This window comes from Kribbella endophytica (genome assembly GCF_054781295.1).
On sequence record NZ_BAAGUR010000005.1, the window covers coordinates 1 to 57,671 of the forward strand.

Annotated in this window: 44 protein-coding genes and 1 pseudogene (1 of these 45 running past the window's edge); 20 read left to right on the forward strand and 25 right to left on the reverse strand. The window is 69.0% G+C overall.

Features of this window, described 5'->3' with window-relative positions; translation table 11 throughout:
* Positions 1 to 415: 415 nt before the first annotated feature.
* Positions 416 to 1,363: an electron transfer flavoprotein subunit alpha/FixB family protein gene (locus ACYVIO_RS36090; protein ID WP_460655474.1), complete on the reverse strand. Its 948-nt coding sequence runs from the start codon at positions 1,361 to 1,363 to the stop codon at positions 416 to 418.
* A gap of 14 nt (positions 1,364 to 1,377) precedes the next feature.
* Positions 1,378 to 2,160, reverse strand: coding sequence for an electron transfer flavoprotein subunit beta/FixA family protein (locus ACYVIO_RS36095; RefSeq protein ID WP_344178784.1), 783 nt, complete (start codon positions 2,158 to 2,160; stop codon positions 1,378 to 1,380).
* Between the two features lie 106 nt (positions 2,161 to 2,266).
* Here ACYVIO_RS36095 and ACYVIO_RS36100 point away from each other — a divergent pair, with 106 nt between their 5' ends.
* Positions 2,267 to 3,004, forward strand: coding sequence for a class I SAM-dependent methyltransferase (locus tag ACYVIO_RS36100; protein WP_460655475.1), 738 nt, complete (start codon positions 2,267 to 2,269; stop codon positions 3,002 to 3,004).
* A 140-nt stretch (positions 3,005 to 3,144) separates the two neighbouring features.
* On the opposite strand, the gene ACYVIO_RS36105 is transcribed toward ACYVIO_RS36100, so the two are convergent.
* The 10 genes and pseudogenes from ACYVIO_RS36105 to ACYVIO_RS36150 form a co-directional block, all read right to left on the reverse strand.
* On the reverse strand, positions 3,145 to 4,095 hold the full coding sequence (locus tag ACYVIO_RS36105; RefSeq protein ID WP_460655476.1) for a hypothetical protein: 951 nt from the start codon (positions 4,093 to 4,095) through the stop codon (positions 3,145 to 3,147).
* Entirely contained in the window at positions 4,088 to 4,969 is an 882-nt protein-coding gene (locus ACYVIO_RS36110; protein WP_460655477.1) for an acyltransferase, read from the reverse strand. The genes ACYVIO_RS36105 and ACYVIO_RS36110 overlap by 8 nt, the downstream gene beginning before the upstream one ends.
* Before the next feature lie 11 nt (positions 4,970 to 4,980).
* On the reverse strand, positions 4,981 to 5,928 hold the full coding sequence (locus ACYVIO_RS36115; protein WP_460655478.1) for a class I SAM-dependent methyltransferase: 948 nt from the start codon (positions 5,926 to 5,928) through the stop codon (positions 4,981 to 4,983).
* A 1-nt stretch (position 5,929) separates the two neighbouring features.
* Positions 5,930 to 6,709 carry an enoyl-CoA hydratase/isomerase family protein gene (locus ACYVIO_RS36120; protein ID WP_460655479.1) on the reverse strand — a complete coding sequence of 260 codons (780 nt, stop codon included), beginning with the start codon at positions 6,707 to 6,709 and terminating at the stop codon, positions 5,930 to 5,932.
* A 145-nt stretch (positions 6,710 to 6,854) separates the two neighbouring features.
* Positions 6,855 to 7,898 (reverse strand): Gfo/Idh/MocA family protein, encoded by a 1,044-nt coding sequence (locus ACYVIO_RS36125; RefSeq protein ID WP_460655480.1) that lies wholly within the window; start codon positions 7,896 to 7,898, stop codon positions 6,855 to 6,857.
* Positions 7,895 to 8,557 (reverse strand): Gfo/Idh/MocA family protein, encoded by a 663-nt coding sequence (locus ACYVIO_RS36130; RefSeq protein ID WP_460655834.1) that lies wholly within the window; start codon positions 8,555 to 8,557, stop codon positions 7,895 to 7,897. The genes ACYVIO_RS36125 and ACYVIO_RS36130 overlap by 4 nt, the downstream gene beginning before the upstream one ends.
* Before the next feature lie 15 nt (positions 8,558 to 8,572).
* Positions 8,573 to 8,920, reverse strand: a pseudogene (locus tag ACYVIO_RS36135) (Gfo/Idh/MocA family protein); the annotation flags it as partial.
* Between the two features lie 11 nt (positions 8,921 to 8,931).
* Positions 8,932 to 9,768 (reverse strand): carbohydrate ABC transporter permease, encoded by an 837-nt coding sequence (locus ACYVIO_RS36140; RefSeq protein ID WP_460655481.1) that lies wholly within the window; start codon positions 9,766 to 9,768, stop codon positions 8,932 to 8,934.
* Positions 9,761 to 10,642 (reverse strand): carbohydrate ABC transporter permease, encoded by an 882-nt coding sequence (locus ACYVIO_RS36145; protein ID WP_460655482.1) that lies wholly within the window; start codon positions 10,640 to 10,642, stop codon positions 9,761 to 9,763. Before ACYVIO_RS36145 ends, ACYVIO_RS36140 begins: the two co-directional genes overlap by 8 nt.
* The gene (locus ACYVIO_RS36150) at positions 10,639 to 11,928 is read right to left on the reverse strand and encodes an ABC transporter substrate-binding protein (protein WP_460655483.1); all 1,290 of its coding nucleotides are present in this window, start codon (positions 11,926 to 11,928) and stop codon (positions 10,639 to 10,641) included. The genes ACYVIO_RS36145 and ACYVIO_RS36150 overlap by 4 nt, the downstream gene beginning before the upstream one ends.
* A gap of 203 nt (positions 11,929 to 12,131) precedes the next feature.
* Here ACYVIO_RS36150 and glgX point away from each other — a divergent pair, with 203 nt between their 5' ends.
* On the forward strand, positions 12,132 to 14,228 hold the full coding sequence (gene glgX, locus ACYVIO_RS36155) for a glycogen debranching protein GlgX (RefSeq protein WP_460655484.1): 2,097 nt from the start codon (positions 12,132 to 12,134) through the stop codon (positions 14,226 to 14,228).
* A gap of 62 nt (positions 14,229 to 14,290) precedes the next feature.
* A complete protein-coding gene (locus ACYVIO_RS36160; protein ID WP_460655485.1) occupies positions 14,291 to 15,106 on the forward strand; it encodes an SGNH/GDSL hydrolase family protein in 816 nt (271 codons plus the stop codon).
* Here the strand turns inward: ACYVIO_RS36160 and ACYVIO_RS36165 are convergent.
* On the reverse strand, positions 15,050 to 16,051 hold the full coding sequence (locus ACYVIO_RS36165; RefSeq protein ID WP_460655486.1) for a hypothetical protein: 1,002 nt from the start codon (positions 16,049 to 16,051) through the stop codon (positions 15,050 to 15,052). The two genes, ACYVIO_RS36160 and ACYVIO_RS36165, sit on opposite strands and share 57 nt — an antisense overlap.
* 76 nt (positions 16,052 to 16,127) lie before the next feature.
* Here ACYVIO_RS36165 and ACYVIO_RS36170 point away from each other — a divergent pair, with 76 nt between their 5' ends.
* Both ACYVIO_RS36170 and ACYVIO_RS36175 read left to right on the forward strand, forming a co-directional pair.
* A complete protein-coding gene (locus tag ACYVIO_RS36170; RefSeq protein WP_460655487.1) occupies positions 16,128 to 16,952 on the forward strand; it encodes a MerR family transcriptional regulator in 825 nt (274 codons plus the stop codon).
* Positions 16,949 to 17,824, forward strand: coding sequence for a transglutaminase-like domain-containing protein (locus tag ACYVIO_RS36175; RefSeq protein WP_460655488.1), 876 nt, complete (start codon positions 16,949 to 16,951; stop codon positions 17,822 to 17,824). Before ACYVIO_RS36170 ends, ACYVIO_RS36175 begins: the two co-directional genes overlap by 4 nt.
* A gap of 76 nt (positions 17,825 to 17,900) precedes the next feature.
* Here ACYVIO_RS36175 and glgP read toward each other — a convergent pair whose 3' ends face one another.
* Entirely contained in the window at positions 17,901 to 20,498 is a 2,598-nt protein-coding gene (gene glgP, locus ACYVIO_RS36180; RefSeq protein ID WP_460655489.1) for an alpha-glucan family phosphorylase, read from the reverse strand.
* A 244-nt stretch (positions 20,499 to 20,742) separates the two neighbouring features.
* On the opposite strand from glgP, the gene ACYVIO_RS36185 reads away from it, so the two are divergent.
* Positions 20,743 to 22,731, forward strand: a complete 1,989-nt coding sequence (locus ACYVIO_RS36185; protein ID WP_460655490.1) for an alpha-1,4-glucan--maltose-1-phosphate maltosyltransferase — start codon at positions 20,743 to 20,745, stop codon at positions 22,729 to 22,731.
* Positions 22,732 to 23,030: 299 nt separating this feature from the next.
* On the opposite strand, the gene ACYVIO_RS36190 is transcribed toward ACYVIO_RS36185, so the two are convergent.
* Both ACYVIO_RS36190 and ACYVIO_RS36195 read right to left on the reverse strand, forming a co-directional pair.
* The gene (locus ACYVIO_RS36190) at positions 23,031 to 24,206 is read right to left on the reverse strand and encodes a threonine synthase (RefSeq protein ID WP_460655491.1); all 1,176 of its coding nucleotides are present in this window, start codon (positions 24,204 to 24,206) and stop codon (positions 23,031 to 23,033) included.
* A gap of 61 nt (positions 24,207 to 24,267) precedes the next feature.
* Positions 24,268 to 24,840, reverse strand: coding sequence for a winged helix-turn-helix domain-containing protein (locus tag ACYVIO_RS36195; RefSeq protein ID WP_460655492.1), 573 nt, complete (start codon positions 24,838 to 24,840; stop codon positions 24,268 to 24,270).
* Positions 24,841 to 25,131: 291 nt separating this feature from the next.
* Between ACYVIO_RS36195 and ACYVIO_RS36200 the strand changes: the two genes are divergently transcribed.
* The 5 genes from ACYVIO_RS36200 (at position 25,132) to ACYVIO_RS36220 (ending at position 34,422) form a co-directional block, all read left to right on the forward strand.
* On the forward strand, positions 25,132 to 29,538 hold the full coding sequence (locus tag ACYVIO_RS36200) for a S8 family serine peptidase (protein WP_460655493.1): 4,407 nt from the start codon (positions 25,132 to 25,134) through the stop codon (positions 29,536 to 29,538).
* 176 nt (positions 29,539 to 29,714) lie between these two features.
* Entirely contained in the window at positions 29,715 to 31,922 is a 2,208-nt protein-coding gene (locus ACYVIO_RS36205) for a glycoside hydrolase domain-containing protein (RefSeq protein ID WP_460655494.1), read from the forward strand.
* On the forward strand, positions 31,919 to 33,229 hold the full coding sequence (locus ACYVIO_RS36210) for a glycosyltransferase (RefSeq protein ID WP_460655495.1): 1,311 nt from the start codon (positions 31,919 to 31,921) through the stop codon (positions 33,227 to 33,229). Before ACYVIO_RS36205 ends, ACYVIO_RS36210 begins: the two co-directional genes overlap by 4 nt.
* Before the next feature lie 309 nt (positions 33,230 to 33,538).
* Positions 33,539 to 33,748, forward strand: coding sequence for a type II toxin-antitoxin system HicA family toxin (locus ACYVIO_RS36215; protein ID WP_460655496.1), 210 nt, complete (start codon positions 33,539 to 33,541; stop codon positions 33,746 to 33,748).
* Entirely contained in the window at positions 33,745 to 34,422 is a 678-nt protein-coding gene (locus tag ACYVIO_RS36220) for a hypothetical protein (protein ID WP_460655497.1), read from the forward strand. The genes ACYVIO_RS36215 and ACYVIO_RS36220 overlap by 4 nt, the downstream gene beginning before the upstream one ends.
* Positions 34,423 to 34,720: 298 nt before the next feature.
* Here ACYVIO_RS36220 and ACYVIO_RS36225 read toward each other — a convergent pair whose 3' ends face one another.
* Positions 34,721 to 35,278 carry a winged helix-turn-helix domain-containing protein gene (locus ACYVIO_RS36225; protein WP_460655498.1) on the reverse strand — a complete coding sequence of 186 codons (558 nt, stop codon included), beginning with the start codon at positions 35,276 to 35,278 and terminating at the stop codon, positions 34,721 to 34,723.
* A 388-nt stretch (positions 35,279 to 35,666) separates the two neighbouring features.
* The gene (locus tag ACYVIO_RS36230; protein ID WP_460655499.1) at positions 35,667 to 36,932 is read right to left on the reverse strand and encodes a glycoside hydrolase family 18 protein; all 1,266 of its coding nucleotides are present in this window, start codon (positions 36,930 to 36,932) and stop codon (positions 35,667 to 35,669) included.
* Positions 36,933 to 37,177: 245 nt separating this feature from the next.
* On the opposite strand from ACYVIO_RS36230, the gene arfA reads away from it, so the two are divergent.
* The 8 genes from arfA (at position 37,178) to glgB (ending at position 48,415) form a co-directional block, all read left to right on the forward strand.
* The gene (arfA, locus tag ACYVIO_RS36235) at positions 37,178 to 38,161 is read left to right on the forward strand and encodes a channel-forming protein ArfA/OmpATb (RefSeq protein ID WP_460655500.1); all 984 of its coding nucleotides are present in this window, start codon (positions 37,178 to 37,180) and stop codon (positions 38,159 to 38,161) included.
* Positions 38,162 to 38,264: 103 nt separating this feature from the next.
* Positions 38,265 to 38,813 (forward strand): sunset domain-containing protein, encoded by a 549-nt coding sequence (locus tag ACYVIO_RS36240; RefSeq protein WP_460655501.1) that lies wholly within the window; start codon positions 38,265 to 38,267, stop codon positions 38,811 to 38,813.
* Positions 38,814 to 38,865: 52 nt separating this feature from the next.
* On the forward strand, positions 38,866 to 39,075 hold the full coding sequence (locus tag ACYVIO_RS36245; RefSeq protein WP_460655502.1) for a hypothetical protein: 210 nt from the start codon (positions 38,866 to 38,868) through the stop codon (positions 39,073 to 39,075).
* Positions 39,075 to 39,431: a type II toxin-antitoxin system HicA family toxin gene (locus ACYVIO_RS36250; RefSeq protein WP_460655503.1), complete on the forward strand. Its 357-nt coding sequence runs from the start codon at positions 39,075 to 39,077 to the stop codon at positions 39,429 to 39,431. Before ACYVIO_RS36245 ends, ACYVIO_RS36250 begins: the two co-directional genes overlap by 1 nt.
* 379 nt (positions 39,432 to 39,810) lie before the next feature.
* Complete coding sequence (gene treS / locus ACYVIO_RS36255) at positions 39,811 to 41,535, forward strand: maltose alpha-D-glucosyltransferase (protein ID WP_460655504.1); 1,725 nt, start codon at positions 39,811 to 39,813, stop codon at positions 41,533 to 41,535.
* Positions 41,532 to 42,965: a maltokinase N-terminal cap-like domain-containing protein gene (locus ACYVIO_RS36260; protein ID WP_460655505.1), complete on the forward strand. Its 1,434-nt coding sequence runs from the start codon at positions 41,532 to 41,534 to the stop codon at positions 42,963 to 42,965. The genes treS and ACYVIO_RS36260 overlap by 4 nt, the downstream gene beginning before the upstream one ends.
* A 103-nt stretch (positions 42,966 to 43,068) precedes the next feature.
* Entirely contained in the window at positions 43,069 to 46,020 is a 2,952-nt protein-coding gene (locus tag ACYVIO_RS36265; protein ID WP_460655506.1) for an AfsR/SARP family transcriptional regulator, read from the forward strand.
* A gap of 76 nt (positions 46,021 to 46,096) precedes the next feature.
* Complete coding sequence (gene glgB, locus ACYVIO_RS36270) at positions 46,097 to 48,415, forward strand: 1,4-alpha-glucan branching protein GlgB (protein ID WP_460655507.1); 2,319 nt, start codon at positions 46,097 to 46,099, stop codon at positions 48,413 to 48,415.
* Here glgB and ACYVIO_RS36275 read toward each other — a convergent pair.
* On the reverse strand, positions 48,412 to 49,011 hold the full coding sequence (locus tag ACYVIO_RS36275) for a TetR/AcrR family transcriptional regulator (protein WP_460655508.1): 600 nt from the start codon (positions 49,009 to 49,011) through the stop codon (positions 48,412 to 48,414). The two genes, glgB and ACYVIO_RS36275, sit on opposite strands and share 4 nt — an antisense overlap.
* Before the next feature lie 85 nt (positions 49,012 to 49,096).
* Between ACYVIO_RS36275 and ACYVIO_RS36280 the strand changes: the two genes are divergently transcribed.
* Entirely contained in the window at positions 49,097 to 50,230 is a 1,134-nt protein-coding gene (locus ACYVIO_RS36280; protein ID WP_460655509.1) for an FAD-dependent oxidoreductase, read from the forward strand.
* Here the strand turns inward: ACYVIO_RS36280 and ACYVIO_RS36285 are convergent.
* From ACYVIO_RS36285 to ACYVIO_RS36310, 6 genes are all read right to left on the reverse strand, one after another.
* The gene (locus ACYVIO_RS36285; RefSeq protein WP_460655510.1) at positions 50,211 to 51,500 is read right to left on the reverse strand and encodes a hypothetical protein; all 1,290 of its coding nucleotides are present in this window, start codon (positions 51,498 to 51,500) and stop codon (positions 50,211 to 50,213) included. The two genes, ACYVIO_RS36280 and ACYVIO_RS36285, sit on opposite strands and share 20 nt — an antisense overlap.
* A gap of 123 nt (positions 51,501 to 51,623) precedes the next feature.
* A complete protein-coding gene (locus ACYVIO_RS36290; protein ID WP_460655511.1) occupies positions 51,624 to 52,922 on the reverse strand; it encodes a hypothetical protein in 1,299 nt (432 codons plus the stop codon).
* A 57-nt stretch (positions 52,923 to 52,979) separates the two neighbouring features.
* On the reverse strand, positions 52,980 to 54,260 hold the full coding sequence (locus ACYVIO_RS36295; protein WP_460655512.1) for a hypothetical protein: 1,281 nt from the start codon (positions 54,258 to 54,260) through the stop codon (positions 52,980 to 52,982).
* A 16-nt stretch (positions 54,261 to 54,276) separates the two neighbouring features.
* A complete protein-coding gene (locus ACYVIO_RS36300; RefSeq protein WP_460655513.1) occupies positions 54,277 to 55,572 on the reverse strand; it encodes a hypothetical protein in 1,296 nt (431 codons plus the stop codon).
* A gap of 16 nt (positions 55,573 to 55,588) precedes the next feature.
* Positions 55,589 to 56,872 carry a hypothetical protein gene (locus ACYVIO_RS36305; RefSeq protein ID WP_460655514.1) on the reverse strand — a complete coding sequence of 428 codons (1,284 nt, stop codon included), beginning with the start codon at positions 56,870 to 56,872 and terminating at the stop codon, positions 55,589 to 55,591.
* A gap of 52 nt (positions 56,873 to 56,924) precedes the next feature.
* Positions 56,925 to 57,671, reverse strand: the 3' portion of a protein-coding gene (locus ACYVIO_RS36310; protein WP_460655515.1) for a hypothetical protein. Its footprint extends 555 nt past the window's final position; the window shows 747 of its 1,302 coding nt (coding positions 556-1,302); its start codon lies beyond the right edge, outside the window — the gene reads right to left on this strand; its stop codon occupies positions 56,925 to 56,927.

Genomic DNA, 57,671 nt, shown 5'->3' on the forward strand with positions numbered 1-57,671 from the left:
CAGAAAAATTACAAAGGAATCCAATCACGAACCACCAAAGATGGCCGTGAATGGGGGTTAATGCTAAATTTCGGCATTGACTTTCGGCACGCTGTTGAGTTCTCAAGAATCGGGCGCACACCGCGTCAGTGACCTTTCGGCCAGGACTCCGGGGCAACTCGACAAACCTTACTGTTTCGTCCAGGCCCGGTCAAATCGGCCCTTTCCGATCCAGCATCCCCGCGCGACTCAGCGACCGAAGCCCGCTAGAGGCGTGATTCGGTCCGAAGAACCTTCAGGGATTTTGCTGTAGCGACCGGCCGCTTTCGCGTCCCGCACTCGCTCCAACAAGAAGAACATTACTGACATTCGGGGTGAAGATGCAAATCGAGGGTTGGGGCCCGCCGGCAGCGGGTACCGACGAGCCCCGACCAGCTCAGGACTTGCGCTTGGTGACCTCTTCGGTGGCGGTCGGCAGGACCTTGTGGAGGTCCCCCACGACGCCGAAGTCGACCAGCTCGAAGATCGGAGCTTCCTCGTCCTTGTTGATGGCGACGATGGTCTTCGAGGTCTGCATGCCGGCCCGGTGCTGGATGGCTCCGGAGATGCCTGCGGCCACGTACAGCTGGGGAGAGACGGTCTTACCCGTCTGGCCCACCTGGTAGGCGTGCGGGTACCAGCCGGAGTCCACAGCGGCCCTGGAAGCGCCTACAGCTGCGCCCAGGGAGTCGGCGAAGGCTTCGACGGGACCGAAGTCACCACCGGTCCCCCGGCCACCGGAGACGATGATCGCGGCCTCCGTGAGCTCGGGACGACCGGTTGCCGCCCGGGGCTTCGAGTCGGTGATGCGAGCGGTCTTCGCGGCGTCGGAGATCGTCACGTCGAACTCCTCCACCTCCGGCGACGTCTCGGACGCCTCGGGGGTGGCCGCGTTCGGCTTGACCGTGATGATCGGCGTGCCGTGGGTGACCTTGGCCTGGACGGTGTAGTTGCCCGCGAACACCGACTGCGTGGTCACCGGGCCCTCCTGCACATCCACCGCGTCGGTGATCAGGCCGGACTCCAGCTTGACCGCCAGCCGGGCGGCGATCTCCTTGCCCTCGGCACTGGACGAGATCAGGATCGCGGCCGGGTCGAGCTTGGCCGCGACCTGCTGCAGCGCCTCGGCCTTCGGAGCCACCAGGTACTGCGACAGCTCCGGGTTGGTCAGCGCGATCACCTTGGTGGCGCCGTACTGGCCCAGGGCCGGCAACGCGTCCTGGACACCCTCGCCGATGTAGACCGCGACCGGCTCGCCGAGGCGACGGGCGATCGTGAGGAGCTCCGCGGTGGTCTTGCGGACCGTGCCGCCGGTGTGGTCGACGAGAACGAGAACGTTCGACATATTCGGGTCGCTCCTCAGAGGAACTTGTTGGTGGACAGGAACTCGACGAGCTGGGCAGCGCCGCTGCCGTCCTCGTCGGCGACGATCGTGCCGGCGGTGCGCGCCGGACGGGCGGTCACCTCGGTGACCTCGGTCCAGGCGCCGGCCTGGCCCACCTGCTCGCCGGACAGCTCCAGGTCGGCCAGCGACCAGGTCTCGACCGGCTTCTTCTTCGCGGCCATGATCCCCTTGAACGACGGGTACCGCGGCTCGTTGGCCTGGTCGCTCACGCTCAGCACGAGCGGCAGCGTGCCCTCGACGGTGTCGCTGGCGGTGTCACCGTCACGGCGGATCTTCACCGTGGTGCCGTCGACGGTCACCTCCGAGCCCAGCGTGACGGCGGGCAGGCCGAGCCGCTCGGCCACCATCGCCGGGACGACACCCATGCCACCGTCGGTGGAGCCCATCCCGAACACGACCAGGTCGGCCTCGAGCTTGCCCAGCGCCTTGGCCAGGATCAGCGAGGTCGCCACGGCGTCGGAGCCGTGGATCGCGTCGTCGATCACGTGGACGCCGGCGTCGGCGCCCATCTGCAGGCCCTTCTTCACGGCGTCGGCGGCCTGCTCGGGACCGACGGTGAGCACGGTCACCTCGGCGTCGCCGTTCTCCTTGACAGTGAGCGCGGTCTCGACGGCGTACTCGTCCAGCTCGGACAGCAGCCCGTCGACACCGGCGCGGTCCACCGTGTTGTCCTCGGAGCGGAAGCGGCGATCCGCCGTGGCATCCGGCACGAACTTCGCGCAGACGACGATCTTCATAGCGTGTGGGACCCCTTCTGGTTAACGGTCTCTCCCAGCCTGCCACGGATGTTACTCACGAGAAACATATGACGTGTGCGAGTCCCATCACAGTTACGCTGACCGGGTGACCGAGACGTTACCTCTTACCGGCGAGCGGACCGCCCCGGGGATCTGGCACGAGAACTACTGGTTCGCGCGCCACGAGGCCGCCTACCGCTGGATCGTGGACAGTGCCGGACCGGACGGCCGTGTCCTCGACGCGGGCTGCGGCGAGGGGTACGGCGCGGAGCTGCTGCGCACCGGTGGCGCACGGCAGGTGTTCGGTCTCGACTATGAAGGTACGACGCTTCGCCATGCCGCGAAGGCTTATCCACAGCTCAATCTGGTGCAGGGCAACCTTGTCCAGACCGGGTTCGCAGACGACGCCTTCGACCTGATCACCAGCCTGCAGACGATCGAGCACCTCTGGGAGCAGCCGCGGTTCGTCGCGGAGTGCGCGCGGATCCTCTCCCCCAGCGGCACTCTCATCCTGACGACGCCGAACCGGCTGACCTTTCCGCCGGGCAACTGGTACCACACCAAGGAGCTGACAGCGGGCGAGCTGGTCGAACTCGTCGAGGCCGAGCTCGAGGTCACGCAGGTGCTCGGACTGCACCACGGTCCGCGGCTGCGGGAGTGGGAAGCGCGGCACGGGGACTGCGTGGAGCGGCAGCTCGAGGTCGAGCACGCGAAGTGGGCCGAGGATCTGGTGACGCTGGTGACCGGGACGCGTCACGAGGACTTCGAGCTGCGGAGCGACGGGCTCGACGAGTGCCTGGACCTGGTGGTCGTCGCGCGGAGACCGGGCATTCACACGGAGTGAGCACTTGCCTTCTTGCCGCTGCCGTAAAACAAAAGCGCACCAGCAACCTTTCAAGTACCGGCTATCGATCGGGCGTCGGTACTTGAAAGGTGCTGGTGTGTGGTGCGCTGCCGCAGAACGTCCGCGGCTTTCGACTCAGCTCAGGGGCGGACGAAGCGTTCGATGATCTTGCCGACGATCAGGTAGACCAGCGCCGCGATCCCCCAGTTCACCAGCAGGGTGTTCTTCGCGGTCTCCAGCCGGAACAGGTCCTTGAACGGGCCGACCAGGTCGTGCCCGCGTTCCAGCACCCACCGCACGATCTCGTTGCTCTGGTTGGCCTGGTCGAGCGCGGTGAACAGCGCACCCAGTGCCAGTACGGCGGCCGCCAGTACGGCGATCAGCCAGACGAGCGAGGCCACCAGGTTCCGCGCCCGCTTCACGCCGGAGCCGACCGTCGACATCGCGGCGCGGCCCTTCCCGGAACCGGAGCCCGTAGCCGGGGTCTTCTCGCGCGCGGTCCGCGCCGCGGTCAACGGGTTCTCACCAGGTTTGTTGCCCGAGGCACCCGTTGCGGCCGGCTGCCGGGTGACCGGCTTGGTCACCGCGGTGTCGCCGTCCTGCGTGCCCGAGGCACCGGACTTCGCCGCCTCCGCCTCGCGCGCCTTCTGCGCGGCGACGATCTCGGCCGCGGTCTGCGGCTTGGTCTTGGTCGCGGTCGCACCGCTGCCGTCGGCCGGTTTCACCTCCTGCTCGGCATCGGTGGCCTTGGCCGCCTTGTCGTCGTGAGTACCCACGTCGTCCATCTCCTCAGCCGGGGTCGGTTCCTCGTCCGCCACCTGCGCCGGCGTCTTCCTGCGCCGGTTGCCCGGGACCGGGCGCGGCGACAACCGTCGCCGGACACCCAGCGGGCGGTTGTCCACACTGTCCAACGTAGCGACGCCGGGACCTTCCGTCACGATCGGTACCGGATCGACCGCCCGGTACCGTGCCTGCGTGATCGAGTCGTCGGCCGCCGCCTGGTCGAGCGGCGAACGCCCGGCCGCGTCCTCGACGGCCGGTACGGCGGAGCCCAGGGCGGACAGGCGTGCGGCGCCTGTCTGGTCAACCACGCGGGGACTCCTCTCCGACGACTTCCGGGACATACTGCCCGACTGGTGAGTAACTTGAGAACCCCTCGGCGCTCGACGGCGCGTCACCAGTCGTAGAAGTACGGTTACCCACCGGGGTGCCGCCCACACCACCCGCCACGCCGCGCCGTGGCCAGATCTCCGCACCACTGGTCACTTCAGCCCCACCCGTCGGCTCCAGACCGGCCCGCAGACGGGCCGCCGTCTGCTCGTTCTCGCGCGCCAGGCCGGCCAGGTACTCGCGCCGTTCGGCGCCGTCGGCGTACCGCGTCACCCGATCCCGTACGACGACCGCCGGGATCCCCACCGCCACGGCGTACGCCGGAATGTTGCCGCGGGCAACACTGTTCGCGCCGATCACCGCGCCGCGGCCGATGTCGGTGCCGCGGGTGACGGTCACCTTCGTGGCCAGCCAGCAGTCCGGGCCGATCCGGACCGGCGACTTCACCAGACCCTGGTCCTTGATCGGCAGGTCGAGGTCGTCGGTCTTGTGGTCGAAGTCGCAGATGTAGGTCCAGTCGGCAACGAGCGTGGACGCGCCGATCTCCACATCCAAGTAGCAGTTCACGGTCACGTCCCGGGCAAATACCACCTTGTCGCCGATCCGCAGCGTGCCCTCGTGCGCGCGCAGCCGGGTCTCGTCGCCCAGGTGCACCCACTTGCCGAGCACGATCCGGCCGTGCCCGGGCCGGGCGACGATCTCCAGCTTCTTGCCGAGGAAGACGAATCCCTCGGTGATCACCTGCGGATGGCGCAGCTTGAACCACGCGAACCGCCAGTAGCGCTTCAGGTAGTACGGCGTCCACGCCCGGTGGCGAACCACCCAGCGCACGTTCTCCAGCGACAGCAACCGCATCAGGCCAGTATCTACTCCGCGACGCCGGTGATGGACACGTTGTAGTACAACTCGTCCGGCACGACCTGCGCGAGCACCTTGTCGACCTTCGACAGCTGCAGCCACGACTTGTACGCGAACATCCGCCAGCCGAACCCGAGCTTCTGCTCCGGTACGGCGGCCTCGAACGTCCGGATCGGCCAGCCGACCCACGCCGCCAGCAGCTCCTCGGTCACCGTCTTCACCTCGACCGCACCCGCCCGCGAGGCCATCCGCGCCAGCGTGTCGGGGTCGAACGTGTGCAGGTCGACCACGGCCTCCAGCGCCGCCGCGCGGGACGACTCGTCCAGCTCGGCCTGCGGCCGGCGCCAGTCGCCCAGCGCCGGGATCTTGGTCAGGTTCGTGGTCGCCCACCAGGTGAACCGCGACAGCCGCCGCGCCACGAAGTCGCCGTACCGGGTCGGCTCGCCGCAGATGACGAAGCGGCCGCCGGGCTTGAGCACGCGCAGCATCTCGCGGAACGCCAGTTCAACGTCGGGGATGTGGTGGATCACCGCGTGGCCGATCACCAGATCGAACGTGTTGTCGTCGTACGGCAGCTTCTCGGCGTCGGCGACCTTGCCCTCGACCGCGAAGCCGAGCGTGGCCGCGTTCTTCTGCGCGGCCTCGACCATTCCCGGGGACAGGTCGGTCACGTGCGCTTCGGCCAGTACGCCGGCCAGCTTCAGGTTGAGCGTGAAGAAGCCGGTCCCGGCGCCGATCTCGAGCGACTTGCCGTACGGCCAGCCGTCGTCGCCGGCGATCGCGGTGAACCGGTCGCGGGCGTAGGTGACGCAGCGCTCGTCGTACGAGATCGACCACTTCTCGTCGTACGTCGAGGCTTCCCAGTCGTGGTAGAGCACCTGGGCCAGCTTGTTGTCGTTCCAGGCCGCCTCGACCTCTTCGGCAGTCGCGGCGGGCTTCTCGGCAGAGGTGGTCATCTCAGATTCCCTTGAACTCGGCCTTACCAGGGCCGTTCTCGACGAAGGACTTCATCCCGATCGCGCGGTCCTCGGTGGCGAACAGCCCGGCGAACTGCTGCCGCTCGATCTCCAGCCCGGTGTGCAGGTCGACGCCGAGACCGGCGTCGATCGACTCCTTGGCGGCGCGCAGCGCCAGAGCGGCCCCCGCAGAGAACTGCGAGGCCCAAGCGACGGCCGAAGAATAGACGTCAGCGGCAGGAACGACCTTGTCGACGAGCCCGATCAGCAGCGACTCCTCGGCGGAGACGAAGCGGCCGGTGTAGATCAGGTCCTTGGCCTTCGACGGGCCGATCAGCCGGGACAGCCGCTGGGTGCCGCCGGCGCCCGGGATGATGCCGAGCAGGATCTCCGGCTGGCCGAGCTTGGCGTCGTCGGCCGCGATCCGGTAGTCGGTGCACAGCGCGAGCTCGCAGCCGCCACCGAGCGCGTAGCCGGTGATCGCCGCCACGGTCGGCTTCGGGATGGCCGCGACCGCGGACAGCGACGCCTGCAGCGGGCCGGAGCGACGGACCATGTCGGCGTACGACATGTCCGCCATCTCCTTGATGTCCGCGCCGGCCGCGAACACCTTCTCGCCGCCGTAGACCACCACCGCGCGCACGTCGTCAGAGGCCGAGGCCTCCTCGGCGGCGGCGCGGATCTCGTCCTGGACCTGGACGTTCAGCGCGTTCATCTTCGGCCGGTCCAGCCGGATCGTGCCGACCCCGTCGGCCACCGTCAGGTTGACGAACTCGCCCATCGCCTCGCTCCTCCAGTCGTGGTACTACCCGCGGGTCACATCCACGGCACCGTACCGGACGACCGGTGGTATCACCTCAGGAGCCCGCAGTTGAGCGGGGTGGGAGCAGTGCTCCCACCCCGCGTCCACCTCCGCCCCGAGGTGGTCAGAGGTCGACGGGCTGGCCTGCTGCGACCGAGCGGCGGGCCGCGTCGACGATTCGGAGGGTGCGGAGTCCGACGGCGCCGTCCGGCTGCGGTACGACGGCCGGCTGCTGCCCGGCGACGGCCGGACCGGAGGCCCTGACCGCGGAGAGGAACTCCCCGACCATCGCGCCGTCCAGGTTGCCGCCGATGCCCAGGTAGACCTCGCCGGAGGCGTCGGTGCCGCCGACGTGTTCCTGGAACGGTGCGATCTCCACCGAGCCGTTGGTTCCGGTCACCTGCAGCGTCACGCCGCCCCAGGTCGGTCCGTTGTCCGGCATGCTCCAGGAGCAGTCGATGGTGGCCAGCAGCCCGTTGGCGTAGGTGATGGTGACCAGACCGCCGGTCTCGACGGCCACGTCCTTGTCCTGGTGCAGCACGTGGTTCGCGGCCGCGTGCACCCGAGCGGCCTCGACCCCACCGGTCAGACCGTCGATCAGGTCGGCGCAGTGGACGGTGTGGTCGACCAGCGCTCCCCCACCGGCCAGCTTCGCGTCGGTGAACCACTGCCGCTGGTCGTACGGGATCTTCCCGTTGTTGGTCCCCAGCACCGCGAACACGTCGCCGAGCCGGCCCGCCTCCACCGACGCCTTCAACCGCCCGTACGACGGCGCGAAGCGCACCGGGTAGGCAACCATCAGGATCGTCCCGGCCGCCGCGCACGCGGCCAGCATGGCCTCGCCGTCGGCGACCTCGGTGGCCAGCGGCTTCTCGCAGAGCACGTGCGCGCCGACTGCGGCGGCCCGCTCGACCAGCGGCCGGTGCAGCGCGTTCTCGCTCGTCACCACGACCGCGTCCGGGCCCCAGGCGAACAGCTCGTCGTACGAGTCGACGTACGCGATGCCGTGGTCGGCCGCGAAGGCCGCACCGCGCGGACCGGCGTCCGGAGCGGCAGCGCCGTCCGGGTCGGACGACAGCACCTCGACGTCCGGCAGGCCGGCCAGCAAGGAGCAGTACGACGAGGCGTGCGTGTGCGCGAACGAAGCGATCGCAACCTTGAGGCTCATCGGGCCACTCCCGCCGGGTCGAAGCTCTTCATGTCGATCGTGCGCCCGGTCTCCATCGAGGCTCGGGCAGCCTCGGCCAGGTAGACCGCCGCAGCGCCGTCGGCCGCGTCGACCCGCGGCTCGTCCCCACTGCGCAGTGCGAGTGCGAACTCCCGCAGCTGGGTCAGGTACGGGCTCTCGCCGAGCGTGTTCGAGGGGATCAGCAGGTCGCCGCCGGAGCCGCCGTCCTGCAGCTCCTCGGCGTACCCGGTGTCCCCGGCCGACGAGAAGTGCAGCTGGCCGTTCGAGCCGGCGATCGCGAAGGTGGTCTTGAACGGCGTACCGGTCGCTCCCCAGGTCGCGCGGAGATGACTGATCGCGCCGCCTTCGTGGGTCAGCGTCACGTGCGCCGCGACGTTGACCGGGGAGATCCCGTCCACCGACGGCGGGCTCTGCACGGCGTACACGCTCTCGACCTCGCCGCACAGCCAGCGGGCCTGGTCGAGGTCGTGCACCATCAGGTCCATGATCACGCCGCCCGAGCGGGCGACGTCGCGGTACCAGCCCTTGCCGGCCGGTGAGCTGGCCTGCCGCGAGAACCGCGCGACCGCGACCTGACCGATCCGGCCCTTGCGCACCGCGTCGTACGCGGCCTTGTACGCCGGGAAGAAGCGCACCACGTGCGCCGGGTAGAGCTTGACCCCGGCGGCGGCCGCGGCCGTGGACAGCTCGTGCGACGCCGCGGCGGTCAGCGTCAGCGGCTTCTCGCAGATGACGTCGCGGCCGGCCTTGATCGCGGCCAGCGTGACGTCGTGGTGGGTCGCCGACGGGGTGACGATGTCGACGAACTCGACAGCGGCCAGCAGCTCGTCGAGCGAGCTCGCGACCTCGAGCCCATACTGTGCCGCCAGCTCGTCGGCGCCGTCGACGGAATGCACGAGCACCCGCGCGCCGAGCGCCTTCCAGGCCGCGACGTGGACGTGCGCGATGTTGCCCGCGCCCACCAGCCCGACCGTCAGGCCTTTGAGGTCTGTCATGTGAGGGGAGTCCTTAACTACTTGAGTCCAGAAAAGGCAATACCTTCGACGACGCGACGCTGCAGTACGACGAAGAGGATCAGGACGGGGGCCATCGCCATCAGCGCGGCCGCCATCAGCACGCCGGGCGAGATCGTGCCCTGGTAGCCGGCCAGCGTGGCCAGGCCGACCGACAGCGGCATCTTCTCGGGGCTGGACGCGATCACCAGCGGCCAGAGCAGGTCCGCCCACGAGGCGAGCACGGTGATGATCGCCAGCGAGATCAGTCCGGGCCGGGCCACCGGCAGGACGACCTTCCAGAACGTCTGCCACGGGTTGCAGCCGTCGAGGCGGGCCGCCTCTTCCAGCTCGGCCGGGATGGTCCGGAAGAACTGCATCATCAGGAAGGTGCCGAACGCACTGAAGATGCCGGGGGCAATGATCCCCTGGATCGAGTCCAGCCAGCCCAGCGACTGGATGATCTGGTACTGCGGGATCAGGTACACCTGGCTGGGCACCATCAGGATGGACAGGATCAGCGCCAGCATCAGCCCCTTGAACCGGAACGACATCCGGGCGAAGGCGTAGCCGGCCATCGAGCAGAGCACCAGCTGACCGATCGTCCGGCCGGCGGTGACCGCCACCGAGACCCAGAACTGGTCCAGGAACGGCAGCCGCTGGAACACCTCGGAGAAGTTGCTCCACTCCAGCTTCGACGGGAACACGTCCGGCGGCACCGACTGGATCTCGGCCTGGCTGGAGAACGCCATCTTCAGCTGCCACAGGAACGGGAACATCATCACCAGGCTGCCGAGGATCAGCACGACGTGCGCGACCCGGTTGCTGCCGAGTCTCTGTGAGTTCCGGCTAGTCATAACTCACCCACCTGCGCTGGAAACGGAACTGGAACAGCGTCAGCAACCCGACCACGGCCAGGATCAGCACGGCGACCGCCGCGGCGTACCCGCGGTCGTTGCCGACGAAGGCCGCGTCGTAGAACAGGAAGACCAGCGACTGCGTCTTCGGCATCACCGGGTTGGTCGGCCCGAGCAGCGCGAACAGCTGGTCGAACAGCTGGAACCCGGCGATCGTGGTGACAACGGACAGGAAGAAGATCGACGGGGTCAGCAGCGGCACGGTGATCGTGCGGAACTGCTGCACCCGGGAGGCGCCGTCCAGCGACGCCGCCTCGTACAGCTCGCCCGGGATGCCTTTCAGCCCGGCCGACAGCACGATCATGTTGAAGCCGATCGACATCCACAACCCGAGCAGCGCGACGGCGATCAGCGCGAACCACGGCTCGGTGATCCACGAAGGACCGTCGATACCGATCACCTTCAGGGCCTGGTTCAGTACGCCGTACTCGCCGTTGTAGATGATCCGCCAGACCAGTGAGATCGCGGTCGGCAGTGCGACGTACGGCAGGAAGAACAGCGTCCGGTAGACCATCGCGCCGCGCAGCCCGGGCCGGTTCAGCAAGCTCGCGAACAGCACGGCCAGCGGGATGCCGAGCAGCACGATCGCCGTGTAGACGACCGTGTTGACGACGGCCCGGTAGACCTCGGCGTCGGCGACCAGCGTGCTGTAGTTGGCGCCGCCGACCCAGGCGCTGCCGCCGAACGGTCCCGTCTCGGTGAAGCTGTCGTACAGGGTCTTCACCAACGGCCAGAGGTAGAAGACCCCGACACCGAGGAAGGTCGGCAGGACGAACAGCCAGGGCCACCCGCCGTCGGCCCGCCGTGCCTTCACTTCTCCTTGCCCAGCGCCTCGTCCATCTTGGCCGCGACGTCCGGCCCGACCTCGGACATCGGCTTGTCACCGCCGAACGCGGGAGCGATCTGGTCGGTCTCGAGCTTGTTCCACACCGAGGTGTCCTTGCTCACCGGGTACGGCTCGGAGTACTGCGCGGCCGCGTCGATGAACGTCTTCAGCGCGTACGGCGCGGAGCTCACGAAGTCGCCCTGCGTGCCGTTGAACGCCGGGTTGGCGGCGCCGGCCTTGGCCTGGATCAGCGCGGCGTCCTTGCCGCCCAGGAAGGCCAGGAACGCGGCGGCGGCCTGCGGGTTCTTGGTCTTGGCGCTCATCACGTTGGCCAGCCCGTGGATCGGCGTCTTGCGCTCACCGTTCGGGGCCTTCGGCAACGGCAGGATGGCCAGGTCGTTCTTCACCGGCGACTTCAGCGCCATCGAGACCAGCCAGTTGCCGTTCCACATCATCGCGGCCTTGCCGCTGAAGAACCGCTCGCGGCCAGGCGTCTCGGCGTTCTGCGCGGCGGTCGGGGTGTAGCCGGCCTTGACCATGTCGGACCAGAACTGCAGGCCCTCGATCGACTTCGGGTCGCCGTACCCGGACTTGCCGTCCTTGACGACGTACCCGCCGTTGCTCATGATCGCCGGGTAGTAGTTGCCCTGGTTGCCCAGTTCGTCACCGCTGGCCCAGATGCCCTTCGGGCCGAGCGCGGCCTTCAGCTTCGCGGCGGCGGCCTTGTAGTCGTCCCAGGTCCAGTCCGCGGTCGGCTCGGCGACCTTGGCCTCGGCGAAGAGCTTCTTGTTGTACCAGAACGCGATCGTGTCGAAGTCCTTCGGGACGCCGTACTGCTTGCCGTCCCAGGAGTACAGGTCGTCCAGGGCCTTCGGGTAGTTGGCCGGGTCGACCTGCTTGCCCTCGATCAGGCCGTCCAGCGTGGCCAGCTGCTTGTTGGCCGCGAACAGCTGCAGGTTCGGGCCGTTCATCCAGAACACGTCGGGCAGGTTGTCCGACGAGCCCTGGGTCTTCAGCTTGGTGAAGTACTGGTCGAAGGTGGCCAGCGAGATCGACACCTTGACGTTCGGGTACTTGACGTTGAACGCCTTGACCAGCTCCTGCATCGCGGGCTGCTGGTTGACGTCCCAGATCGCGTAGGTGAGGTCACCCTTCACCTGGGCAGGGTCGTCGGGAACCTTGGCGTCACCGGCGTCGTTGCCGGAGTTGCCGCCACAGGCGGTGAGTGCGGTAGCGGCCAGGACGACGCCGGCCAGCAGGGAGGGGATTCGCATCTGTTTTTTCTCCTCGGCTCAGGGCTCGAGAGGCAACCTATTACCTGCGGCACGGTCCATCAGGTAACTTAGTAACGGTTTCTGCGTTTCTATCATTGCGCGTGTCTGCTCGCAACCACCCTTCCACGAACAAGAGCAACTTCGCGACAAACAACTCCTGCCCGTTGTGCGGTGGTTTGACACGTCATGGGCAGAATGTGCCGGTGACCGAAGCCACCGCCGCCCCGAACGCGCTCGGCCCTGCCCCCGAACCGGACGTCCGGCTCGGCGCGCAGGTGCATGCCGACGGCACCACCTTCACGCTCTGGGCGCCCGCCGCCGAGCGGGTCGAGCTCGCACTGCTCGGCCCGGACGGTGCCCAGCGCAACCTCGACCTGGCCCACACCGGTGAGTACTGGACCGGTTTCGTCGCCGGCGTCGGTCACGGCCAGCGCTACGGGTACCGCGTGCACGGCCCGTTCGACCCCTCGCACGGCCTGCGCTTCCACCCGTCCAAGCTGCTGCTCGACCCGTACGCCCGGGCCGTCGACGGTTCGCTCGACTTCGCCAGCCCGCTGATCTACGACTCCTCCGACGGCGACTCGGCCGGGCACGTCCCGGTCGGCGTGGTGGTCGCGGACGGCGAGCCGCCGCCGCCGATCAGCCGCCCGGTCCCGTGGAGCGAGACGGTCATCTACGAGCTGCACACCAAGGGCTTCACCAAGCTGCACCCCGACGTACCGGAGCACCAGCGGGGGACGTACGCCGGTCTGGCGCACCCGTCCGTGATCAACTATCTGACCGAGCTCGGCATCACCTCGGTCGAGCTGCTGCCGATCCACCACTTCCTCACCGAGCCGGCGATCGCCGCGCGTGGCCTGCCGAACTACTGGGGCTACAACTCGCTGAACTACTTCGCCCCGCACGGCCCGTTCTCGTCGGCCGGCTCGGCCGGTGAGCAGGTGGCCGAGTTCAAGGCGATGGTCGCGGCGTTCCATGCGGCCGGCATCGAGGTCATCCTCGACGTGGTCTACAACCACACCGCCGAGGGCGGCTTCGACGGGCCGACGCTGAGCTTCCGCGGGATCGACAACCGCGCCTACTACCGGCTCACCCACGGCGGCGTCACGTACGACGTGACCGGCACCGGCAACTCGGTCGACACCTCGCACCCGCAGGTCCGCCGGCTGGTGATGGACTCGCTGCGCTACTGGGTCGAGGAGATGGGCGTCGACGGGTTCCGCTTCGACCTGGCCGTGACGCTGATCCGCAACGAGCGTCACGAGGTCGACACGGTCGACCACCCGTTCCTGGCCGAGGTGGCCGCGGACCCGGTGCTCGGCCGGGTCAAGCTGATCTCCGAGCCGTGGGACGTCGGCCCGTTCGGCTACCAGGTCGGCAACTTCGGGACGCCGTGGTCGGAGTGGAACGGCAAGTTCCGCGACTCCGTCCGCGACGTGTGGCGCACTTCGTCGTACGGCGTGCAGGACCTGGCGTACCGGCTGTCCGGGTCCAGCGACCTGTACGGCGACGACGGGCGCTACCCGTACGCCTCGATCAACTTCGTCACCGCGCACGACGGGTTCACCCTGCGCGACCTGGTCTCCTACGACCACAAGCACAACGAGGCGAACCACGAGGACAACCGCGACGGCACCGACGACAACCGGTCCTGGAACTGCGGCGTCGAGGGCGAGACCGACGACGCAGGTGTGGTCGCGCTGCGGAAGCGGCAGATGGCGAACCTGATGACGACGCTGGTGCTGTCCACCGGCGTACCGATGATCACGGCCGGGGACGAGTGCGGCCGGACCCAGTACGGGAACAACAACGCCTACTGCCAGGACAGCGAGATCTCCTGGTTCGACTGGACGCTGCCGGAGGCCTGGTCGGAGCATCTCGGGCTGACCAAGCAGCTGCTCGCGCTGCGGGCGGCGCACCCCGCGCTGCGCCAGTGGCACTACTTCTCCGGTCAGCCGGTCGTCTCGGGCGGGCGCAAGGACCTGTCCTGGATCGCTCCGCACGGCGGCGAGATGACCGAGAACGACTGGCATGACGGGAATCTACGCACGATCGGCATGTTCCTGGCCGGCGACGCGCTGCGCGGAACCGATGCCGAGGGCAACATCTTGACCGACAACTCGTTCCTGCTGGTGCTGAACGCGACCGCCGAGGAGCGCGAGGTCGTCGTACCGGACGCGTCGTGGGCGCCGGGGTACGAGGTGGTTCTCGACACTTCGGGGTCGGGCGTCACGGAGGTCGAGGCGGGGGCGCGGGTGCCGCTCGCGCCGCGGTGCGTGGTGCTGCTCCGCGCGCTCTGAAGGTTGTTCACCTTCGGCAAGTATCTTCACTGGTCACCTGCTGTTCACCTGAGGGGGGACCAATGTTTTTGCTGCGTCGAGAGGCCCGCGAGCGAACCACGCCCATCGGCGCACTGCACCACGCGGTCACCCGGTGGGGCGAGGCAGAGCGGTCCAGCTCCCGGATGGCGTTCCGGCGCTGGTGCGACGGAGTGGCGTATGTCGACGTGCAGGCGCGCACGTACGCCGACTTCTGGAACCGGCAGAACGAGCAGGCGCTGGCCGCCGACGGGCCGCTGTGGGTGGTGCTCGGCGACTCGACCGCCCAGGGCCTCGGCGCCTCCTCGCCGCTGCACGGGTACGTCGGGCAGGTGCTGCGGGCGCTGCGCTCCACCGGTACGCCGTGGCGGGTGCTGAACCTCTCCCGCTCCGGAGCCCAGACCAAGCACGTGCTGAACGACCAACTGCCGCTGATGGACGGGCTGCAGCCCGCACTCGTCACCTGCGGCATCGGCACCAACGACGTACTCGGTACGCCGCCGAAGCGTTTCCGCGACCACCTGCGTCAGGTGATCGACCGGCTGCCCTCCTCCTCGGTGGTGATGGACCTGACCGTGCCGGACCGCTTCTGGCGCGTCGGCGGCGCCATCAGCCCGTACGTGACCAGCGTCAACCAGCTGATCGGCTCTGCCGCGTCTGAGCGCGGTCTGCCGGTCGCGGAGGTCTCCCGGTACGCCCGGCCGCCGTGGCGTGGCCTGCTGGCTCCGGACAACTTCCACCCCAACAACTTCGGCTACCGCCAGCACGCCGATGCCCTACGGGCTGCACTGCCCGCCGTCCACCTACAGCGCGGGATCTCCGGCGAGCGAAGCGTTGCCGGGGCGCCCGGCCCCTGTTAACCGAGCCCAGCTCGCCTCGTCCGCCCAGATGGGGTGTGGGGTCAGGTAGGGGGCGAGCAGCGCGGTCAGAGCGGGATCGCCCTGGCCGTTGAGCTCCGCGGTGGCGATCTGCCGGGCTGAGCCGGCCAGGAGGTCTGCCAGCTGGACGCGAGGGTCGGTGCGTGAGTCGGTCTGCCGTAGCTCCAGCGGGGAGTCGTCCATCAGTAGATTGACCTGGGCGATCCGGTGGACGGTCAGCGCGCTCTGCTCGTCGTGGACCATCGCGACCGCGTTGCCGTCGGCGTACCAGTGCAGGGTGGTCTCGACCAGTGCGGGGATCAGCACCTCGAGCGGGGGCAGCAGCGTGCGGTCGTCGAACAGCCTGTCCCGCAAGGCGTCCAGGGGTGGGCGGGTGATGGTGAAGTCGACCTCACCCGGGTCGAAGTCGGCCGCGACTGCCAGGAACGCGGCCCTGCGTTCGTCGTACATGGTCCGGTTCTTGGAGCGGAGCAGGTCGATGAAGCTCTGCAGCAGGGTCCACCAGATCTCGCCGTAGCCGTGCTGGTGCAGGGCGAGCGCCGTACGCCGAGCAGGCTCGTCGGTGTCCAGGCTGGTCCCGGTGCGGTAGTCGAGTCCGCCGGCGAAGAGTGCGGTGAGCCGACCGGCGAGCAGGAAGTACTTGTCCGTCAGCTGTACGGCGGCCCGGCCGAGCAGCGGGCCCTCCGGCCCGAGCAGCCAGGTCAACGCCGGCCGCTGCTTGAACAGCCTGGCTGACTTGTACTCACCTGCGACGTACCGCGACCGGTCCCTGAGCTCCTCGACCGCCCGGCGGGCCTCCCCCGGTCCGAGCTGCAGGCTCGCGTGGGTGAACACCCGCGTGTCCGGGTCGAGCAGGTTGCTCCCCGAGAAGCCGGACTCGTCGCAGGCGATCTCGACGAGTCCTGACCAGACCGGCTCGACGGACATCACCCCATGATCGACCGGGCACGCGCATCTGGCCAGGTATTTACTCTGCCCCAGGGGCAAGGTGTTGAGTACAGCCATGCTGACGATCAGCGAGTTCGGACGGCGGGCCGGACTCTCCCACAAGGCCCTGCGGCTGTACGACGTGTCCGGCCTGCTCACCCCCGCCGCGGTCGATCCGGCCAGCGGCTACCGCCAGTACGACGAGGAGCAGCTCGAACGCGCCCGGCGGATCAGCGTGCTCCGCCAGGTCGAGATGCCGCTGGCCACGATCTCCGAGGTGCTAGCGGGCACCGACGAGGAGGCGCTGATCCGGCTGGACCGCTGGTGGGCCGCGCAGCAGGCGACCAACGAGGCCCGGCAGGCGACAGTCGAGTACCTGCGCGACCGGTTGCTGCGGGCCGGGTCACCGGGCCTGAGTCCGCGGCCGGTGCTGCTGCGCGACGTACCGGAGACCAAGCTCGCGTCGATCCGGGTCGACGTCGACCAGCAGTCGCTGATGGGCGTGATCGTTGCCTCGACGCTGGAGATCCGCGCGCACCTGACCGCGGCCGGGGCGTCGCTGCCCGGTGGGTCGTGGGTGATCTACCACGGCGCGGTCACGCCGGAGAGCGAGGCGACGGTCGAGATCTGCGTCCCGTTCGGCGGGACGGTCGACCCGGCCGGGCCGATCGGGATCCGGATCGAGCCGGCCCACACCGAGGCGTACTGCACGATCAGCCGCGACGAGTGCGTGTACCCGCGCATCATGCTCGCCTACGACCTGCTCGAGGACTGGGTCCGGACGTCGGGACACCCGACCACCGGACCGAGCCGCGAGACCTACCACCCCGGCTTCCGTGAGCTGACCAGCTCCGACCCGGCGGTCGACATCGCCCAACCGATCAAAGGACCTGTCTCATGAAGGACTACGTTGCCCAGACGCCGTACAGCGATCCCGGCCGGTACGCCGGACTCCTGGACACGCTGCCGACCGACATCCCCGGTCTGGCCGCGGCGGTCCAGAACCTGCTGATCCACTACCGCGGTGGCGGGATCGAGTTCACCGGTGAGCACCTCGAAGAGGTGAACAACCGCTGGGTCGAGGAGATCCTGGCGGCCGACCAGCGGCGCAACGGCACGCCGCTGACGGCACCGCGGGCGCCCGAGGACCGCGTGGCCGGCTGCTGCCGGGACTACGCGCTGCTGCTCGTCTCCGCCCTGCGCCACCAGGGGACCCCCGCCCGGAGCCGGATCGGCTTCGCGACGTACTTCCAGCCCGGGTGGAACGCCGACCACGTGATCGCGGAGTACTGGAACGGTGACCGCTGGGTGCAGGTCGACGCGCAGCTCGAGCCGGGCGAGCACTGGGGCTTCGACGTTCAGGACGTCCCGGCCGGGCGATTCCGGTCGGCGGCCGAGACGTGGCGCGGGTTCCGCGCCGGCGAGATCGACGGCGAGACCTGCGGGGTGGACCCGACGCTGCCGATCCGCGGTGGCTGGTTCATCCGCGACTACGTGTTCCTCCAGGTCGCCCACCTTCAGGGCGACGAGCTGTTGCTGTGGGACGGCTGGGGCGCGATGGCCGACGACCTGGAGATGGACCTCACCCCCACCGACGAGCTCGCCGCGCTGCTGATCGCCGCCGACGCCGGAGACGATGCCACCAGCAACAAACTCCGTGACTGGTACCGCGCGGACCCGGATCTCCACCCCGGCAGGCAGATCATGGTCCACACCCCGACCGGCATCCCGCCGTACAAGCTCGACCTCACCACGCGGCAGAAGGTGAACTAGCCGTACGAACCGAGCTGTACCGACCGAAAAGCGCCGGGCACCCTGCTAGGTGCCCGGCGCTTCTGTGTCGGTTGGCTCAGAACTCCGAGCCGGCCGGGAGGTCCGGGGTGTCCGGGTCCTCCGGGTCGGACGGGCCCGCGGCCAGGCCGAGCTCGGCCGGGCTGGCGAGCATCGGGTGCTTCGGCAGGACGCGCACCGTGTAGCCGAACGGGCCGGTGCGGTCGAGCTTCAGCTCGCCCTCGAAGCGGTGCCGGTTGCCCTCGTAGGTCTCGGCCAGCGAGAGCGAGACCCGGACGGCGTCGGTGATCTCGTCGGCGGAGTCCACGCGGCCGTGCAGCGCCTCGACGTCGATGTCGTTCGGGGTCAGCTCGCCGAGCGTGACGAACGCGCGGATCCCGACCGTCGTCCCCAGTTGCGGGACGTCGCCCAGGCCCTGCAGCTCGACGTGGTCGACGCGGATCTGCGGCCAGGCCGCCCGGACCTGCTTCTTCCACGCGGCCAGCTGCCGGGCGCCGTCGTACGTCGAGTTGAGCTGCCGCGACGACTGCGCCGCCGGTACGTAGAGCCGCTCGACGTAGTCGCGGACCATCCGGGTGGCGAGCACCTTCGGGCCGAGCTCCTTGATCGTGTGCCGCAGCATCTCGATCCAGCGGCCCGGGACCTCACCGTCGTAGAACCGCGGCGCGACCTGCTTCTCGATCAGGTCGTACAGCGCGTGCGCCTCGAGGTCGTCGCGGCGGTCGGTGTCCTCGATGCCCTCGGCCGACGGGATCGCCCAGCCGAACTCGTCGTCGTACCACTCGTCCCACCAGCCGTCACGGATGGACAGGTTGAGCGCGCCGTTCAGCGCCGCCTTCATACCGGACGTGCCGCAGGCCTCGTACGGGCGCAGCGGGTTGTTCAGCCAGACGTCGCAGCCCGGGTACATCGGCTGCGCGAGCGCGATGTCGTAGTCGGGCACGAAGACGATGCGGTGCCGGACCTCGGGGTCGTCGGCGAACCGGACCATCTCCTGGATCAGCTTCTTGCCGCCCTCGTCGGCCGGGTGCGCCTTGCCGGCGATCACGATCTGGATCGGCCGGGTCGGGTGCAGCAGCAGGGCCTTCAGCCGCTCCGGGTCGCGCAGCATCAGCGTCAGCCGCTTGTACGACGGAACGCGGCGGGCGAAGCCCATCGTCAGCACGTCCGGGTCGAGGATCGAGTCGACCCAGCCGAGCTCGGCCTCGCTGGCACCCCGGTTCACCCAGGACGCGCGGACGCGGGACCGGGTGTCGTCGATGAAGCGCTGGCGCAGCATCCGCTTGGTTTCCCACAGCTGGGCATCGGTGGTCTTGTCCAGACCCTCGAACATGCCCTCGGAGTCACCCTGGTCGGCGTTCGCGTAGGTGAGCGCCGAGATCTCGCGGGCCACCCACGTCGGCGCGTGCACGCCGTTGGTGATCGAGCTGATCGGCACGTCGGACGGGTCGAAGCTCGGCCAGAGACCGGCGAACATCCCGCGGCTGACGACGCCGTGCAGCTTCGATACGCCGTTCGCCCTCTGAGCGAGGCGAAGGCCCATGATGGCCATGTTGAAGACGCTCGGGTCGCCGTTCTCGAAGTCCTCGGCGCCGAGCGCCAGGATCCGGTCGATCGGGACGCCGTCGCCGAACACGTCCGGCGAGAAGTGCTGCTGGATCAGCTCGACCGGGAACCGGTCGATGCCGGCCGGGACGGGGGTGTGGGTGGTGAACACGGTGCCGCCGCGGGCGACCTCGAGCGCGGTGTCGAAGTCGAGGCCCTGGTCGGTGGCCAGCTCGCGGATCCGCTCGACGCCGAGGAACCCGGCGTGGCCCTCGTTGGTGTGGAAAGCCTCTGGGGCCGCGTGGCCGGTGATCCGGCAGAAGGCGCGGACCGCGCGGACACCACCGACACCGAGCAGCAGTTCCTGGAGCAGACGGTGCTCGGTCGTCCCGCCGTACAGGCGGTCGGTCACCTCGCGCTCGGCCGGCTCGTTCTCCTCCATGTCGGAGTCGAGCATCAGCAGCGGCACGCGGCCGACCTGGGCGACCCAGATCTGGGCGCGCAGCTCGCGGCCACCGGGCAGGGTCACGGTGACGGTCGCGGGTGCGTCACCGTCGCGGAGCAGGCTGATCGGCAGCCCGTCCGGGTCGACCAGCGGGTAGCGCTCCTGCTGCCAGCCTTCGCGGTTCAGCGACTGGCCGAAGTAGCCGTGGCGGTAGAGCAGCCCGACACCGATCAGCGGTACGCCGAGGTCGCTGGCGGCCTTCAGGTGGTCGCCGGCCAGGATGCCGAGACCGCCGGAGTACTGCGGCAGCACGTGGGTGATGCCGAACTCCGGGGAGAAGTAGGCCACCGAGCTGACCGGCGAACCGGCGTCGGCCTGGAACCACCGGTCGTCGGTCACGTAACCGTTCAGGTCGGCCACGGCCAGTTCGAGCCGCCGCAGGAAAGCGTGGTCTCCCGCCAGCTCTTCGAGGCGGGCCGCCGGGACCTCGCCGAGCAGCCGGACCGGGTCACCGCCGGTGCTGCGCCACAACTGCGGGTCGACAGCCTCGAACACGTCCTGCGTCTCGGGGTGCCAGGCCCAGCGCAGGTTGTTCACCAGGGTGCCGAGGCCGGTCAGCGGCTCGGGCAGGACAGGGCGGACGGAGAATCGTCGTATCGCTCGCACCGGGACACCGTAGCGCCCTGACCGGGCCGGAGCACCTTCGGTATGCATCGATTTTGCAACACGAGCAAGATCTTGCAGAGCCTTCAGGCGGGACGCCGCACGGAATTCGTGCACGGGAGTCCGCACTGTGGAACGAACCACGCCGTCCGCATGTCACACGAGGGCTTCGGGAACCGATAACGTCAGACCCACCACTGTTCTGTCCGGTGCCAGCGACGCGGAAAGCGAAGGTTCATCGACCACCATGACTGGGCGCATCCCGATCACCGACGTCACCCCGACCGTCGACGCCGGAGCGTATCCGGCCAAGTCGTCGGTGGGCGAGACGTTCACCATCGCGGCCACCGTGTTCCGTGAGGGCCACGACGCGGTGAACGCGAACGTCGTCCTGACGTCCCCGGCGGGCCAGACCAGGCGGATGCTGATGACGCCCGTCGGTCAGGGGTCGGACCGGTGGACCGTCGACGTCACCCTGCAGGAGCAGGGCGCCTGGACGTTCGCGGTCGAGGGCTGGAGCGACCCGTACGGGACCTGGCGGCACAACGCCGAGATCAAGGTGCCGGCCGGGATCGACGTCGACCTGATGTTCGCCGAGGGCGCCGCGTTCTTCGACCGCGCGGCTGCCGGCGTACCGCCCGCTGTCCGGCTGGACCGCAGCACGCTGAGCGACGCCGCGCAGGCACTGGCCAACGGCGCGCTGCCGCCCGAGGCCCGGCTCGCCGCCGGCATCTCCCCGCAGGTCCGCTCGGCGCTCGGCCGGTACCCGGTCCGCGAGCTGATCACCTCCTCGGAGACCTACCCGGTCTGGGTCGACCGGCAGCTCGCGCTGTACGGCAGCTGGTACGAGTTCTTCCCGCGCTCCGAGGGCGCCGTGTACGACGAGGAAGCCGGCGAGTGGAAGTCCGGCACCTTCCGTACGGCGGCCGAACGCCTCGACGCGGTCGCCGCGATGGGCTTCGACGTGCTCTACGTCCCGCCGATCCACCCGATCGGCACGTCGTACCGCAAGGGCCCGAACAACACCCTCGACCCGAAGCCGGGCGACCCGGGATCGCCGTGGGCGATCGGGTCCGAGGACGGCGGCCACGACGCGATCCACCCCGAGCTCGGCACCTTCGAGGACTTCGACTTCTTCGTCGGCCGGGCCCGTGAGCTCGGCCTCGAGGTCGCGATCGACCTGGCCCTGCAGGCCTCGCCGGACCACCCGTGGGTCAAGGAGCACCCGAAGTGGTTCTCGGTCCGCGCCGACGGCTCGATCGCCTACGCGGAGAACCCGCCGAAGAAGTACCAGGACATCTACCCGATCAACTTCGACAACGACCCCGAAGGCATCTACGCCGAGGTGCTGCGGGTCGTGAAGCTGTGGATCGACCACGGCGTCACGGTGTTCCGGGTCGACAACCCGCACACCAAGCCGGTCAACTTCTGGCAGTGGCTGCTCGGCGAGGTCCGGCAGACCGACCCGGACGTGGTGTTCCTGTCCGAGGCGTTCACCCGCCGGCCGATGATGCACGAGCTGGCCAAGGTCGGCTTCCACCAGTCGTACACGTACTTCACCTGGCGCAACGAGAAGTGGGAGCTCGAGGAGTACCTGACCGAGCTGTCGTCCGAGACCGGGCACTTCCTGCGGCCGAACTTCTTCGTCAACACCCCCGACATCCTGACCGCCTACCTCCAGTACGGCGGGCCGGGCGCGTTCAAGATCCGGGCCGCGATCGCCGCGACCTCGTCGCCCGCCTGGGGTGTGTACGCCGGGTACGAGCTGTTCGAGCACGTCGCGCTGCGGCCGGGCTCCGAGGAGTACCTGGACACCGAGAAGTTCCAGCTCCGCCCGCGCGACTGGGCAGCCGCGGAGGCCGAGGGCCGCACGCTCGCGCCGTACCTGACGCTGCTCAACGCCGTACGGCGTCGCCACCCGGCGCTGCAGCAGCTGCGCAACCTGAGCCTGCACAACGTCGAGGACGAAGCGATCCTCTGCTTCTCCAAGCGCACCACCGGCCCCGACGGCCACACCGACACGGTCATCGTCGTGGTGAACACCGACCCGCACTCGGTCCGCGAGACCATGGTCCACCTCGACATGGCCGCACTCGGCATGCGCACCGACGACACCTTCACCGTCTACGACGAGATCACCGGCGCCACCTGGCGCTGGGGCCAGAGCAACTACGTCAAACTCGACCCCAACGGCGACCCCTGCCACATCCTCGCCGTACGCCGAGGTCAGGCCTGACAATCCCCACGCGGTGCTACGCACGGCTCCTCCGTCGCCGAGCTACGCGCCGCTCCCTCCCACCCCCCGCTTAGCGCGGTAGTTGCCCGGCTGGCGCCGGGGTATCCGGCTGGCGCCGGGATTGCCGGCGAGCGCCGAGTGCCTGGCTAGCGCCAGAGTTCCCGGCTGGCGCCGGAGTACCGGCTACCGCCGGAGCCGGCCGCACCACGCGGTCGGGCCCGAGGCTCCTAACGTCCGAAGAACCGAGCGCTACAGCCTCGGGTTCTTCGGACGCAGGCGACTTCTTCGGACGCTACCGATCAGAGCTCGACCGTCTCGGGATACTTCAACCCCGTGCCGGTGTTCAGGGCGACGACGGTCTCATCGGCCTTGATCCAACCGCTGTCCCGTAGCCGCTTGATGGCGGCGAAGTTGGCGGCTCCTTCGGGGCAGATGAAGGAGCCTTCCAGCTCGGCGCAGCGGCGTACGGCGGTGAGGATCTCCTCGTCGTCGACGGCAACGGCACAGCCGTCGGTCTCCCGGATCGCCTGCAGGACAAGGAAATCTCCGAGGGCCTTCGGTACGGTGATGCCGAAGGCAACGGTTTTCGCGTCCGGCCACGGCTCACTCTCCGGCTTGCCCTGCTCCCACGCCTGCACGATCGGCGCACACCCGGTGGCCTGTACGGCGACCAGTCGCGGCAGCGGGCCCTCGACCCAGCCGAGCTCGAGCAGCTCGTTGAGCGCCTTCCAGATCCCGATCAGCCCGACGCCACCACCGGTCGGGTAGAGGATCACGTCCGGCAGCTTCCATCCGAGCTGCTCCGCGATCTCCAGCCCCATCGTCTTCTTGCCCTCGATGCGGTAGGGCTCCTTCAACGTCGACACGTCCTGGTAGCCCTCGCGGATCGCCAGCTGCTCGCGGATCCACACGCCCGCGTCGCTGATCAGCCCGTCGATCAGCTGCAGCTCCGCGCCGACGACGCTGACCTCGCGCCGGCAGATCTCCGGCGCCGCCTCCGGCATCGCGATCAGCGCCTCCATCCCGGCGCGGACGCCGTACGCCGCCCACGCGGACCCGGCGTTCCCGTTCGTCGGCATCGCGATCTTGTGGACGCCGACCTCCTTGGCCCGGGACACCCCGACGGCCGCGCCGCGGGCCTTGAAGGTGCCGGTCGGGATCAGGCCCTCGTCCTTCATCAGCAGGTTCGCGACGCCGAGCTCAGCGCCGTACGCCGGCAGCCGGAGCAGCGGCGTCATCCCCTCCCCCAGCGTGACGATGTTCGCCGGGTCGCGGACCGGCAGCAGCTCGTGGTACCGCCACAGGTCCGGCGGCCGGGCCGCGACGTCGTCCTTGGTCAGCCCGGCCCGGACCTCGTCCAGGTCGTAGCGGACCAGCAACGGCGAACCGCACGAGCACAGCCCGATCACCTGGTCCGGGTCGTGGCGGAGGCCGCACTTGGGACATTCCAGCTGGGTCAAAGCGGAGAAGCGCACGGCGTGGACGCTACTCCTGCTCGGCTACTGGCCGCCGTACACCGTCTACAGTCCGGACGTCCTATCCCGCTCGGAGTCCAGTGATCGCCGGACGCTGGTGGTCGGCCAACCGAAAGCCAGTACCTCGTACGGCGTCGATCGTGACCGTCGTACCGAGCTCGTCCAGCTTGCGGCGCAGCCGCTTGACCAGCGAGTGGACGTCCGCCGTACCGCGCAGGTGACGGTTCCTCCAGACCGCCTGGTGCAGCTCCTCGTAGGTCCACACCTTGACCGGCACGGTCATCAGCTTCGTGAGCAGGTCGTGCTCGAGGTCGGTCAGCGGCGCTTCCCTCCCCCGCCACTGCGCGACCGACCGGCGCGAGTCGATCGTGAGTGAGTCCCCGGTACGACGGGCGTCCGTCGTACGGGGTGGTTCGGCGGGCTCGGCCGGAGCCGGTGGCGGGTCCTGCGCGGGCGTGAGCAGTTTGCGCAGCTCGTCCAGGCTGGAGACGAGCAGCAGCGGAGCGACGTCGTCAACCAGCTCGGCAAGCCGGACGCGCTCTTCGACGGATGCGGCGACGGCGATCAGCAGCGGGAAATCCTGCTGTTCGATGGTTCCGTCGTCACCAGGGGCGGGGACACGGGCGGTGACCATCCGGTCACGATGTCAACCTCTGCCTCTTATCGTCAACGGACTGACAAAATCTGGCGGAACTTGCCCAGAACGGCTCTACCCCTGGTGACATCTTGCTCACGAAGTGTGCTTGTTCACGCTGACGTCTGACACATAAGGTCCACGTCAGGCTCGCAGCGTCACAGCTTGCGACCTGGGGGGCACGGGGCGTCGCAGAACCGGTTCATCACGACCGGGCGCGGCCACCGGCACCTCTGCACCAATGACTCGGGGGAGTCGACTCGGGGTCGTTCAAGTGAGGGGCTGCAGAGAATGTCACACGTGAGACGAAGGGGCCTGGCCAGATCACTGGTGAGTGCCCTGGCGGCGGTAGCCGTCGTCGCGACCGGGCTGGCCGCCACCGGTGCCGCCCAGGCCGCACCGCCGACCAAACCCAACGCCGACCCGGCGTCCAAGATCAAGCCTGAGCTGCTGAACAAGCTCCAGGGCAAGGACGCCAAGGAAGCCACCGATTACTGGGTCCGGTTCGCCGCCAAGGCCGACCTGACCAAGGCGAGCGCGATCGCGGACTGGAACGCCCGCGGTACGGCGGTCGCCGCGGCGCTGCGCAAGACCGCTGCCGAGAGTCAGGCCGGCGTCAAGGCCGAGCTGGACGCGCAGCACGTCAAGTACCAGACCTTCTGGGGCACCAACGCGATCCGGATCAACGGCGGCTCGCTGGCCCTGGCGCAGAACCTGGCCCAGCACGCCGAGGTCGAGGGGCTGTACAACCCGACCGCGATCGAGGTGCCGAAGGTCACGCAGGGCAAGGACGAGCGGCAGATCAACTCGATCGAGTGGGGTCTGGCGAACATCAACGCCGACGACGTCTGGTCGCAGTACGGCGACAAGGGCCAGGGCATCGTCATCGCCAACATCGACACCGGCGTCCAGTTCGACCACCCGGCCCTGGTGAACTCCTACCGCGGCAACCTGGGCGGCGGCCAGTTCGACCACAACTACAACTGGTTCGACGCGGCCGGCACCTCGCCCGCGCAGCCGGCCGACGGCAACGGCCACGGCACCCACACGATGGGCACCATGGCCGGCGACGACGGCGCCGGCAACCAGATCGGTGTCGCCCCGGGCGTCAAGTGGATCGCGGCGAACGGGTGCTGCCCGTCCGACGCGGCGCTGATCACCTCCGGTCAGTGGATGCTCGAGCCGACCAACCTCGCCGGGCAGAACCCGGACGCGAGCAAGCGGCCGAACATCATCAACAACTCGTGGGGTTCGCAGCTGCCCTCCAACGACCCGTTCATGGAGGACGTCACGCTGGCCTGGGCCGCGTCCGGCATCTTCGGTGCCTGGTCGAACGGCAACAGCGGCTCGGCCTGCCAGACCAGCGGCTCGCCGGGCAGCCTGGTCAGCAACTACTCGGCCGGCGCCTACGACATCAACAACAACATCGCGTCGTTCTCCGGCCGAGGTGTCGGGCAGAACGGTGAGATCAAGCCGAACCTGGCCGCGCCGGGCGTGAACGTGCGCTCCAGCGTCCCGGGCAACGCCTACGCCAGCTTCAACGGCACCTCGATGGCCTCGCCGCACATGGCGGGCACCGTCGCGCTGCTCTGGTCGGCCGCGCCGTCGCTCAAGGGCGACATCCCGGCCACCCGCGCACTGCTGGACAACTCCTCGGTCGACAAGGCCGACGCCCAGTGCGGTGGCACCACCGACGACAACAACGTCTTCGGTGAAGGCCGCCTGGACGCGCTCGCGTTGCTGAACGCCGCCCCGATCGGTGACACCGGCACGCTGACCGGCAAGGTCACCTCCGCCGGTGCCGCGCTCGCCGGTGCTTCGGTGACGGTCAAGGCCGCGGGTCAGTCCGACCGCGTGCTGACCACCGGTGCCGACGGCCGCTACTCCTCCGTGCTGCCGGCCGGCGACTACTCGCTGACCGTCGCGTCGTTCGGCTACAAGAGCCAGACGGCGACCGCCACGGTGACCGCCAACACGACCACCACCAAGGACTTCGCGCTGGAGTCCGCGCCGGCCGTCAACATCGGCGGTACGGTCAGCGACGGCTCCGGCCACGGCTGGCCGCTGTACGCGAAGGTCAGCGTCGAGGGACCGGGTGGCGTGTTCGACTACACCACCCCGACCAACGGCCGGTACAGCTTCAAGGTGCCGTCCGGCAACGCCTACACGCTGAAGGTCGAGGCGCAGTACCCGGGCTACGAGACCGTCAGCCAGCCGGTCACGGTCGGCACGGGCAACGTCACCAAGAACATCGCCGTACCGGTTCGTTCGGACGCCTGCGCCACGGCGCCGGGCTATCGCAACGGCTCCGACGGCCTGTACGAGACCTTCGACGCCACCGCCGCTCCGAGCGGCTGGACCGTCGTCGACGGCAAGGGCAACGGCCAGGTCTGGGCCTTCAACGACCCGGGCAACCGCGGCAACCTGACCGGTGGTGGCGGCGGCTTCGCCATCGCGGACAGCGACAAGTTCGGCTCCGGCCAGTCGCAGGACACCTCGCTGGTCAGCCCCTCGGTCGACCTGACCGACGTGGCCGCGCCGGTGATCCGCTTCAACCAGGACTTCAACTGGCTGGGCGGCGAGAAGGCCGACGTCGACCTGTCGCTCGACGGTGGCAGCACCTGGGCCAACGTGCTCAACCAGGCCACCGCGGACGCCCGCGGCGTCAAGGAGATCGCGATCCCGCAGGCGGCCGGCAAGTCCGCCGTACAGGTTCGCTTCCACTACTACGACGCCTCGTACGAGTGGTGGTGGGAGGTCGACAGCGTGCTGATCGGCAGCCAGATCACCTGTGAGCCCACCGGCGGCGGCATCGTCGTCGGCAACGTCAAGGACGCCAACACCAACGGCTTCGTGAACGGCGCCGTCGTCACCCGTGACGACAAGCCCAGCGAGACCGCGACCACCGTCGCCACGCCGGAGGACACCGGCCTGAACGACGGCTTCTACTGGCTCTACTCCGCTGACTCCGGCGCCCACGGCTTCACGGCCAAGGCCGGCGGCTACGTCAGCTCCGCCCAGAGCGTCGACGTGGAAGCCGACTGGGTGACCCCGGCCGACTACACGCTGGCCGCGGGCAAGCTGACCGTCACCCCGGGTGCGATCGAGGGCAACCTCAAGCTGCCCACCGGCAAGGTCACCAAGTCCTTCACGGTCAAGAACACCGGCGGAGCGCCGGTCGACGTGAAGTTCGGTGAGCGCGACGGTGGCTTCGAGATCGCCAACGCCAACGGCACGAAGACCACGAAGGCCCAGGTCCTCACCGGCCAGGGCGCGCCGCTGCAGCGGCTGTCGGTGCCGACCTCGTTCGGCAGCAAGATGGCCGGCAAGATGCCGGTCGCCCCGGCCGTACCGAAGCCGCTCGCGGCTCCGTGGGCCGACATCGCCGACTACCCGTCGGTCGTGATGGACAACCGCGTGGTCAACCTCGACGGCAAGATCTACTCGCTCGCCGGTGGGGACGGCTCCGCGTCCAGCGCGAACAGCTACGTGTACGACCCGGCCTCGCTGGCCTGGACCGCGATCGCCCCGCTCCCGGGCGCCCGCAACGCGATCACCGTCGGCGCCGTCGGCGGCAAGATCATCGCCAGCTCCGGCTGGGGCGCCGCCGGCCCGGACGCCGCGACCTGGTCCTACGACCCGGCCGCGAACGCCTGGAGCGCCGTCGCCAACAACCCGGCGCCGCGTGCGGCCGCCGGCCAGGCCGTCCTGGACGGCAAGCTGTACGCGATCGGTGGCTGCACCACGGCCGGTTGCACCCCGATGTCGAACACCGCGGTCGCCTACGACGCGGCAGCCAACACCTGGGCGCCGATCGCGAACTACCCGAAGTCGGTGGCGTTCGCCTCCTGCGGCGCGATCGACGGCAAGATCTACTGCTCCGGCGGTAACGACGGCGTCGCGGCTCAGAAGAGCGGCTACGTCTACGACCCGGCCACCAACGCCTGGTCGCCGATCGCCGACTCCCCGGCCGACCACTGGGCGGCGTCGTTCGCCGTCGCCGGTGGCAAGCTGCTGGTCGTCGGCGGTGTCCAGACCGGTGCGGTGACGAACGCGGGCTTCGCGTTCGACGCGGCGGCCGGCACCTGGGCGGCGCTCCCGAACGCCAACCAGCCGCGGTACCGCGGTGGGGCGGCGTGCGGCTTCTACAAGGTCGGCGGCTCGTCCGGCGGCTTCACCGCGACCGTCGACAGCGAGGCCCTGCCGGGTCTCGAGGACTGCGGCGAGTCGTCGGCCGACGTCAGCTGGCTGAGCATCGACAAGACCGAGGCCACCCTGGCCCCGGGCGCCAGCACGACGGTCAAGGTCACGCTCACCGCGAGCGTCGACCAGCCCGGTAAGTACACCGGGTCGGTCACCATCGCCGAGAACACGCCGTACAGCGTGGACAACGTCGCCGTGACGATGAACGTCACCCCGCCGACCACGTGGAGCAAGCTGTCCGGCACCGTCACCGGTGTCGCCACCTCCGGCGCGAGCGCGCCGCTGGCCGGCGCCATCGTCCAGGTCGACTCGTGGGCCTCGTCGTACACGTTCACGACCGACACCAGCGGCAACTACGCCTACTGGCTGGACCGCCGCAACAACCCCCTCACCCTCATCGCCGCCAAGGACGGCTACAAGCCCCAAACCCGCTCGACCCGCCTGGTAGCAGGCGAGCCGGTCGTGGAGGACTTCGCTCTGAAGGCCATCAAGTAGTAGTCACCACCTAGCAACAACCCCGGCCCCCGCCCAGGAACCTCTGGGCGGGGGCCGGGTGTTTTTGTACAGGTGCGCGGTGCGAACGTAATCTGCGCGTCTTGCTCGGTCCACGTGGGGGAAACATGGGCTTCTTACCTTGGGAGCCCACGTCGGCCGCGTGAGGCGGTGAGCCTGTGTATGAGCATGTCGACCCGTTCATCGGGACCGGTGCCACTGACCTGCCTGCGCCTAAGGGGTTGGCCGGGTCGTGGTGGTGGCCCAAGCCGCAGGTTGGGAATACGCATCCGGGGGCCATGCATCCCTTTGGGATGGTGTCGGCCTGTGCGTACTCGGGGGCTTATCCGACCGGCTACGGGTTGTACGACTTCAACACCGAAGGCGTGCCGGGATTGTTGTACGACCGGCCGGTGGCTTCCGGGTTCACGCATTTCCAGCAGTCCGGGACCGGGGCGATTCGCAAGTACTACAACTACTTCCGGGTCACGCCGATGCTTGGTCCGCTTGACGACCTGGGCACCACGTGGGATCTGCTGGACGAGGTGGCGGAGCCCGGCTACTACGCGGCGACGTTGAGCTCGGGGGTGCGGTGCGAGATCACGGTCGGCCCCAAGTCGGCCGTTCATCGGTACACGTTCCCGGCGAACGACGCTGCCCGGATCGTCATCGACGCCTCGACCGGCGGCCTCGCCATCCCCCGCAGCCAGACCGTGCCGCTGAAGGCGCATCTGGCGATGCTGGAGCCAGGGGTCGCTCAGGGCGAGATCCACGTCGAGGGCGTGCCGCTCGCCGTCCACCTGGAGGTCGACGCCCCGGGCTGGCGGCAGCTGCTCTGGTACGACCGGCGCCTGATGCCCGGCGGGACGCGCCTCGACTTCGACTACATCCGGCCGACCACCTTGCGGCCGTTCGGGCTGATGTTCATGGGTCCCTCGCGCGCCGAGCAGACCGTCGAGGTGCGGCTCGGGTTCTCCCTGCGCGGGTGCGAGTCGGCCCGCGACAACCTCTACCGAGACGTCGGCCGCACCGACTCCACCTTCGCCGTACGGCGTGAGCAGACGGCCGCCACCTGGCGCGACCACCTCGGCAAGGTCGAGATCAAGGCCGGGTCCGACGACCAGGCAACGGTTTTCGGCACCGCGCTCTACCACTCGCTGGTGAAGCCGTGCTTCGCCCCGGACGAGAGCCCGTGGCCGACCGAGGGCCCGTACGCGTTCGACATCTGCACCATGTGGGACATCTACCGCACCCAGTTGCCGCTGATGACGACGCTGTTCCCGGAGCGTTCGGTCGCGCTGGCCAACTCGCTGCTGTCGATCTGCGAGCAGGAGGGCAACCTGCCGATCGGTTACCGGATGGCCAAGGGCGCCGACCGGTTCTCCCGGCAGGGCAGCGCGCTCGCGCACACCTTCCTGGCCGACCTGTGCCAGCTGGACCTGCCGGGGATCGACTGGGACTGGGCCATGGTGCACCTGGAGATGGACCTGCGCCGGACGTACGGCGAGGACTTCCTGGTGCACGGAGTCGCGCACCCGATCAGCCACACGCTCGACCTGGCGTACGCCTACCACTGCACCGCGGCGATCGCCCACAAGGTGCGCGACCGGCCGCTCGCCCAGCAGATGCGCGACTTCGCCCAAGGCTGGCGGGCGGCGTACGACCCGAACACCGGTCTGCTGCGCGACTCGACCTTCTACGAGGGCGGCCGGTGGAACTACTCCTTCCGGCTGCTGCACGACATGCGCGCCCGGATCGCGCTCGCGGGTGGCGACGACGCGTTCGTCGGGCTGCTCGACACGTTCTTCGGGTACGACGCCGTACCGGTCACTCAGCCGGGTGTGAGGCCGAGCGTGGCCGAGATGGACGCCGGGTACAGCCTGAGCCGGTTCGAGGGACTGAACAACGAACCGGACTACGACGCGCCGTGGTCCTACCACTACGCGGGACGGCCGGACCGGACCGCGGAGGTGGTGCATGCCGCCGTCGCCAACCAGTTCGGCACCGGCCGGGGCGGGCTGCCGGGGAACGACGACTCCGGCGGGCTGTCCGCCTGGTACGTGTGGGCGACGCTCGGGCTGTTCCCGGTGGCCGGCCAGAACCTGTTCCTGGTGAGCGCGCCGGCCGTGGCCGAGTCCGCCCTCCGGCTGCCGGACGGCGACCTGTCGATCACCACCACAGGGTTCGAGCCGGTCGAGGCAGGTGGGCCGGTCTCCTACGTCCAGTCGATCGCGGTGAACGGCAAGACCCTCGAACGGCCCTGGCTCTCCGGCCAGGAACTGCGGCACGTCCGCGACCTGCACATCGAGCTCGCCCCTCGGCCTTCCGGGTGGGGCACCCGGGTCAGGCCGCCGTCCACATCCGACGCCGCTGGAGGTGAGGCATGAACATCGCCGACGAAACGCTCGTCCCATCCGTACCCAACCGCCGCCTGGTCATCGTTGTCCGCGCCGACCCGGTGATCTGCGGGCACTCCGGTGAGGCCCGGTGCCTCGCGGAGGTGGCGCTCACCCGCGGGTTCGACGACGTACGGATCGTGACGTGGCCGATGGACGCGCTGGAGGCGGCCGGGCTGCCGTTGAAGCCGCTGGACGGCGTACTGCCGTACAGCCCAGGCATCACCGTGGAGCGGCCCGATCCCGTGGGCGACTATCGGGTTCCGGACGGGCGCTACCTGTCCGGGCTCATCGGGCGGCTGGTCGAGCTGTTCAGCGACGGGGTGCCGACGGTGGCGATGTCGCTGTACCTGAGCCCGCACGCGATCGCCGTACAGGAGGCTGCCCAGGTGGCGCGGCGCATCGGGCCTGCACGAGTGGTCACTGTGGCCGAGGCGGTGGGCTCCGACATCACCAACGTGGTGCGCGATTGCGTGGCCACCGGCCGGTTCGGGGCGGCGGCGCACATCCTGTCGGTCTACCTCGCGGCCGACCACTGCGTGGCGGTGTCGGAGTACACCCGGGATCTGATCGTGGCCTCCGCGGCCGCGCTCGACGGCATGCACGGTACGACGTTCGCGCAGCAGTGCCGGGAGCGGATCGCGATCTCCTACCCGGCGGTCGATTCCTGGTCGTACCTGTCGCTCACCGACGACCGGATCGCCGAAACCCTGACCCGCCGCGGCCTTTCGCGAGACGGGTACGTGCTGTTCCTGTCCCGGATCGCGTCGGCGAAGGGCGTCGACGACCTGATCGACGCGTACGCCGGTTCGCGGTCGGCCGAGCGGGTGCAGCTGGTCCTGGCCGGCCGCGGCCCGCAGGAGGCCGAGGTGGTCGCGCGGGTTGCGGCAGCAGGCCTGGGCGATCGGGTGCGGGTGCTGACCGACGTCGACGACGCGGAGAAGCCGGCCCTGATGGCCGGCAGCGCAGCCTTCGTCCTGCCGACCCGCGAGCAACCGGAGTTCGTCGAGACGTTCGGCATCGCCCTTGTCGAGAAGGCCTTGGCCGGCGGCGGGCCCATCATCACCTGCCCCACCGGAGGCGTCCCCGAAGCAGTCGGCGACACAGCCCTCCTGGTCCCCCAGCACGACCCAGCCACGCTACGCACAGTCCTCGACGAGGTCGTCTGCGACTGGACCCCCGAGCAACGAACAACAGCCGAACGCCGCGCCCGCGCCTACGCGCTGCAGTTCGACCGAGCCCAAGTCTTCGACCGCCTCTTCACCCTCACGGAGGCCCCAGCCGCCCACGTCGCCTGAACCCGACAAGCCAAGAACAAAGCAAAAGAAAGCAATATAAACAGGAAAGACAGAATAAGAAAACGGAAAACACAAAGAGAGAAGAAATATATAGTTAGGTCGTAGATTCTTCCCAGGTGCCCACAGTTCGGTCGGCTGTGGCTGAGGACATGGGCGGCAACCAGCGAGCTAGACCTGAGCGGGTTTCGCCAGGCGCCCCCTACCGCGCGATCGCTGCGGCGGCCGAGGCAAGGACGGACCTCCGGGTGCCGGAGTAGGTTTTGCCTAGGCGATTTGCCTTGAAAATGTCTACCGCCCTAGACTAAAATCATGGTCAGTGAGCAGCCGGCACGGAAGGTCGTGAAGTCCCTCAAGGACGCCGGCTGGAAGCGGAGTCGGACGGTGGGCTCGCACAGCGTCTACGACTGCCCGTGCGGGCAGCACACGTTCAGCCTGCCGGATGGACACCGGAAGATCTCGCCTGGCGTCGTGCGGAAGGTCAACGACGCGCTCGCCGGCTGTGAGGGGAGAAGTCAGTGAAGAACTACGACGCGGTGGTCACGCGCGACGGCCGCTGGTGGATGATCGAGATTCCGGAAATGGATGGGCTCACCCAGGCCCGTCGACTGGACGACGTCGAGAAGATGGCCCGCGAGTACATCGCGGTGACGCTCGATATTCCGATGTCCCAAGTCGATGTCTCCGTGTCCGGCATCGAGGTTGCGGGACAAGATCTCCTCGAGGCGAAAGCGCTGGTCGAAGACCTACGAAGGCACTCACAGCAGGTCGAAGCGCTCGTCGCGGACCTCACGCGACAGTTCGCCTCGGCCCTCACCAGTGCAAGCGTTCCTGTTCGGGATGTGAGCAAGGTTCTCGGTATTTCCCACCAACGAGTGTCGCAATTGGTTCAGTCTGCCGCGGCAGTCCCCGCATCCACGTTGGCACGATTGATCGCCAGGGCCAAAGCTGAGCACGGCAGCGACATCGTCGCCCATCGCAAGCCTGTCCACAGGCCAGAAGCGGGCCAACTCAGGACGCCGAAGCAGGCAACCGCGTCCAGGACGCCTCGGCCGAAACGCGTCCGAGGTCCTGCGCCGATCCATGGTGGCTCTTCTCACCGAAGGGCTGCGGCAACAACTGCTGAAGGCAGGACCAGGCGACCGTCCATCGCCGGACGTGCAGGCGTAAAGAAGGCCGAAGCCAAGCGCAGTTAGTTACACGGAGCCTTCGAGAAGCCAGCTTCCACTCCGAGATCTCTCAGGGCGTGCAGCCTGACGCAGGCTCGATCGAACTGACTCCGGGCATAGTCAGACGCGGCTGGCCAGATAGTCCGACGCAGCAGCACCCCGCCCTCAGCCACAGCGCACCTGTGCTTTGGGCGCTGCGGATGGGCATGCGGCCTCACTATGTCCTTGCTCTTGTCTTTCGTCCTTGCTCTTGTCTTTCGTCCTTGCTCTTGTCTTTCGTCCTTGCTCTTGTGTCTTTGTTTTGCTTCCCGGGCCTGGCTGTGGCTCAGGCCGCTGGCAGCAGGTGGAAGCCGACTCCTCGGACTGCGTGGATCGTCACTGTGGCGCCTAGGTGGGCGAGTTTTTGGCGGAGGCGTTTGACGACCGAGTGGATGTGGGAGCCGTGGCCGAGGTGTTCGTTGCCCCAGACGGCGTGGTGGAGGTGTTGGTAGGTCCAGACCTGGCCTGGTTTTTGGACGAGGCAGTGCAGGAAGTCGTGTTCCAGGCGGGTCAGGGGGACCTCTCGGTCCTTCCAGCGGACCACTCGGCGGTCCTCGTCCAGGCGGAGTGCTGCTGGGAGGGCGACCACGTTGTCGGTTCTGGGCAGGGCTGCCTCGATCTGGGCAGGAGTCTCAATGGGAGGTTCCGGCGCGACGACACCCGGAGTCAGTACGACGGGCTGTGCCGCCGTACCGGTGGTGAGTTCGAGGAAGGCCCGGGCCTGCTCCGCGCTGGAGACCAGGAGCAAGGCCTCCGCACCGCTCAGCAGGCGTGCCAGTTGGACGCGTTCGGCACTGGTCGTGGCGACGCCGATGATCAACGACGAGTCCGGCACAGTCTCCATGGAGCCCCCTCCGCTCAAACGTTTGCCGGGTCAGGCGCAGGGACCAGTACGCTCAACCGCGAAGGCTAAGTCAAGGGAAACCCTGCGCGAGCGCGTGGCACAAATGCGACCTGGCCGAGACCGGCCAGGCTGGACAGCCTCCCCAGCAGCACCGGTACGCCGTGCTGCAGAGCGCCGGTACGCCGAATGCCGACGTGCCGGTACGCCGTACTGCGAACGCCCGCAGTACGGCGTACGCCCGGCCGCGCCGCCAGACGCGGAGCCGGGAGACGGGGAACGGGGAGCCCGCGGCCGGCCGCGGGACCGGCGGCCACGGGCAGCCGTGCAGAGGCGTCCGGACCCTCTGCCGGACGGGGCAGAAGGACCGGACGCGGGAAGGGCTGCCGGATCAGCCGATGGTCTTGACGGCGGTGATCAGAGCGCCGTTGCTGGTGTCGCCGGACAGCTCCCAGAAGAAGGCGCCGCCGAGACCCTGCTGGTTCGCGTAGCTCATCTTGCTGCGGATCGTCGCGGGGGTGTCGTAGCCCCACCACTGCCCGTTGCAGAACGCGTACGCCGTACCGCCGACGGTCCCGGTGGACGGGCAGCGGGTCGAGATCAGCTTGTAGTCCTCGATGCCGGCCTCGTACTTGCCCGGTGCCGCGCCCGTCGCGCTACCGCCCGGGGCGGCCTGGGTGACGCCGGTCCAGCCGCGGCCGTAGAACCCGATACCGAGCAGGAGCTTGGACGCCGGGATGCCCTTGGACTTGAGCTTCTGGATCGCCGCGTCGCTGTAGAAGCCGGCCGTCGGGATTCCGTTGTACGACGTGAGCGGCGAGTGCGGCGCCGTCGGCCCCTGCGCCGCGAAGGCGCCGAAGTAGTCGTACGTCATCGGCATGATCCAGTCGAGCTTGCCGGCGGCGGCCGCGTAGTTGGTAGCGTCGATCTTGCCGCCGTTGGTGCCGTCGGCGGTGATCGCGGCCGTCACGAGCGCCGACGAGCCGAACCGGGTGCGCAGCGCGCTGATCACGTTGTTGAACGCGTTCGGCCCGGAGGTGTCGCAGCTCAGGCCGCAGGCGTTCGGGTACTCCCAGTCGATGTCGATGCCGTCGAAGACATCGGCCCAGCGCGGGTCCTCGACCAGCTTGTAGCAGGAGTCGGCGAACGCGGCCGGGTTCTTGGCCGCCTCGCTGAAGCCGCCGGACCAGGTCCAGCCGCCGAACGACCAGACCACCTTGATGTTCGGGAACTCCTTCTTCAGCTTGCGCAGCTGGTTGAAGTTGCCGCGCAGCGCGCCGGTGTCCCAGGTGTCGGCGACGCCGTCGACCGAGCCGGCCGCGTCGTACGCCTTGTCGTACGCCGCGTAGGAGTCACCCATCGCGCACCGGCCGCCGGTCGTGTTGCCGAAGGCGTAGACGATGTTGGTCAGCTTCGCGGCCGATCCGCTCGTCTTGATGTTCTTGACGTGGTAGTTGCGGTCGTAGACACCCCACTCGGTGAAGTAGCCGACAACGCGCTTGCCGGCCGCAACCGCGTTGTCCTGCTGCTCGACCACCTGGGTCGGCAGGGACCGGGCGCCGTCGTCCGACGGGGTGGCCGCGACCGCGGCGGGGACCACTCCGGTGCCGAGCAGTGCGAGCGCGGCGACCAGGGTGGGCAGGGTTCGGATCCTCATGGTGTTCCTCCAGGGGGGCGGGAGAGGCACTGTGCGCACCCTACTCAGCACAGCGGGTTAAGAAAAGAAGAAACCCAAATAAAAATGACCACGCGATCACAGAACCGTTCGGTAACCAGCTGCCGACCTCGCCCGTACGACGTCCGGAAGCCGCCGTGATCAGACGCTGGTCCGGCGTGCATCAGAACCGCTTCACGGAGTAATCTCCTCGCGCACGGTCAATGACCGTATCGACGGAGGAACACGTGCCTGGATCACCGCGGCGACCCGCTCGGATCTGGCTGCTTGCCCTTCTGGTCGTGCCGCTGGTTCTCACCGCTCTCCTGGTCGCCTTCAAGGGCGACGGTCTGAGCAACGCCACCGCCGACGAAGCCGGTACGACGGAAGCGCCGACGACCACTCCCCCGGCGCCCAGCGATCCGTCACCGAGCGATCCGGCGCCGAGCGACTCCGCGAGCGTCGTACCGCCCGAGCCCGAGGCCGCGCCCTTCTCCGTCGCGTGGACCGAGGACAACGGCCTGCAGGTCACCGCCGTACTGCGGGACGAGGCCGCCAAGGAGAAGGTCGTCGGCGAGATTCAGGGCCTGCTCGAGGAGGGCGAGACCTTCGGCGACAAGCTGACGGTCGACGCCGCGAGCGGCCTGGTGAACCCGAGTGCCCTGGTCGGCGTACTGCAGGCTCTGCGGTCGGCGCCGGGTGATGTCGCGGTCAAGTACGACGGCGCGACGATCACGTTGAGCGGCGACGTCGCGGATCAGGCGACCAAGGCGACGGCGGCGCGGGCGGCGGCGAAGGCCGTGCCGGGCGCTGTCGTGGCGAACGAGCTGCGCGTGCCGACCGCGACGAAGCCGCCGGTGAGCGAGGCGTGCCAGACGTTCGAGAGCCGGCTCGCGCAGGTGACCGGTCAGCACAAGATCGTGTTCCTGTCCGGTACGGCGATCGTGAACGAGCGGTCGCGCGGATCGGTCGGTCGGGTCGCCGCGCTGCTGAAGAGCTGTGCCACCGCCCGGGTCGAGGTCGGCGGTCACACCGACAACCTCGGCGATCCGTCGACGAGCCTGCCGCTGTCGCAGCACCGCGCGGACGCGGTGAAGGCCGAGCTGGTCCGGCGCGGTGTCCCGGCCGAGCGGATCATCAGCCGCGGGTACGGCGAGTCCGAGCCGGTCGCGTCCAACCACACCTCCGCCGGGCGGATCGCGAACCGCCGGGTGGAGATCCGAGTTCCGTAGGGGTCCTGATGAGTTCGCTGTACGCGCAGCTGTGGGTGCTTCTGCTGGCCGCCTTCGTCCTGGGCAGCGCCGCCGCCTACGTCATCCACCGGAGCACCCAGCGATGAGCACGCTCGCCCGCAACAACTGGCCGTGGGAGCTGCTGGCGTTCCTGCTGGGAGCCGTCATCACCTGGATCCTCCTGAGTCGGCGCGAGCCGGCGGCGGTCGAAGTACCTGAAGAAGAAGCAGTAGAAGAAGAGAAGGTCCTGGTCACCGCCGGCGCTCCGCCCGAGCGAAGCGAAGAGCCGAGCGAAGAGCAACCGGCGGGCCGAGCAGCCCCGAAGCCGAAGGCGAGCCCCGCCGAGGAGCAGCCCGCTTTCTCCCAGCGCATGGATCGCGTGGACTCGTCGCAGCCGACACTGTTCGACGGGTCCGGGCGGGCCGTCGTACCGGGGAGGTACGGGCCGGGGTCGGCCGACGCCGTGGAGCATCAGGGCCCGCCCGACGGCTTCACCATCAAGGGCAACGCCCAGTCGATGCTCTTCCACACCCCGGACTCGCCGTACTACGGCCGCACCAAACCCGAGGTCTGGTTCCGCACCGAGGCCGACGCCGAGCAGGCCGGCTTCACCAAGTACACCCGCAAGCCCCGCAAGTCCCCCCGCTCCTGACACCTCCCCGCCGCTAGCATCGTCGCACCAGGACCGGTAGCCAGGAGGATCGATGCAGCGCGAGATTCACGTCCCTTTCAAGGCCGAGCAGGACGAGGACGGAGTCTGGGCGGCCACCGCGGCGCTGACGCCGGACGCCTTCGCCCACGGCCAGGGGCCGACCCGAGACGCAGCGATCGAAGACCTCAAGGAAGCCCTCGCGCTCCTCGCCGAAGAAGTCGGGGCACCGGAGCAACTGGTCGTGACGATCCAGGCCGACTGATGGCCGGCGTCCCGGCGAAGAAGTTCCGCGAGGTCAAGCAGGCGCTGGAACGCGTCGGTTACCGCGAGGCGCGGCAGAGTGGCAGTCACGTGATCTTCACGAAGGGCAGCAGCTCACTCACCGTCCCGAACCACGCCGGTACCGACGTCTCCAAGGGGGTCATGCGCGAGATCCTCAAGGAGGTCGGCATGACGCCGGAGCAGCTGTTCAGCAAGCGTGCGGGCCGCGACGCGATGGAGCTCCTCCAGGAGGGCAATCCACCTCCCGGTCGTCGCGGAACGCAGTCCGGGCAGGACAGCAAACCTGCGCAAGGTCAGACCGGTCGGCGTGGTCGAGGTCGCGGTCGCGGCGACTGAGCTCTTCGCCGTACGGCGTGACTGTCTGCTGCCGGCCAGGCCTCGACCGACTGCACCGAGCGACCAGAACTAACGCGCGAGAAGCGCGGAAGCAACGCGGTCGAGGTAACGAATCAGCCCTGAAATAGGGTGATCCGGCCCCTATTTGCTTGTACTGGCAAAGCGGCGTCACACTGACTTCAACGCCGGTCCGGACCGAGTCCCACGGCGTCTTTTCACACCACGCCCGGACACCGCCGGACCCCGGTTCCTTTTACGATGCCCGCCCCGCGGGTACGGGAACCGGAGCCCGCCCCCGGTGTCCACCCGCGCGTCGCCGGAATCGTCCGGTGGTGGCAGCCGCAAGTACCGCTAGGTTTGGACCGAGGGGATACACCCGATGGAGGTGAGCGTGACCGACATGCTGCCGGAGCAGCACCACGGACTGACGAAGAGTGACCCGCTGTGGTTCAAGCGGGCCGTCTTCTACGAAGTCCTCGTGCGGTCATTCAAGGACTCGAACGCCGACGGAATCGGCGACCTGCAAGGCCTGACCGAGAAACTCGACTATCTCGAGTGGCTCGGCGTGGACTGTCTGTGGTTACCGCCGTTCTACCCCTCACCTCTGCGTGACGGCGGCTACGACATCTCCGACTACACCAACGTGATGCCCGAGGTCGGCACGATCGCCGACTTCGCCGCGTTCATGGACGCCTGCCACACCCGTGGCATGCGCGTCATCGTCGACTTCGTGATGAACCACACCTCGGACCAGCACCCCTGGTTCCAGGCGTCGCGCACCGATCCCGACGGCCCGTACGGCGACTTCTACGTCTGGTCCGACAACGACGAGGCCTACTCGGACGCGCGGATCATCTTCGTCGATTCGGAGACCTCGAACTGGACCTGGGACCCGGTCCGCCAGCAGTACTTCTGGCACCGGTTCTACTCCAGCCAGCCCGACCTCAACTTCGAGAACCCGGCCGTCGGGGACGCGATGATCGAGGCGCTGAAGTTCTGGCTCGACCTCGGCATCGACGGCTTCCGGCTCGACGCGGTGCCGTACCTGTTCGAGGAGGAAGGCACCAACTGCGAGAACCTGCCCAGGACGCACGAGTTCCTGAAGCGGGTCCGCAAGGAGGTGGACGCGAACTACACCGACCGCGTCCTGCTCTGCGAGGCCAACCAGTGGCCGGCCGACGTGGTCGACTACTTCGGCGACCGCGACTCCGGCGGCGACGAGTGCCAGATGGCCTTCCACTTCCCGGTGATGCCGCGGATCTTCATGGGCGTACGACGCGAGTCGCGCTTCCCGATCTCGGAGATCCTGGCCCAGACCCCGCAGATCCCCGACACCTGTCAGTGGGGCATCTTCCTGCGCAACCACGACGAGCTCACGCTCGAGATGGTCAGCGACGAAGAGCGCGACTACATGTGGGGCGAGTACGCCCAGGACCCGCGGATGAAGGCCAACATCGGCATCCGCCGCCGGCTCGCGCCGTTGCTCGACAACGACGTGAACCGGATGGAGCTGTTCACCTCGATGCTGCTGTCCCTGCCCGGGTCGCCGATCCTGTACTACGGCGACGAGATCGGCATGGGCGACAACATCTGGCTCGGTGACCGCGACGGGGTCCGGACCCCGATGCAGTGGTCGCCGGACCGCAACGCGTCGTTCTCGACCGCGACCCCGGGCAAGCTGAGCCTGCCCGTGATCATGGACCCGGTCTACGGGTACCAGGCGGTCAACGTCGAGGCCGAGATGGAGAACGCCTCGTCGCTGCTGCACTGGACGCGGCGGATGATCCAGACCAGGAAGCAGCACCCCTGTTTCGGCATGGGTACCTTCACAGATCTGGGCGGGTCCAACCCGAGCGTGCTCTCGTACATCCGGGAGTTCGGCGACGACGTGGTGCTGTGCGTGAACAACCTGTCGCGGTTCCCCCAGCCGATCGAGCTGGACCTGCGGCAGTACCAAGGCGTCGAGCCGGTGGAGCTGCTCGGCGGCGTGCACTTCCCGACCATCGGTGAGCTGCCGTACCTGCTCACCCTGGGTGCGCACGGCTTCTACTGGTTCCGGCTGCCGGTGAACAAGTCGGCCGATCGTGAGGAGAGCTCTTCGTGACTTCCCATCTGGACCAGGTCCAGTCCTTCTGCATCCACCAGCGATGGTTCGGTGAGAAAGGACATGACGTCGACGTCGAAGCGATGGCCACCTCAGCGTGGCTGTCGGACGAGGGCGTCTGGCCCGCGGTCCGGATCGGGTTCGTCTACTGCTCGGGCCCGCCCGGGGCGGAGAACGCCATCCGGGTGTACCAGTTGCCGCTCAGCTACCACACCGCACCGGTCGACAACCTCGGCCACGCGCTGATCGGTGACTGGTCCGAGCCCGACCTGGGTGACACCCGGGTCTGGGTGTACGACGCCCTGCACGACAAGGAAGCCACGCCGTACTGGCTGGACGCTCTCACCCACGGGCGCCAGCTGACCGGTCTGGAGTTCCACCCGGTGCACGCACCGGACCGCACGCTCGTCGTACCGGACGACGCACAGTCGCTGGTGCTGACGGTCGAGCAGAGCAACACGTCGCTGGTCTTCGGCGACACCGCCTTGCTGAAGGTGTTCCGTCGGCTCGAGCCCGGGAGCAACCCCGGGGTCGAGATCGAGTCGGCGCTCACCGAGGCGGGTTCCGAGCTGGTGCCCGAGGTGCTCGGATCGGCGCGTGGCTCGTGGCCGCGCGCCGGCGGCGGCACGGACTCGGGCGATCTGGCGATGATCACGGCGTTCGAGAAGAACTCGACGGACGGCTGGTCGTACGCGACGACGTCCGTACGGGACCTGTACGCCGAGGCCGATCTGCATGCCGAAGAGGTCGGCGGCGACTTCGCCGGGGAGTCGCACCGGCTCGGTGCGGCGACGGCCGAGGTGCACTCGGAGCTGGCCAAGGCGCTCGGTGCCGATGTCTGGGCGCCGGACCTGATGATCCAGCACGCGGCAGCGATGCAGCGCCGGCTGGACAAGGCCGCCGCGGCGATCCCTGAGCTGGAGCCGTACGCCGAAGGCCTGAGCCGGGCCTTCACCGCGCTCGCGGAGTACGGCGAGGCCGTGCCGGTGCAGCGGATCCACGGCGACTTCCACCTGGGTCAGGTGCTGCGCACGATCAACGGCTGGAAGCTGATCGACTTCGAGGGCGAGCCGGCCAAGTCGCTGATCGAGCGGCGGGCGCTGGACACCCCGATCAAGGACATCGCCGGGATGCTGCGCTCGTTCGACTACGCGGCCCGGTCGCTGCTCGCCGATCACCAGGGCGACCAGCAGATCGCTTACCGCGCGGCCGAGTGGGCGAACCGGAACCGTCGCGCCTTCTGCGACGGGTACGCCGAGGTCGCGGGCACCGATCCGCGCGACCAGGGTGTGCTGCTCAGCGCGTTCCTGGCCGACAAGGTCATCTACGAGACGATGTACGAGGCCCGCAACCGGCCGACCTGGCTGCCGATCCCGCTGGCCGCGGCCGCTCAGCTGAGCACGACGGAGTCGTCCACCGACGACGACTGACCGCTGCGCTGGGTTGTCGGCGCGCGTTCCCGCGCCCGCGAGGTCGTCCACAGACGACGGTTTTCCCCGCCTGGGGAGCTGTGGCGCTGACATACTTCTCCGTATGCCCACCGAGCCGCAGCTGGAGGTCCTGGTTCTGGGACCTCTCGCCGTGCGGCTCGACGGCGCGGCGATCGCGGTCGACCGGCCGTTGGAGCGCGCGCTCCTGGTCCGGCTCGCGCTCGCCAACGGCCTGCCGGTTCCTGATCAGCGGCTTGCCGTTGATCTGTGGGGCGACGTCGACCTGGCCCGACCGACCGAGCGCTTGCGGGTGCTCGCTTCGCGGCTGCGCACGGCGCTGGGCACTCCCGACGTACTGACGCGGGCGTCCAACGGCTATGCGCTGTCCGCGCAGATGACGGATCTCGTCGGTGCGCGATCGCTGGCGAAGGGCCTGTACGCCGCAGCGCGCGCGGGCGATCACGCGACGGTGAGCGCACTCGGACGCGAGGCGCTGTCGCTGTGGCGCGGCGCTTCGCTGGCTGATCTGCGCGCGGTTCCGTACGCCGCGACCGAGGCCGAGCAGTTGGATACGTGGCGGCTGGACCTGCAGGTGGAGCGGCTGGATGCCGAGCTCGCGCTCGGTGGTGCGACCGAGGCCGGGCGCGAGTTGGAGGCGCTGGCCGCCGAGCACCCGGTGCACGAACGCCTGTGGTGCCTGCTGGCGTTGGCGCTCTACCGGACCGGCCGGCAAGCGGATGCGCTCAACCGGCTGGCGCGGCTGCGTTCGCGGCTGTCGGACGAGCTGGGCGTGGACCCGGCGCCTGACACCGCAGAGATGGAGCTTCGCCTGCTGCGGCAGGATCCTGGGCTGCTGCTCCCCCAGGGCGCCCCCGCGGAGTCGCTGACCGGCTCGGTGGCGTCCGACGGCCCGGCTCCAGCGCAGTCCTCGGCCGGTGGGCCCGGCCGGAGTGCGGCGTCGGGGCTTCCGTTGCCGATGACAACTTTTGTGGGGCGGCAGACCGAGCTGGGCGATCTGGTCCGTCGGCTGGGTTCGCCTGGGTTGATCACGCTCACGGGTGGATCTGGAAGTGGTAAGTCGCGGCTCGCACTGGAAGCGGCAGCTGGTTCAGGACGAGCGGTGCGGTTGGTCCAGCTCGCGCCCCTGCACCGAGCGGACGCCGTACTGACCACGATCGCCGGAGAAGATGCCGAGAGCAACGATCTGGACGCCGTCGCCGCCGGGCTGGACTCCAAGGTGCTGGTGCTCGACAACGCCGAGCATCTCGTGGAGTCAGTGGCCGAGGTCGTCGCCGGGTTGCTGCGGCGGTCGCCTGGACTGACCGTGCTGGTCACCTCGCAGCGTCCCCTGCAGCTCAGCGCCGAAGTGCTGCTGCCGATGGATCCGCTCGACGGGGTCGCCGCCGCGCAGTTGTTCACCGAGCGATGCGCGGCCGACGCCCAGGGCGCCGATCCCCAACTGGTCGCAGCGATCTGCACGGCGGTCGACCGACTGCCGCTCGGGATCGAGCTCGCGGCCGGTCTCACGCGCACATTGACTGTCCCTCAATTGGCTGAGCGTCTCGCCGACCGAATGCGACTACTTGTCGCAGGATCCCGCGATCCGCAGCCGCGGCACAGCAGTCTGGTTGCTGCGTTGGACTGGTCGCACCAGTTGCTGGGCGACGCCGAGCGCGCCGTACTGCGCAGGGTCGCGGTCTTCGCGGACGGGTTCACGCTGGAGGCCGCGGAGCAGGTTGCGATCGATCCCCGCGATGTCGCCCCCGCGTTGACCGAGCTCGCGGATCGCAGTCTGCTCACCGTCGAGGCCGTCGGCGGGCGCCGGTTCAGGATGCTGGAGACCGTCCGGGACTACGCGCTCGGCAAGCTCGCCGACGCCGGCGAGGTCGAGACGGCGCGAGCGGCTGAGGCCGCGTGGGCGCTCGACCACGTCCGATCGATCGGCGAGCAGAGCGACGACTTCGCCACGGCGGAGGGCGTTAACGCGGTCTTCGCCGAGTGGCCGAACCTACTCGACGTACTCGACCAAGCCGCAGGGACTGCCGAGGGGCTGCGACTTGCTCTCGCGTTGCACACACCGTGGCTGATCAAAGGCTGGTACGCCGAGGCGGCGCGGCACTACGCCGCACTGCCGGCTGACGCCTCAGCTGCTGAGCGAGTCCAAGCCCTCAGCAACCACGGGTTCGTGGCGACGATGCTCGGCCGGCTCGAGCAGGCGATCGACCTGCTGACCGAAGCCCAGGCGCTCGCCGAGGATCCGGCCCACGAACGCCGGCTGTCCGACGCGCTCGCGACGCTCTACCTGTTCACCGGCGAGGCCGAGCAGGCGCGGACGGCGTACGAGAGCTGCATCGTCGCCGATCGCGCGTTCGGCGACGAGCACGGCCTGTCACGCGGGCTGAGCAATCTCGCCGGCGCCCTGGTCGCCCTCGGCCGACTGGACGAGGCATTGGAGGCCGCGGCCGAGTCCGACCACTACGCGCGGCGGCTCGACGACCGGCAGATCCTCCCGCTGAACGACGGCATCCGCGGCGCGGTCGCCGCGGCCCGGGGCGAACTCGCCGACGCCGAGAAGCATCTGCGCGCCGCGGTCGACCACGCGACGGCCGACGCAGCCGGCGCGATCGGAGCGTCCGGCAGAACCGGCCGAACTGCCGCGACCAGCGCGACCAGCGCGATCGGAGCGACCGGAGCGACCGGAGCGACCGGCGGAACCGGCGCGGCCGGCGCGTCCGGCGCGATTGGCCCGACCAGCGCGACCGGCGCGATCGGAGCGACGATGGCGCACATCGACCTGGCCGACGTACTGATCCGGCAAGGCGAACTCATCGAGGCAGCCTCCTTGCTGGACGCCGTCTTCGCCGAGGCGGCCGTGAACAGCACGCCCTGGCTGGCCGCGCGGGCGATCGCGACGTCGTTGGCGCAGGCCCAGCAGGAGATTCCGTTGACGGCACAGCTGCTGAGCGAGACGCTGGCGGCGTACGAGAGGTCGTCGTTCGCCTGGCCGCGCTACGCCGACCGCTTGCTCGCGGTGCGTGACGCCCACCAGCACTGAGTCAGTCTTGTGTACGTCCCCGACGGACGGGTACGGGATGCGGGAATCGAAGAGTCCATCGGGCAGGATTGGGTGCATGGGATCGAACGAGCGCGACGAGCACGACGCCGAGGTGCGGACGCCGCTGTCGGAGGCGATGACCGAACCGGTCAAAACCCCTGTCGAACAGGCGGTTCCGACGACGAGTGGGCAGGTCGTGCCCGCCGCCGTCGCTGCCGGGGTGCAGCGGGTCGACGTGGATCGATCGGTGCTCGAGCGGCTCGTGGCCGGGACGTACCACGATCCGCACCAGGTCCTCGGCCCGCACCTGGGCGACGGGTCGGTGACGTTGCGCGTGCTGCGGCCGTTCACGGCGACGGTGACCGCGCTGTACGACGACGAGCGGGTTGAGCTGGAGCACGAGTTCGAAGGCGTCTGGGTCGGCGTGCTGGACGTCGAGAAGGTGCCCGACTACCGGCTCGAGGTGACCTACACCGACGGCCCCGCGCTCGAGGTCGACGACCCGTACCGGTATCTCCCCTCGCTCGGCGAGATGGACCTGCACCTGATCGGTGAGGGTCGGCACGAGCAGCTCTGGTCCGTGCTCGGCGCGCACGTCCGCCGGTACGACGGCCCGGGCGGCTCCGTGACCGGGACGTCGTTCGCGGTGTGGGCGCCGAACGCGCAGGGCATCCGGCTGACCGCCGACTTCAACTTCTGGGACGGCCGCGCGCACCCGATGCGCACGATGGGATCGAGCGGTGTCTGGGAGCTGTTCGTCCCGGGCGTCGGGCCGGGCACGCGGTACAAGTTCGACATCTGTGGACGCGACGGCGTCTGGCGGCAGAAGGCCGACCCGATGGCGAACCTGGCCGAGGTGCCGCCGGCGAACGCGTCGGTCGTGCACGAGACGACGTACGAGTGGAAGGACGCGGACTGGCTCGCCCAGCGGGCCGAGGCGCAGGCCTACGCCGAGCCGATGAGTGTGTACGAGGTGCACCTCGGGTCGTGGCGCAAGGGCAAGTCGTACCGCGAGCTGGCCGACGAGCTCGTTGCCTACGTCAACGAGATGGGCTTCACCCACGTCGAGCTCATGCCGGTGATGGAGCACCCGTTCGGCGGCTCGTGGGGGTATCAGGTCACGTCGTACTTCGCGCCCACCTCGCGCTTCGGCGACCCCGACGACTTCCGCTTCCTGGTCGACGCGCTGCACCAGGCCGGCATCGGCGTCATGGTCGACTGGGTGCCGGCGCACTTCCCGAAGGACGCCTGGGCGCTGGCCAAGTTCGACGGCACGGCCCTGTACGAGCACCCGGACCCGCGCCGCGGCGAGCAGCCCGACTGGGGCACGCTGGTGTTCGACTTCGGCCGGCCGCAGGTCCGCAACTTCCTGGTCGCCAACGCGCTCTACTGGGCCGAGGAGTTCCACATCGACGGCCTGCGCGTCGACGCGGTCGCCTCGATGCTCTACCTGGACTACTCGCGCCAGGAGGGTCAGTGGGTGCCGAACCAGTACGGCGGCCGCGAGAACCTCGAGGCCGTCTCGTTCCTGCAGGAGATGAACGCCACGCTCTACAAGCGGGTGCCCGGCGTGATCACGGTCGCCGAGGAGTCGACGTCCTGGCCGGGCGTCACCCGGGCGACGCATCTCGGCGGACTCGGCTTCGGGTTCAAGTGGAACATGGGCTGGATGAACGACTCGCTGCGCTACCTGGAGCACGAGCCGGTCCACCGCCAGTTCCACCACCACGAGCTGACGTTCTCGATGATGTACGCCTACTCGGAGAACTTCGTGCTCCCGCTGTCGCACGACGAAGTTGTCCACGGCAAGGGTTCGCTGCTGCGCAAGATGCCCGGCGACCGCTGGCAGCAGCTGGCGAACCTGCGCGCGTACCTGGCGATGATGTGGGCGCACCCGGGCAAGCAGCTGCTGTTCATGGGTGGCGAGTTCGGCCAGGAGTCGGAGTGGTCGGAGAAGGGTGAGCTCGACTGGTGGCTGCTGGATCACGCCGACCACCAGGGACTGCAGCAGTTGGTGCGCGACCTCAACACGTCGTACAAGGAGCTTCGGGCGCTGTGGGGTAACGACCACGTCCCCGAGCGGTTCACCTGGATCGACGCGAACGACGCCGGCAACAACACGTTCTCCTTCGTCCGCTTCGGCGGCGAGGGCGAGGCGACGGTCGCCTGCGTGGTCAACTTCTCCGCGGTCCCGCACCACGGCTACCGCCTGGGGCTTCCGTTCGAGGGGCACTGGCACGAGATCCTCAACACCGACGCGGCGACGTACGGCGGTTCCGGCGTCGGCAACTTCGGCGGCGTCGACGCCAACGGCACGTCCTGGCACGGCATGGCGAGCAGCGCCGAGATCTCGGTGCCCCCGCTGGCCGCCGTGTGGTTCCGGTACGACGGCTAGTCCGCCAGGTGACTGACCAGGCGGACGAGTTGGTCGGCGTACTGGTCGGCGAAGTCGGGCGCCTCGGGATTCAGGCCGAGGGCCCGGGCGATCTGGGGGAAGGTGACGGGGGCCGCCGACAAGGCGAACAGGGCCAGGGCCGCGTGGGCCGGGTCCAGGTCGGCGGCTAGTTCGCCGGCGGCCTGACGGCGTTGGAAGTCGGCCAGGACTGCCTGGAAGCGGGAGTCGCGGGCGGGGTCGTCGGGCTCTTCGCGGTCGACGCCCTGGCGGATCAGGAGGCGGGCGAGGTCGGGGGCCGCGAGGGTTTCGCGCGCGTAGGCGGCGACGACCTCGCCGAGGGTGGTCGCGTCCTGCGTGACCGTGGGCTCGTTGTCGCGCCAGCGGTTGGTGACGGCGTCGTACAGGCCTTGTTTGCCGCCGAAGTAGTACGAGATGAGCTGCTTGTTCACGCCGGCGCGGGCGGCGATCTCGGTCACCCGCGCGCCGCCGAAGCCGTGCGCGCCGAACTCGGCCACGGCCGCGTCCAGCAGCGCCTGCTTGCTGCGTTCGGCGTCACGCTGCCGCTCGTCCGGGGCCGGAGCTCGCCTGACCGTCATACGCCGAAGCCTAACCAACCCACTTGCGGAATTAATCATCTATCTGGATGATAGTGCCATCTGGACGGATGAAGAGGAGCTGGGCATGAGAGTGGCGATTGTCGGCGCGGGGATCGGCGGGCTGGCGCTCGCGCACGGGCTGACCGGGGCGGGGCTCGACGTCCGGGTGTACGAGCGGGATCCGTCGCCGCGGCACCGGCGCCAGGGGTACCGGATCCACATCAGCCCGGTCGGCGAGCAAGCGCTCGCGGCGGTGCTGCCGGACGCCGTACGGCGTCGCGTGATCGAGACGGCGACGCACCCGGGCGATCTGGTCTCCGGGTTCGACCGGCAGTTGCGGCCCACGTTCGAGCAGGTGTTCCCGGGCGGTGGGTCGGAGACGGTGAGCGCAGTCGACCGGTACGCGTTCCGCCGGGCGTTGATGACCGGGCTGGACGAGCGGCTCGAGTTCGGGCGGCAGTTCGAGAGCTACCGCGAGCTGGACGACGGCGTCGAGCTGCGGTTCGCCGACGGTACGACGGAGACGGCCGACCTGCTCGTCGGCGCCGACGGCGTGGGGTCGCGGATCCGCGGTCAGCTGCTGCCGTCGTACGAGGTGATCGACATCGGGATCCGGTGCATCTACGGCAAGATCCCGCTGACCGAGGGGCTGGAGATCCCGCCGGCGTTCCTGCGCGGGTTCAGCTTTGTCAGCGACGGTCCGGGTGGTGTGGGCGCGGCGTTCGCGCCGGTGTTGTTCCGGACGCCGCCCGAGGAATACGGCGACTACCTGATGGCTGTCCTGACTGGATCGCCCGAGGCCCTGGGCCACCCCGACGAGGAGCTCTTCTCCCTTACGCCGGAGCAGCTGTGGGAGACGGTCGCGGCGAAGACCGCCGACTGGCACCCGACCGTACGACGGCTGATCGCCGCCGCGGACCAGTCGGCGGCCTTCCCGATCACGTTGCGCTCCAGCCTGCACATCGAGCCCTGGAAGACCGGCCGGGTCACGCTGCTCGGCGACGCCATCCACCCGATGACCCCGGCCGCGGGCGCCGGGGCCAACACCGCGCTGTGGGACGCCGCCGAACTGACCCGCGCCCTCACACCAGCTGCAGACGATCTGCTGCACGCGCTCACGTCGTACGAGCACAGCATGATCGCCAACAGCCAGCCGATCGTCACCGAGTCCCTGCAGAACGCCCAACGGATGTTCGGAGTTACCGCACCGTCAGCGTGAAGACCGGGCTGTACGTCGGTTCGACGGTCCGGCCGTTTGCGAGGGTCGAGCCGGGGATCCACCAGCGGAACTCGGCGGTGCCTCGGCGGTTGAAGGGGAAGGACAAGAGGCCGCGGCCGGAGGCAAGGGTCTTGTACGAGATGCCTTGCCAGACGCCGCTCGCGTTCTTCCACTGGAGTGCGGCTTGCTGGGAGCCTTCGGGCTCGACGCGCAGGTAGGCCTGTGGTTGCGTGCCGAGCGGGATCACCGGCGTGATGAACTTCGCGTCCACCACCCGAGTGATCGAGCGAACCGCCTTGGCCGGTGAGGTGGCTCCGTAGACGATCAGTCCGTCCGGACGAACGACGGTGGGGCGGACGGCGCGGTACTCACGGGCGCCTGCGTTCGGCACGCTGAGCCGGTACTGGCCCAAGCCGTCCGGCTGCAGGACCTTCACGAAGGTCCACGCGGCGGTGGGGTTGTCGCGGGCTTCGAGTGTCAGCGGACCGGTGCCGCTGCCCCACTCGGTGAACCGGATGCAGCCGTCCGGCTCGCCACTGATCGCCCCGACGCCGTAACCGGTCGACAGTCCGTCGGCCTGCCCGTACACGAAGCCGGTCGCCGAGGTCGCGCTGACTACGACCTCGCTCATCAGGATCCGCCCGATCGCCTGCTGCGCGAAGGGCACGGTGCCCCACTCGTTCGTCGCCGCGACCCTGATCGCGTAGGGCCCGGTGCGGCGGGCGACCTCGCCGCTCGTCGGCGTCGAGCTCGGCAGCACGGTCGTGGCACAGCTGCTGCCTCCGCTCGTCCCGTACGTCTTCGCGGCGTACGTCGGACCGGCCGCGACGTCCAGCGGGTCACCCGGCGTCTCGTCGGCACCGGCCTCCGGGACACTCCAGCGGACGGTCTCGTCCGGGTCAACCAGTGTCGTCGTCACCTTGGAGGGCTGCGGCAGGTACCGGTCGAACGCAGGCGACGCGGCCGATGCGGCGGCGCCGTCCGGCACCACGATCATCACCGAGTCCGCCGCGTTGGCACTCGTGCCGATCAGGGCTCGGTCGACGAGCAGCTCGTTCGCGCCGTCGGCCGTCGTACTACCCAGCTCCTGGCCGGTGCTCAGCTTGATCGTGTTGGCGACCGGCGCGGCCTCGGTCCAGGTGACCTTGACCTGGCCGGCCTGCCAGCTCAGCACCACCGCGTCGATCTCCCCCGCTGCGTGCGCCGGCACACTCCACCCGGACAGGACCGCGACCGCGGCCGCCGCCAGGGCGATTCCCCTCGTTGCCATGCGTGCTCCTCACTAGACGTCTGCGAGGTGAATGATGCCGCCCGGCACCGACAAAGTTGCAAGGGAAAGGAAAGTTGCAGGCGGGGCCGGGGGATTGAGGGCACCGCCTGCAACGATTGGGGGTCAGCGGACGGTCAGGGTGAAGACTCCGCTGTAGGTGGCGTCGGCGTTCGCGGTGGCCGGGACCCACCACCGGAACTGCGTGGCACCGCGCTTGTTCCAGGGGAACGCGAGCAGGCCGCGACCGGCGTACAGGGTCTTGTACGAGACGCCCTGCCAGGTGCCCGCGGCGTTCTTGAACTGGAGCGCGGCCTTCTGCGTGCCCGCCGGGTCGACCCAGAGGTAGGCCTGTGGCTGGGTGCCGAGCGTGATCACGGGCTGGATGAACTTGGCCGACACGACGCGAGTGGTCGCGCGGACCGACTTGCTCGCGCCGGTGAGCCCGTACGACGCGGTGTCGCCGAAGGTCGTGTTCAGCCGGATCACCCGGTACTCGCGATGCCCCGGGTTCGTCAGCACGGCCGTGTACTTGCCCTGGGCATCGGTCTTGGTGGTGCCGGCGGTGGTCCACTGCGCGGCCGCCGAGGTCCGCTGCTGGATGACCACCGACTGGTTCGGCACCGGCTCGGACAGCTCGCCGCAGCTCGGCGGCCGGCCCGACTCGAACAGGCTGGTACCGGTCAGCACACCGGTCAGCGTCGTCTTCTCGCCGAGCTTCGTCGCCGCCGGTCCGGTCATCGTGATGCTCTTCGTCGTCCCGACGGCGATGATCGGTCCCTGTGCGGCGCCCCACTCGTTGTCGACGACCATCGACAGGTTGTAGACGTGGCCGGGGTACGGGACCGTGCCGGTCGGTGTCGTGGTCTGCGGAAGGTTGATCGCGTCGCACCCGGGGATGCTCGGATCGTCGGTCCGGACCCGCTGCTGCGGTGCGTAGCTGTAGGTCTTCGGCAGGTCGAGCGGATCGTTCGGCGTCCCGTCGGTCGAGGTGTCGGGCCCGACCGTCCACCGCAACGAGCCGTTGACCTCGAACGCCGCCGTCGTCGGGTAGCCGCCGTAGTTGAACCGGTCGAAGGCCTCCGTCCGGCCCGGCGTGGCGGAGCCGTCGCTGACCTCGATCCACACCTCGTCGGCCGGGTCACCGCTGGTTCCCAGGCTCGCCGAGTCGTAGATGTACTCGTTGGCCTGCCCGGCCGTGGTGTGCCCGAACTCGAATCCGCCCTCACCGGCTTCGCTGCGCAGGACCAGCGTGTTCGCCGCCGGCGCGGACTCGTCCCAGGTGATCCGGATGTTGGTGTGGTCCGCGTTGACCCAGTCGACCTGGACGTCGGTCACGCTCGCAGCCCGCGCCGAAGCACTCGGCGCGCCCAGCACGGTCACCAACGCGGCCGCTCCGGCGAGCGCGATCGATCTCTTCAGCATCCGTGTCCCTTCCTCTGTACCAACCACGATGCACGCACCGGACGGAAAGTTGCAGCATCACCGCACGGTCAACGAGAAGCTGTTGCTGTACGTCGCATCGGCCGCGGCCGTGGCCGGGATCCACCAGCGGAACTGGGTCGTGCCGCGCTTGTTCCAGGCGAACGCGAGCAGGCCGCGTCCGGCGTACAAGGTCTTGTACGAGACCCCCTGCCAAGCCCCCGACACGTTCTTGAACTGGAGGGCGGCCTTCTGCGTGCCCGCGGGATCGACCCACAGGTAGGCCTGCGGTTGGGTGCCCAGATTGACCACCGGCTGGATGAACTTGGCGGACACGACGCGAGTGGTCGCCCGGACCGTCTTGCTGCCGCCCACTCCCCCGTACGCCGCTGCGTCGGACTGGATCGTGTCGAGCCGGATCACCCGGTACTCGCGGTGGCCCGGGTTCTTGATCACCGCGGTGTACTTGCCGTTGTTGTCGCTCTTGGTCGCGCCGACCGTCGTCCACGGCGCGGTCGGCGACGTGCGCTGCTGGATCACCACCGGCTGGTTCAGGACCGGCTCGGTGACCTCCTCGCAGGCTGGCGGATGGCCCGACTCGTACAGGTACGACCCGGTCAGCAGACCGGTCAGCGTGGTGGTCCCGCCGTACTGCGTCGCGGCCGGGCCGGCGAGCGTGATGCTCTTCGTGAACCCGACCGGGATGTAGCTGTACGACGCGCTGCCCCACTCGTTCACGACGTCGAGGAACAGGTCGTACGCCTTGCCCGGGTTCGGCGCCGTGCCGGTCGGGACGGTGGTCCTCGGCAGCTCGGTGTCCTCGCAGTCGTAGGTGCCGACCGGGTCGTTGTCGACCCGCTGCCGCGGCACGTAGGTGTAGGCCTTCGGTAGGTCGAGCGGGTCGTTCGGCGTACCGTCGACCGAGGCGTCGGCCGCCAACGTCCACTGCAGCTTGCCGTCGGCGGTGAACGCGAGCTTCACCGATCCGCCGCCGTAGTTGAACCGGTCGAAGTCCGCCGACCGGCCCTTCGCGCCGGACGCGTCCGCGACCTCGATCCAGACCTTCTCGGCCGGGTCGCCGGTGTGGAAGAGACTGTCCGACTTGACCAGGTACTCGTTCGGCTGCGCCGCGGTGGTGGTCCCGAAGCCGTTCCAGCCGGTGCCGTTGGTCAGCGAGAGTGTGTTCGCGGCCGGTGTGGTCTCGGTCCAGGTGACCTTGATGGTGTCGTGCTTCGCGTCGGCCCAGGCGATCGTGACCGGGCCGACTGCGGCGGGCGTCGCGGGTGCCGGGAGGGCCTGGGTCGACAGCAGGAGGGTGAGAGCCAGCGTTCGTTTCAGCATCGGTGATTCCCCTGGTTCAGCGGACGGTGAGGGTGAAGGTGTTGCTGTACGTCGCATCGGCAGCGGCCGTGGCCGGGATCCACCAGCGGAACTGGGTCGTGCCACGTTTGTTCCAGGCGAAGGCGAGCAGGCCGCGTCCGGCGTACAGGGTCTTGTACGAGAGACCCTGCCAAGCCCCCGACGCGTTCTTGAACTGCAGCGCGGCCTTCTGGGTGCCGGCCGGATCGACCCACAGGTAGGCCTGCGGCTGGGTGCCCAGGGCAACCGTCGGCTGGATGAACTTCGCCGAGACCACGCGGGTGACCGCGCGGACGTTCACGGCGTCGCCCTCTTTGCCGTACCCCGCGAGGACGCTGCCGATGACGACGTTCGGACGAACCACCCGGTACTCGCGGTGGCCGGGGTTGCGGAAGACGGCGGTGTAGTCGCCCTCGTCGTTGGTCTTCGTCGTGCCGACGACGGTCCAGGGCGCGTCGAGCGACGTCCGCTGCTCCACGATCACCACCTGGTTCCTGGTCGGGCTGTGGCCCTCCTCGCACACCGGTGGGCTGCCCTGCTCGAACATGCCGCTGCCGTTCACGTGGCCCCGCAGCGTCGACGTCCCGCCGTACGGCGTGCTGCCGGGCCCGGACGTCGTCACGTTCCTGGTGATGCTGACCTTTCCGTAGACGTCGTTGCGCTGCCCCCACTCGTTGGCGACCTTGAGGAACAGGTCGTAGGCCTGACCGAGGTTCGGCAGGTCGCCGGTCGGCGCGGCGGTCACGGTGTCCGAGTCGCGGCATTCGTAGTTGCCGACCGGGTCGATGTCCACCCGCTGGGTCGCCGTGTAGGTGTAGGCCTTCGGGAGGTCGAGCGGATCGCCGGGCGTCCCGTCGACGGAGTTGTCCGGCGGCATCGTCCAGCGCAGCTGGTCGCCGACGAAGGCGAGCCGGAGGTCGAGCTCGTAGTACAGGAACTGGTCGAAGTCGGCCGACCTCGCCTCGCTCCCGCCACCCGCGACAACGATCCGGCTACGCGCCGCCGGGTCGAGCGTCTTCCCCAGCCGGGTCGAGCTGACCAGGTACTCGTTCGGCTGAGCGGCCGTGGTCGTCCCGAACTGCCCTTCCGGGAACTCGTCGTCGGCATCGGACTCGAGCGAGAGCGTGTTCGCGGTCGGTGTGGTCTCGGTCCAGGTGATCTTCACGGTTTCATGCTTCGCGTCGGCCCAGGAGATGGTGACCGGGCCGATCGCCGCGGTTCCTGCCGATGCCGCGGGTGCGGGAAGTGCCTGGGCCGACAGCAGCACGGCAAGAGCCAGTGTTCGTTTCAGCATTGGTGATCCTCGGGGTTCAGCGGACAGTGAGAGTGAAGGTGTTGCTGGACGTCCCCGTGATCGGCCCGGAGGCCGGCACCACCCAGCGGAACTGGGTGACGCCGCGCTTGTTCCACGGGAACGCGAGCAGGCCGCGGCCGGCGTACACGGTCTTGTACGCAACGCCTTGCCAAGCACCGGAAGCGTTCTTGAACTGCAGCGCGGCCTTCTGCGATCCCGCCGGGTCGACCCACAGGTAGGCCTGCGGCTGGGTGCCGAGAGCAACCGTCGGCTGGATGAACTTCGCCGACACGACCCGCGTGGTCGAGCGGACGGGGTAGGTGAAGCTGTCGGCGCCGAAGCGCGGGACGCCGACCGAGTCGAAGGTGCTGACCGCGACCACGCGGTACTCGCGCGGGCCCGGGTTGCGGAAGGTCGCGACGTAGTTGCCGTCGTAGCCGGTCTTGGTCGTACCGACGACCGTCCAGGGTGCGGTGCGCGACGCGCGCTGGTGCACGACGAGGTCCGTTGTCACCAGCGGATAGCGCCGCGAGTCGCAGGTCTGCGGCATCCACTCGATGAACATCGCGTGCTCGTCCACGTGGCCGGTCAGCGTCGTCGTCCCGCCGTACGGCGTTGTGCCCGGCGCGGTCACCTGTACGTCGGGGACGACGTCGACCGACCGGGAGGCGTAGTCGAACTGCCACGTCCCCCACTCGTTCTTCGGCCTGACCCGGAGCTGGAACGGGACGTCGGGCTTCGGGATCACACCGGTGGGGTCCGCGCTGACGGTCGTCGCGGTCTCGGTGCAGTCCGAGCTCCACACCTCGGGCCGCGGGTCGATCGCCCGGCTGACCACGTAGCTGTACCGGTCCGGTAGGTCGAGCGGATCGTTCGGCGTGGTGTCGACACTGGTATCGGGCTGCAGCGTCCACCGCAGCTGGTCGTACGCCAGGAACGACATCGCGATCCCCCGCCCGGGATAGACGTAGCTGTCGAACGCGACGGAGACCGCCTCGGTGCCGTCCGTCCCGGTGACCGTGACCTGCAGGCTCTGGCCGGCCGAGGTCTTGGGGAAGTCGACGGCGTTCAGGACGAGTTGGTTGGGCTGCGCGGCGGTCGTCTTGCCCAGCTCGGCGGTCTCGACGGTCACGGCGTTGGCCATCGCGGTGGTCTCGGTCCAGGTGATCCGGACCTTGGTGTGCGTCGCGTCGTACCAGCCGATCGTCACCGCGCCGATCCCCGTCCCGGTGGCGTGCGCCGGGACGGGGACGGTGGCGGCCGTGACCAGCAGGGCCAGGGCCAGAGTTCGTTTCAGCATGTGTCCCCCAGGGTGGTCTTACCAAGCTCGATGCGGGACACGGCCGAAAGGTTCAGCGGACGGTCAGTGTGAAGACACCGCTGTACGTCGCATCAGCGCTTGCCGAGGCCGGGACCCACCAGCGGAACTGGGTGGCGCCGCGCTTGTTCCACGGGAAAGCGACCAGACCGCGACCGGCGGACAGAGTCTTGTACGTCAGCCCCTGCCACGCACCTGACGCGTTCTTGAACTGCAGTGCCGCCTTCTGCGAACCCGCCGGATCCACCCACAGGTAGGCCTGCGGCTGCGTGCCCAGGTTGACCACCGGCTGGATGAACTTCGCCGAGACCACCCGTGTGGTCGAGCGGACCGCGACGGTCTGGCTGTCGGCGCCGAAGCGCGGGATGCCGCCCTCGGCGAGCTCGCTCGCGACGACCACGCGGTACTCGCGGTAGCCGGGGTTGCGGAACACCGCCCGGTAGTTGCCGTCAGCACCGGTCTTCGTCGTACCGACGACGGTCCACGGCGCTGCGGCGGACGTCCGCTGCTGGATGATGAGCGTCGTGGCGTTGGCCGCGAAGCGGTGCTCGTCGCAGGTCGGCGGGCTCCCGCTGATCACCATGGCGCTCTGGTCGACGTGCCCGGTGAGCGTGGTGGTGCCGCCGTACGGCGTCCCGCCCGGAGCGGTGACCTGGATGGCGGGAATCGTGCTCACGTCCTGGCTGCCGCCGAACGACGCGCGGCCCCACTCGTTCTTCGGGGTGACCCTGAGCGTGAACGGGTGCCCGGTGTTCGGCAGGACGCCGGTGAGCGCCGCGCT

Bases quoted from the DNA above. Each gene is read 5' to 3' on its own strand.
- ACYVIO_RS36280 (WP_460655509.1), top strand. From the start codon at position 49,097: ATGAGAGTGGCGATTGTCGGCGCGGGGATCGGCGGGCTGGCGCTCGCG.
- ACYVIO_RS36090 (WP_460655474.1), bottom strand. From the start codon at position 1,363: ATGTCGAACGTTCTCGTTCTCGTCGACCACACCGGCGGCACGGTCCGC.
- ACYVIO_RS36295 (WP_460655512.1), bottom strand. From the start codon at position 54,260: ATGCTGAAACGAACGCTGGCTCTCACCCTCCTGCTGTCGACCCAGGCC.
- ACYVIO_RS36300 (WP_460655513.1), bottom strand. From the start codon at position 55,572: ATGCTGAAACGAACACTGGCTCTTGCCGTGCTGCTGTCGGCCCAGGCA.
- ACYVIO_RS36150 (WP_460655483.1), bottom strand. From the start codon at position 11,928: ATGCGAATCCCCTCCCTGCTGGCCGGCGTCGTCCTGGCCGCTACCGCA.
- ACYVIO_RS36210 (WP_460655495.1), top strand. From the start codon at position 31,919: ATGAACATCGCCGACGAAACGCTCGTCCCATCCGTACCCAACCGCCGC.
- ACYVIO_RS36305 (WP_460655514.1), bottom strand. From the start codon at position 56,872: ATGCTGAAACGAACTCTGGCCCTGGCCCTGCTGGTCACGGCCGCCACC.
- ACYVIO_RS36215 (WP_460655496.1), top strand. From the start codon at position 33,539: ATGGTCAGTGAGCAGCCGGCACGGAAGGTCGTGAAGTCCCTCAAGGAC.
- ACYVIO_RS36250 (WP_460655503.1), top strand. From the start codon at position 39,075: ATGGCCGGCGTCCCGGCGAAGAAGTTCCGCGAGGTCAAGCAGGCGCTG.
- ACYVIO_RS36175 (WP_460655488.1), top strand. From the start codon at position 16,949: ATGAAGGACTACGTTGCCCAGACGCCGTACAGCGATCCCGGCCGGTAC.
- ACYVIO_RS36245 (WP_460655502.1), top strand. From the start codon at position 38,866: ATGCAGCGCGAGATTCACGTCCCTTTCAAGGCCGAGCAGGACGAGGAC.
- ACYVIO_RS36265 (WP_460655506.1), top strand. From the start codon at position 43,069: ATGCCCACCGAGCCGCAGCTGGAGGTCCTGGTTCTGGGACCTCTCGCC.
- ACYVIO_RS36115 (WP_460655478.1), bottom strand. From the start codon at position 5,928: ATGACCACCTCTGCCGAGAAGCCCGCCGCGACTGCCGAAGAGGTCGAG.
- ACYVIO_RS36275 (WP_460655508.1), bottom strand. From the start codon at position 49,011: ATGACGGTCAGGCGAGCTCCGGCCCCGGACGAGCGGCAGCGTGACGCC.
- ACYVIO_RS36140 (WP_460655481.1), bottom strand. From the start codon at position 9,768: ATGACTAGCCGGAACTCACAGAGACTCGGCAGCAACCGGGTCGCGCAC.
- ACYVIO_RS36200 (WP_460655493.1), top strand. From the start codon at position 25,132: ATGTCACACGTGAGACGAAGGGGCCTGGCCAGATCACTGGTGAGTGCC.
- ACYVIO_RS36095 (WP_344178784.1), bottom strand. From the start codon at position 2,160: ATGAAGATCGTCGTCTGCGCGAAGTTCGTGCCGGATGCCACGGCGGAT.
- ACYVIO_RS36170 (WP_460655487.1), top strand. From the start codon at position 16,128: ATGCTGACGATCAGCGAGTTCGGACGGCGGGCCGGACTCTCCCACAAG.
- glgB (WP_460655507.1), top strand. From the start codon at position 46,097: ATGGGATCGAACGAGCGCGACGAGCACGACGCCGAGGTGCGGACGCCG.
- ACYVIO_RS36195 (WP_460655492.1), bottom strand. From the start codon at position 24,840: ATGGTCACCGCCCGTGTCCCCGCCCCTGGTGACGACGGAACCATCGAA.
- ACYVIO_RS36230 (WP_460655499.1), bottom strand. From the start codon at position 36,932: ATGAGGATCCGAACCCTGCCCACCCTGGTCGCCGCGCTCGCACTGCTC.
- ACYVIO_RS36120 (WP_460655479.1), bottom strand. From the start codon at position 6,709: ATGGGCGAGTTCGTCAACCTGACGGTGGCCGACGGGGTCGGCACGATC.
- ACYVIO_RS36285 (WP_460655510.1), bottom strand. From the start codon at position 51,500: ATGGCAACGAGGGGAATCGCCCTGGCGGCGGCCGCGGTCGCGGTCCTG.
- ACYVIO_RS36110 (WP_460655477.1), bottom strand. From the start codon at position 4,969: ATGCGGTTGCTGTCGCTGGAGAACGTGCGCTGGGTGGTTCGCCACCGG.
- ACYVIO_RS36240 (WP_460655501.1), top strand. From the start codon at position 38,265: ATGAGCACGCTCGCCCGCAACAACTGGCCGTGGGAGCTGCTGGCGTTC.
- ACYVIO_RS36185 (WP_460655490.1), top strand. From the start codon at position 20,743: ATGACTGGGCGCATCCCGATCACCGACGTCACCCCGACCGTCGACGCC.
- ACYVIO_RS36290 (WP_460655511.1), bottom strand. From the start codon at position 52,922: ATGCTGAAGAGATCGATCGCGCTCGCCGGAGCGGCCGCGTTGGTGACC.
- ACYVIO_RS36125 (WP_460655480.1), bottom strand. From the start codon at position 7,898: ATGAGCCTCAAGGTTGCGATCGCTTCGTTCGCGCACACGCACGCCTCG.
- ACYVIO_RS36165 (WP_460655486.1), bottom strand. From the start codon at position 16,051: ATGTCCGTCGAGCCGGTCTGGTCAGGACTCGTCGAGATCGCCTGCGAC.
- ACYVIO_RS36225 (WP_460655498.1), bottom strand. From the start codon at position 35,278: ATGGAGACTGTGCCGGACTCGTCGTTGATCATCGGCGTCGCCACGACC.
- treS (WP_460655504.1), top strand. From the start codon at position 39,811: ATGGAGGTGAGCGTGACCGACATGCTGCCGGAGCAGCACCACGGACTG.
- ACYVIO_RS36160 (WP_460655485.1), top strand. From the start codon at position 14,291: ATGTTTTTGCTGCGTCGAGAGGCCCGCGAGCGAACCACGCCCATCGGC.